This is a genomic window from Exiguobacterium sp. s28 (assembly GCF_018618135.1).
In the GTDB taxonomy this organism is placed as follows: domain Bacteria; phylum Bacillota; class Bacilli; order Exiguobacteriales; family Exiguobacteriaceae; genus Exiguobacterium; species Exiguobacterium mexicanum_A.
In genome coordinates this window covers 114,630-160,675 of record NZ_JACSLL010000007.1, presented here as the reverse complement: position 1 = coordinate 160,675, position 46,046 = coordinate 114,630, and the positions used below count along the sequence as shown (strand labels likewise).

At 52.7% G+C, this 46,046-nt stretch carries 47 protein-coding genes; 22 read left to right on the top strand and 25 right to left on the bottom strand.

What is annotated here, in order from left to right; translation table 11 throughout:
- Positions 1-161: 161 nt before the first annotated feature.
- Positions 162-650 (bottom strand): YceI family protein, encoded by a 489-nt coding sequence (locus KNP78_RS09615; RefSeq protein WP_214823858.1) that lies wholly within the window; start codon positions 648-650, stop codon positions 162-164.
- A gap of 221 nt (positions 651-871) precedes the next feature.
- On the opposite strand from KNP78_RS09615, the gene exaC reads away from it, so the two are divergent.
- The 3 genes from exaC to KNP78_RS09600 all read left to right on the top strand — a co-directional run bounded on the left by exaC (position 872) and on the right by KNP78_RS09600 (position 3,622).
- Positions 872-2,392: an acetaldehyde dehydrogenase ExaC gene (gene exaC / locus KNP78_RS09610; protein ID WP_214823857.1), complete on the top strand. Its 1,521-nt coding sequence runs from the start codon at positions 872-874 to the stop codon at positions 2,390-2,392.
- A gap of 1 nt (position 2,393) precedes the next feature.
- The gene (locus KNP78_RS09605; protein WP_214823856.1) at positions 2,394-2,753 is read left to right on the top strand and encodes a DUF779 domain-containing protein; all 360 of its coding nucleotides are present in this window, start codon (positions 2,394-2,396) and stop codon (positions 2,751-2,753) included.
- A 149-nt stretch (positions 2,754-2,902) separates the two neighbouring features.
- Positions 2,903-3,622, top strand: a complete 720-nt coding sequence (locus tag KNP78_RS09600) for a nuclease-related domain-containing protein (protein ID WP_214823855.1) — start codon at positions 2,903-2,905, stop codon at positions 3,620-3,622.
- Positions 3,623-3,671: 49 nt separating this feature from the next.
- Here the strand turns inward: KNP78_RS09600 and KNP78_RS09595 are convergent, their stop codons facing one another.
- The 12 genes from KNP78_RS09595 to recX all read right to left on the bottom strand — a co-directional run bounded on the left by KNP78_RS09595 (position 3,672) and on the right by recX (position 16,615).
- Complete coding sequence (locus tag KNP78_RS09595) at positions 3,672-4,742, bottom strand: ABC transporter substrate-binding protein (RefSeq protein WP_214823854.1); 1,071 nt, start codon at positions 4,740-4,742, stop codon at positions 3,672-3,674.
- Positions 4,739-5,539: an ABC transporter permease gene (locus tag KNP78_RS09590; protein WP_214823853.1), complete on the bottom strand. Its 801-nt coding sequence runs from the start codon at positions 5,537-5,539 to the stop codon at positions 4,739-4,741. Before KNP78_RS09590 ends, KNP78_RS09595 begins: the two co-directional genes overlap by 4 nt.
- Positions 5,536-6,357, bottom strand: a complete 822-nt coding sequence (locus tag KNP78_RS09585) for an ABC transporter permease (RefSeq protein WP_214823852.1) — start codon at positions 6,355-6,357, stop codon at positions 5,536-5,538. Before KNP78_RS09585 ends, KNP78_RS09590 begins: the two co-directional genes overlap by 4 nt.
- Positions 6,344-7,450: an ABC transporter ATP-binding protein gene (locus tag KNP78_RS09580; protein ID WP_034780995.1), complete on the bottom strand. Its 1,107-nt coding sequence runs from the start codon at positions 7,448-7,450 to the stop codon at positions 6,344-6,346. The genes KNP78_RS09585 and KNP78_RS09580 overlap by 14 nt, the downstream gene beginning before the upstream one ends.
- Before the next feature lie 13 nt (positions 7,451-7,463).
- The gene (locus tag KNP78_RS09575) at positions 7,464-8,003 is read right to left on the bottom strand and encodes a helix-turn-helix domain-containing protein (RefSeq protein WP_138859912.1); all 540 of its coding nucleotides are present in this window, start codon (positions 8,001-8,003) and stop codon (positions 7,464-7,466) included.
- 165 nt (positions 8,004-8,168) lie between these two features.
- Positions 8,169-8,438, bottom strand: a complete 270-nt coding sequence (locus tag KNP78_RS09570) for a YfhJ family protein (protein ID WP_214797572.1) — start codon at positions 8,436-8,438, stop codon at positions 8,169-8,171.
- Entirely contained in the window at positions 8,435-8,749 is a 315-nt protein-coding gene (locus tag KNP78_RS09565) for a YfhH family protein (RefSeq protein ID WP_214823851.1), read from the bottom strand. The genes KNP78_RS09570 and KNP78_RS09565 overlap by 4 nt, the downstream gene beginning before the upstream one ends.
- 70 nt (positions 8,750-8,819) lie before the next feature.
- Positions 8,820-9,998, bottom strand: a complete 1,179-nt coding sequence (locus tag KNP78_RS09560; protein ID WP_138859915.1) for an RtcB family protein — start codon at positions 9,996-9,998, stop codon at positions 8,820-8,822.
- Between the two features lie 9 nt (positions 9,999-10,007).
- Positions 10,008-12,053, bottom strand: coding sequence for an ABC transporter ATP-binding protein (locus tag KNP78_RS09555; protein WP_214754213.1), 2,046 nt, complete (start codon positions 12,051-12,053; stop codon positions 10,008-10,010).
- Positions 12,054-12,075: 22 nt separating this feature from the next.
- Positions 12,076-13,800 (bottom strand): ABC transporter ATP-binding protein, encoded by a 1,725-nt coding sequence (locus KNP78_RS09550; protein ID WP_034781002.1) that lies wholly within the window; start codon positions 13,798-13,800, stop codon positions 12,076-12,078.
- Positions 13,801-14,115: 315 nt separating this feature from the next.
- A complete protein-coding gene (locus KNP78_RS09545; RefSeq protein ID WP_214764197.1) occupies positions 14,116-15,753 on the bottom strand; it encodes an L-lactate permease in 1,638 nt (545 codons plus the stop codon).
- Between the two features lie 49 nt (positions 15,754-15,802).
- On the bottom strand, positions 15,803-16,615 hold the full coding sequence (gene recX, locus KNP78_RS09540; protein WP_214823850.1) for a recombination regulator RecX: 813 nt from the start codon (positions 16,613-16,615) through the stop codon (positions 15,803-15,805).
- A gap of 158 nt (positions 16,616-16,773) precedes the next feature.
- Here recX and KNP78_RS09535 point away from each other — a divergent pair, with 158 nt between their 5' ends.
- The 5 genes from KNP78_RS09535 (at position 16,774) to KNP78_RS09515 (ending at position 21,856) form a co-directional block, all read left to right on the top strand.
- A complete protein-coding gene (locus tag KNP78_RS09535; protein WP_138859919.1) occupies positions 16,774-17,682 on the top strand; it encodes a TIGR01777 family oxidoreductase in 909 nt (302 codons plus the stop codon).
- 13 nt (positions 17,683-17,695) lie between these two features.
- Positions 17,696-18,847, top strand: coding sequence for an amidohydrolase (locus KNP78_RS09530; protein WP_214712381.1), 1,152 nt, complete (start codon positions 17,696-17,698; stop codon positions 18,845-18,847).
- A gap of 201 nt (positions 18,848-19,048) precedes the next feature.
- Entirely contained in the window at positions 19,049-19,615 is a 567-nt protein-coding gene (locus tag KNP78_RS09525; RefSeq protein WP_214823848.1) for a GNAT family N-acetyltransferase, read from the top strand.
- Positions 19,616-19,784: 169 nt separating this feature from the next.
- Positions 19,785-20,474 carry a response regulator transcription factor gene (locus KNP78_RS09520; protein ID WP_021067764.1) on the top strand — a complete coding sequence of 230 codons (690 nt, stop codon included), beginning with the start codon at positions 19,785-19,787 and terminating at the stop codon, positions 20,472-20,474.
- Positions 20,471-21,856 carry a sensor histidine kinase gene (locus KNP78_RS09515; protein WP_034781011.1) on the top strand — a complete coding sequence of 462 codons (1,386 nt, stop codon included), beginning with the start codon at positions 20,471-20,473 and terminating at the stop codon, positions 21,854-21,856. The genes KNP78_RS09520 and KNP78_RS09515 overlap by 4 nt, the downstream gene beginning before the upstream one ends.
- Positions 21,857-21,880: 24 nt before the next feature.
- Here the strand turns inward: KNP78_RS09515 and KNP78_RS09510 are convergent, their stop codons facing one another.
- Positions 21,881-22,168 (bottom strand): hypothetical protein, encoded by a 288-nt coding sequence (locus tag KNP78_RS09510; protein ID WP_034781013.1) that lies wholly within the window; start codon positions 22,166-22,168, stop codon positions 21,881-21,883.
- A gap of 127 nt (positions 22,169-22,295) precedes the next feature.
- Here KNP78_RS09510 and KNP78_RS09505 point away from each other — a divergent pair, with 127 nt between their 5' ends.
- Positions 22,296-22,505 (top strand): hypothetical protein, encoded by a 210-nt coding sequence (locus KNP78_RS09505; protein ID WP_034781015.1) that lies wholly within the window; start codon positions 22,296-22,298, stop codon positions 22,503-22,505.
- 27 nt (positions 22,506-22,532) lie between these two features.
- On the opposite strand, the gene KNP78_RS09500 is transcribed toward KNP78_RS09505, so the two are convergent.
- The 3 genes from KNP78_RS09500 to KNP78_RS09490 form a co-directional block, all read right to left on the bottom strand.
- Positions 22,533-22,940 (bottom strand): cytidine deaminase, encoded by a 408-nt coding sequence (locus KNP78_RS09500; RefSeq protein ID WP_214823846.1) that lies wholly within the window; start codon positions 22,938-22,940, stop codon positions 22,533-22,535.
- 95 nt (positions 22,941-23,035) lie between these two features.
- Positions 23,036-24,412 (bottom strand): 23S rRNA (uracil(1939)-C(5))-methyltransferase RlmD, encoded by a 1,377-nt coding sequence (gene rlmD, locus KNP78_RS09495; protein ID WP_214793258.1) that lies wholly within the window; start codon positions 24,410-24,412, stop codon positions 23,036-23,038.
- Positions 24,409-24,618 (bottom strand): hypothetical protein, encoded by a 210-nt coding sequence (locus KNP78_RS09490; RefSeq protein ID WP_016510454.1) that lies wholly within the window; start codon positions 24,616-24,618, stop codon positions 24,409-24,411. Before KNP78_RS09490 ends, rlmD begins: the two co-directional genes overlap by 4 nt.
- Before the next feature lie 85 nt (positions 24,619-24,703).
- Here KNP78_RS09490 and yfkAB point away from each other — a divergent pair, with 85 nt between their 5' ends.
- The 3 genes from yfkAB to KNP78_RS09475 are packed head-to-tail and all read left to right on the top strand — an operon-like array spanning position 24,704 to position 27,242.
- The gene (gene yfkAB / locus KNP78_RS09485) at positions 24,704-25,810 is read left to right on the top strand and encodes a radical SAM/CxCxxxxC motif protein YfkAB (RefSeq protein WP_214823844.1); all 1,107 of its coding nucleotides are present in this window, start codon (positions 24,704-24,706) and stop codon (positions 25,808-25,810) included.
- Between the two features lie 53 nt (positions 25,811-25,863).
- The gene (locus KNP78_RS09480; RefSeq protein WP_214823842.1) at positions 25,864-26,058 is read left to right on the top strand and encodes a hypothetical protein; all 195 of its coding nucleotides are present in this window, start codon (positions 25,864-25,866) and stop codon (positions 26,056-26,058) included.
- Positions 26,059-26,099: 41 nt separating this feature from the next.
- On the top strand, positions 26,100-27,242 hold the full coding sequence (locus KNP78_RS09475) for an MFS transporter (RefSeq protein WP_034781020.1): 1,143 nt from the start codon (positions 26,100-26,102) through the stop codon (positions 27,240-27,242).
- A 41-nt stretch (positions 27,243-27,283) separates the two neighbouring features.
- On the opposite strand, the gene KNP78_RS09470 is transcribed toward KNP78_RS09475, so the two are convergent.
- Together KNP78_RS09470 and KNP78_RS09465 are read right to left on the bottom strand one after the other, a co-directional pair.
- Positions 27,284-27,586, bottom strand: coding sequence for a hypothetical protein (locus KNP78_RS09470; RefSeq protein WP_128123764.1), 303 nt, complete (start codon positions 27,584-27,586; stop codon positions 27,284-27,286).
- A gap of 138 nt (positions 27,587-27,724) precedes the next feature.
- Positions 27,725-28,660, bottom strand: coding sequence for a DMT family transporter (locus KNP78_RS09465; RefSeq protein ID WP_034781029.1), 936 nt, complete (start codon positions 28,658-28,660; stop codon positions 27,725-27,727).
- 199 nt (positions 28,661-28,859) lie between these two features.
- Here KNP78_RS09465 and KNP78_RS09460 point away from each other — a divergent pair, with 199 nt between their 5' ends.
- The 4 genes from KNP78_RS09460 (at position 28,860) to KNP78_RS09445 (ending at position 33,333) form a co-directional block, all read left to right on the top strand.
- A complete protein-coding gene (locus tag KNP78_RS09460; RefSeq protein WP_214823841.1) occupies positions 28,860-30,767 on the top strand; it encodes a heavy metal translocating P-type ATPase in 1,908 nt (635 codons plus the stop codon).
- A 119-nt stretch (positions 30,768-30,886) separates the two neighbouring features.
- Positions 30,887-31,813 (top strand): carbohydrate kinase family protein, encoded by a 927-nt coding sequence (locus KNP78_RS09455; protein WP_034781033.1) that lies wholly within the window; start codon positions 30,887-30,889, stop codon positions 31,811-31,813.
- A gap of 66 nt (positions 31,814-31,879) precedes the next feature.
- Positions 31,880-32,317 (top strand): NUDIX domain-containing protein, encoded by a 438-nt coding sequence (locus tag KNP78_RS09450; RefSeq protein WP_034781346.1) that lies wholly within the window; start codon positions 31,880-31,882, stop codon positions 32,315-32,317.
- 68 nt (positions 32,318-32,385) lie between these two features.
- Positions 32,386-33,333 (top strand): YihY/virulence factor BrkB family protein, encoded by a 948-nt coding sequence (locus KNP78_RS09445; protein WP_138859927.1) that lies wholly within the window; start codon positions 32,386-32,388, stop codon positions 33,331-33,333.
- 41 nt (positions 33,334-33,374) lie between these two features.
- On the opposite strand, the gene KNP78_RS09440 is transcribed toward KNP78_RS09445, so the two are convergent.
- Positions 33,375-33,926 carry a beta-class carbonic anhydrase gene (locus KNP78_RS09440; RefSeq protein ID WP_034781037.1) on the bottom strand — a complete coding sequence of 184 codons (552 nt, stop codon included), beginning with the start codon at positions 33,924-33,926 and terminating at the stop codon, positions 33,375-33,377.
- Between the two features lie 19 nt (positions 33,927-33,945).
- The gene (locus tag KNP78_RS09435) at positions 33,946-34,845 is read right to left on the bottom strand and encodes a 1,4-dihydroxy-2-naphthoate polyprenyltransferase (protein WP_214823840.1); all 900 of its coding nucleotides are present in this window, start codon (positions 34,843-34,845) and stop codon (positions 33,946-33,948) included.
- A gap of 166 nt (positions 34,846-35,011) precedes the next feature.
- Here KNP78_RS09435 and KNP78_RS09430 point away from each other — a divergent pair, with 166 nt between their 5' ends.
- Genes KNP78_RS09430 through menC form a run of 6 tightly spaced genes read left to right on the top strand, consistent with a single transcriptional unit; the run spans position 35,012 to position 42,115 of the window.
- Positions 35,012-36,397 (top strand): isochorismate synthase, encoded by a 1,386-nt coding sequence (locus KNP78_RS09430; RefSeq protein ID WP_034781040.1) that lies wholly within the window; start codon positions 35,012-35,014, stop codon positions 36,395-36,397.
- A complete protein-coding gene (gene menD, locus KNP78_RS09425) occupies positions 36,394-38,043 on the top strand; it encodes a 2-succinyl-5-enolpyruvyl-6-hydroxy-3-cyclohexene-1-carboxylic-acid synthase (protein ID WP_214823839.1) in 1,650 nt (549 codons plus the stop codon). Before KNP78_RS09430 ends, menD begins: the two co-directional genes overlap by 4 nt.
- Positions 38,043-38,819, top strand: a complete 777-nt coding sequence (locus KNP78_RS09420; protein ID WP_214764274.1) for an alpha/beta fold hydrolase — start codon at positions 38,043-38,045, stop codon at positions 38,817-38,819. Before menD ends, KNP78_RS09420 begins: the two co-directional genes overlap by 1 nt.
- Positions 38,820-39,644 carry a 1,4-dihydroxy-2-naphthoyl-CoA synthase gene (menB, locus tag KNP78_RS09415; protein ID WP_021067784.1) on the top strand — a complete coding sequence of 275 codons (825 nt, stop codon included), beginning with the start codon at positions 38,820-38,822 and terminating at the stop codon, positions 39,642-39,644.
- A gap of 49 nt (positions 39,645-39,693) precedes the next feature.
- The gene (menE, locus tag KNP78_RS09410) at positions 39,694-41,064 is read left to right on the top strand and encodes an o-succinylbenzoate--CoA ligase (RefSeq protein ID WP_214823838.1); all 1,371 of its coding nucleotides are present in this window, start codon (positions 39,694-39,696) and stop codon (positions 41,062-41,064) included.
- The gene (gene menC, locus KNP78_RS09405) at positions 41,048-42,115 is read left to right on the top strand and encodes an o-succinylbenzoate synthase (protein WP_214797582.1); all 1,068 of its coding nucleotides are present in this window, start codon (positions 41,048-41,050) and stop codon (positions 42,113-42,115) included. Before menE ends, menC begins: the two co-directional genes overlap by 17 nt.
- Before the next feature lie 49 nt (positions 42,116-42,164).
- Here menC and map read toward each other — a convergent pair whose 3' ends face one another.
- The 4 genes from map to cshA form a co-directional block, all read right to left on the bottom strand.
- Positions 42,165-42,914 carry a type I methionyl aminopeptidase gene (gene map / locus KNP78_RS09400; protein ID WP_138859932.1) on the bottom strand — a complete coding sequence of 250 codons (750 nt, stop codon included), beginning with the start codon at positions 42,912-42,914 and terminating at the stop codon, positions 42,165-42,167.
- 11 nt (positions 42,915-42,925) lie between these two features.
- Complete coding sequence (locus tag KNP78_RS09395; RefSeq protein WP_371743433.1) at positions 42,926-44,101, bottom strand: EAL-associated domain-containing protein; 1,176 nt, start codon at positions 44,099-44,101, stop codon at positions 42,926-42,928.
- 53 nt (positions 44,102-44,154) lie between these two features.
- Positions 44,155-44,406 (bottom strand): hypothetical protein, encoded by a 252-nt coding sequence (locus tag KNP78_RS09390; RefSeq protein WP_034781064.1) that lies wholly within the window; start codon positions 44,404-44,406, stop codon positions 44,155-44,157.
- Positions 44,407-44,506: 100 nt separating this feature from the next.
- Positions 44,507-46,015, bottom strand: coding sequence for a degradosome RNA helicase CshA (cshA, locus tag KNP78_RS09385; protein WP_214754233.1), 1,509 nt, complete (start codon positions 46,013-46,015; stop codon positions 44,507-44,509).
- Positions 46,016-46,046: the final 31 nt, after the last annotated feature.

Here is a 46,046-nt window from a genome sequence, read left to right as displayed (position 1 = left end):
ATGCGGCTCCCTGCTTGCCCCCAGAAAAGCGAGCTGTGCCCGGTCGGGCAAATAAAAAAGACTGCAGACAATGTTTTGTCTACAGTCTGAAAAGTCGCTCGCGAGAGCGACTTTTTTTATGCCTCCGACTCCGTGAACTGGAGCTCAAAGTCAAACTTCACTTATTTATCGACGAGGACGCCGCCCGCTTCAAGCGCCTGGTTCCACGTCAATCCGTAATCTTCCCGGTTGATCGACCCGTCCCCGGTGAAGGCGTGCTTCATGTTGCCCCATGGATCTTTCGCGCTTCCCTCATATTCGACTTCGAACGTCTCTTCCCGGGTCGTCCCGCGAATTGTCAAATTCCCGGTCAGTTCGAATTCACCGCCGCCTTTTGAGCGGAACGATGTCGACTCGAACACGATGTCCTCGTGTTGCTCCACATCGAAGAAGTCTCCGGACCGTAAATGGTTGTCGCGATCGCTGTTATTCGTATCGATCGATGCCGCCTTGATCGTCACGTTCACGCGGGCGTTCGCGAGATCGTCCGGTTGTCCGTTCGCTTCGACGTGAAAATCTTTGAACTCCCCTTTTACTTTCGAGATCATCATATGCTTGACCGTAAATGTAATCGAACTGTGTGCCGGGTCGACTTGATATGTTTTTGCCATTATTACGTCCACTCCTTCGATTTAAAATTGATGCTAATATGATGTTTACCACAAATCTTGACTTCAAAACATTTTCGTTTAAATTTGACAAATTATTGTCGAAAAATTTTGACTTTTATCACACCGACCCGTTACGATGAAAAAAGGGAGCTGTTGACTTACAGTAAAATGTAAGCGCATACATAGAATCCCTATACTTTACGGAAAAGGGAGGAACGACCATGATTTATGAAGTCCCAAACTCGACAGGCACGAAAGTTCACTTTAAAGACCGCTATGAGAACTACATCAATGGAAAGTGGACCGCGCCTGCAGGGGGAGAATATTTTGAGAACACCTCTCCGGTAAATGGTAAAGTTTTATGCGAAGTCGCCCGCTCGACGAAAGAAGATGTTGAACTCGCCTTGGATTCGGCCCATGCCGCCAAAGACGCCTGGGGCAAAACGTCGGTCACCGAACGTTCTGTCATTTTAAATAAGATCGCCGATCGTATGGAAGCGAACCTTGAGATGCTCGCCTACGCTGAGACGTGGGAGAACGGGAAAGCCGTCCGCGAGACGCTCAACGCCGACCTCCCGCTCGCCATCGATCACTTCCGCTATTTTGCGGGCGTCATCCGGTCACAGGAAGGCGGTATCAGTGAACTCGACAACGACACGGTCGCTTATCATTTCAATGAACCGCTCGGTGTCGTCGCCCAAATTATCCCATGGAACTTCCCGATTTTGATGGCGGTTTGGAAAGTCGCGCCGGCCCTTGCTGCTGGAAACTGTATCGTGTTGAAACCAGCTGAACAGACGCCTGCTTCCATCATGGTGCTCATGGAATTGATTGAAGACTTGCTCCCGCCAGGCGTGTTGAATATCGTCAACGGGTTCGGACTCGAGGCCGGCAAACCGCTCGCGTCGAGCGACCGCGTCGATAAGGTCGCGTTCACGGGTGAGACGACGACAGGTCGACTCATCATGCAGTATGCCTCACAAAACATCATCCCGGTCACGCTCGAACTCGGCGGCAAATCGCCGAACATCTTCTTTGCGGACATCATGGATGCCGATGATGACTTCTTTGACAAGTCGATCGAAGGACTCGTCATGTTCGCTTTGAACCAAGGTGAGGTATGCACGTGCCCATCACGCGCGCTCATCCACGAGTCGATTTATGAGCCATTCATGGAACGCGTCCTCGAACGGGTCAAAGCCATCAAGCTCGGCAACCCGCTCGACCCTGACGTCATGATGGGTGCCCAAGCCTCAAATGAGCAGATGGAAAAAATCTTGTCGTATTTGGAGATCGGAAAGTCGGAGGGCGCGGAATGCCTCATCGGCGGCGAGCGCAACATGATGGACGGCGAACTCGCTGACGGTTATTACGTGCAACCGACCATCTTCAAAGGGCATAACAAGATGCGTATCTTCCAAGAAGAGATTTTCGGACCGGTCTTGTCGGTGACGACGTTCAAGGACGATGCCGAGGCGCTCGCCATCGCGAATGACACGTTATATGGACTCGGTGCCGGCGTTTGGACGCGTGACATGAATCGGGCTTACCGGTTCGGTCGCGAGATTCAAGCCGGTCGCGTCTGGATCAACTGCTATCACCAATATCCGGCCCATGCCGCGTTCGGTGGGTACAAGATGTCTGGGATTGGCCGTGAGAACCATAAGATGATGCTCAACCATTATCAACGGACGAAAAACATGCTCGTCAGCTATAGCGAACAAAAACTCGGGTTCTTCTGAGATGGTGAATCGCGTCGAGGCCACCCCCGCCACGCTCGCGCTCCTCGAACAGCTGAAACGAAAACATGGACCGCTCTTGTTTCACCAGTCGGGCGGTTGTTGTGACGGGAGCTCCCCGATGTGTTTCCCGCAAGGCGAGTTCATGATTGGCGATCATGACGTCCTGCTCGGTGAGATTGGTGGGTGTCCGTTCTATATTCACGAGAAGCAATACGATTATTGGAAACACACCCAGCTCATCATCGACGTCGTCGAGGGCCGGGGCGGCATGTTCTCGGTCGAGGGCGTGGAAGGAAAACGATTTTTAAGTCGTTCCCGCGTGTTCACGGACGAAGAACGGGCCGAGTTGCATCAAAGCTGAATGTAGAAGACCAGTCATCTCGATGGCTGGTCTTTTTTCAATCAATAGACATCTTTTTCTTAAAATCACATTTCCAATTATCCCCAAAAATTAACCTAAAAATCGGCTCGATTCGATATAGTAAAGAGAGACACGAAAGGAGGCAGCCTATGTCCGAGCTTCTAACGAGCACGTTCAACGGAATGTTGATTTCATTGGTCAGTCTATTCGGTCCTCTGTTTCTGGTGCTTGGCGGTATGTTGTATACGAAGGTCAAGCGCTATAAACGGAGCCGCTATTACGCCCAGACCGGACACAGCTATTTCAAAGTCGTTCAAGACACCGGCTTATACGGCGAGTATTTATGTGTCGCCGCCATCGAGGAGCGCGTGCCGAATCCCTTCATCTTGACGAATCTATATTTGCCCCATCCAAAGAATCGAGAGCGTACGACTGAAATCGATGTGGTGTTCATCAACCAGAGTGGTGTCCACGTGATTGAGTCAAAAAATTATAGCGGCTGGATTTTTGGACATGAACAAGAACGGCACTGGACGCAGTCGATGCCGAATCGAAAGAAGTTCCGCTTTTTCAATCCGATTAAACAAAACGAGTTGCATATGAAAGCGATGGAACAAACGCTTGCTGTGGAGCGGAGTCTGCTCCACTCTTGGATCGTCTTCAGCGACCGGTCGACCTTGAAACGTATCGACGTGGCGGACGTTCCCGTATTGAACCGGAAGACATGGAAACAGCAGATTGCCTTGCCAGGCGAGGCCCGGTTGACGTTGGCGGAACAGACGGCCATCTACGAGCACCTGCTCCAATTCGCATCTGCGGACGAAGCCGTCAGGGAGGCCCATATCGCTGCCAAGCAACGGGTTACGTGATTCCCCGCCCCATCCAAAAAAGTCCCGCTCACGGTGAGCGGGACTCCTTTTATTTACTTTGCATTTTAAAGCGCAAGTAGAGTTCGTTGTAGTACGCGTTCATGCGCTTGCCTAAGTTCTCATACACTTCGAGCTCATCTGTCACTTCTTTTGACGGATAAAAACGTTCGTCTGACGTCACTTCTTCATCTAAGAATTCAAGTGCCGCTTCGTTCGGCGTCGAATAGCCGACATAGTCGGTATTGCGGGCCGCGATTTCTGCGTCGAGCATGAAGTCGATGAACTGATGTGCGCCTTCGACGTTTTTTGAAGTGCTCGGGATGACGAGGTTATCGAACCAGAGATTCGTCCCTTCCTCTGGGATGACGTACGTCAACTCTTCGTTCTCGTACATGATCTCGGAAGCATCTCCAGACCAGACGACGGCTGCAGCCGCTTCGCGATTGGCCATGAGCATCTTGATTTCATCGCCGACGATCGCTTTGATGTTCGGCCAGAGCGTCTCGAGCTTTTTCTCCGCCTCGAGCAACTCGTCTTTGTCCGTCGTGTTGAGCGAGTAACCGAGCGAGTTTAGACCGAAGCCCATCACCTCACGAGTCCCGTCTGCGAGCAAGATGTCATTCTCGAGCGGCATGTCCCATAGGTCGTTCCACGACGTAATCTCACCGTCGACGAGCTCAGGGTTGTACACGATACCGACCGTCCCCCAGAAGTAAGGGACCGAGTACGTGTTACCCGGATCGAACGACTTGTCGAGGAAACGTGGGTCAATGTTATCGAAGTTCTCGAGCTTGTCATAATCGATTGGCAAGAGCAGGTCTTCTTCGATCATTTTACTGATGGCGTAATCCGACGGGACCGCAATGTCGAACGCCGTACCGCCTTGTTCGATTTTCGTGAGCATCGCCTCGTTCGAATCGAACGTCTGATAGATGACTTTCAAACCCGTCTCTTCCTCGAACTCGCCAATCAAGTCTTCATCGATGTAATCGCCCCAGTTGTAGACGACGAGCGTGTTATCGCCGCCAAACCCTTGCGCCATATTGATTTGATACACCCAGAGCAAAAGAGCGGCACTGACGAGGACCGGCACCGTCAACATGATGACCAATTTTTTCATCGTCTTACCTCCTTCGCTTTACCACCGCGTTGGGCAAGCACATAATACCCAAGGACGAGAATGAGTGTGAACAAGAACAAGATGGCTGACAAGGCGTTAATTTCGAGCGAGATACCTTGGCGAGCCCGTGAGTAGACTTCGACGGCAAGTGTCGTAAAGCCGTTGCCGGTCACGAAGAACGTGACGGCAAAGTCATCGAGCGAATACGTGAGCGCCGTGAAGAACCCGGCGAAGATGCCCGGTGTGATATACGGCAAGATGACTTTCGTTAACACGTCCCACGTGCTCGCGCCGAGGTCACGCGACGCATCGATGAGCGTCGGGCTCATCTCTTGCAGCTTCGGTAAGACCAAGATGACGACGATCGGCACCGAGAAGGCGATATGCGCCAATAGCACCGAGTAGAAACCGAGCTGAATCCCGAGCATCGTGAACAGGATGAGGAACGACGCCCCGATGATGACGTCCGGACTGACGATCAACACGTTGTTGAGCGACAAGAGCGACGTCTTCGTGAAGCGTTGCCGCGCCGTATAGATGGCGAGCGCGCCGATGACGCCGAGCACGGTCGAGATCGTCGCCGACAGCAGAGCGATGACGATCGTGTTCAAGACGATGACGAGCAGGCGCGTGTCGGTAAAGAGCGACTTGTACCAGTCGAGCGTGAAGCCTTCAAAGTTACTCATCGTCCCGCCACTGTTGAACGAGTAGACGACCAAGTAGATGATTGGTGCGTAGAGGATGAAGAACACGACCAGCAAATACAGGTTGGCTAATTTAAATTTTTTCGGTTTCATCGACGCACCGCTCCTTTCGCGCCCCAGTCACGCGTGATGACCATGACGAGGACCATCGCCAAAATCAAGAACACGGCAATCGTCGAGCCCATGCCCCAGTTCTGCGTGACGAGGAATTGTTGTTCAATCGCCGTCCCGAGCGTGATGACTCGGTTTCCGGCGATGAGTCGGGTGATCATGAACAGTGACAATGCAGGGATAAAGACGATTTGAATCCCTGACTTCACGCCGTCGAGCGTGAGCGGGAAGATGACCCGGCGGAATGTCGTCCAGTTCGAGGCCCCGAGGTCACGCGACGCATAGACGAGCGACGGCGGGAGCTTTTCAATGGCGTTATAAATCGGCAAGATCATGAATGGGATGAAGATGTACACCGACACGAACACGAAACTAAAATCCGTGAACAAAATCTGTTGTGTCCCGATGCCAATCGTCTCTAAAAATTGGTTCGTGATGCCGTACGTCCCGAAAATGCCGAGGAATGCATAGGCTTTAAGCAATAAGTTGATCCATGATGGCAAAATGATGAGCAAAAGCCAAAGTTGCTTATGCTTTGTCTTCGTCAATAAATAGGCGGTCGGATACCCGATCAAGAGCGAGAAGAACGTGATCAAGAACGCATACCAGAAGGAAGACAACGTCATCGTCAAATATGTCGACGTGAAGAACATCTGATAGTTCTCTAAACTCAAGTTCCCTTCGATATCAAAAAACGAGTAGTAGACGACGAGCAGGAGCGGCGCGATGACGAACAGCGCGATCCATAACCAATAGGTCGTCAAATAGACCGTCTTCGCGGTTTGACTAGTTTGATTCATGAGCGACCTCCTCATAGGACTCGAGACGACGGTCGAACTCTTCCTCCGTCTCCCCTAAGCGCATGACGTGAATCGCCTCGTCATCGAACGTGAGGCCGATTTTTGAGCCGACGACCGATTTTTTCGTTGAATGGACGAGCCATTCGTTCCCTTCTTGGTCATAGCAGCAAATCTCATAGTGGACGCCGCGGAACAGTTGCGAGTCAACATCGACGACGAGTTTCGCCGAGTCGACCGACGTCATCTCCAAATCTTCCGGACGGATGATGACTTCGACTTTTTCATTGCGATCAAACCCTTGGTCGACACAATCGAACGTCTTCCCGGCGAACGTGACAATGTTATCTTCTGGCATGACGCCCGGTACGATATTCGACTCTCCGATAAAATCAGCGACGAAACGGTTGATCGGCTCGTCGTAAATGTCGGTCGGTGTCCCGCTTTGGACGATCTTTCCGTTATTCATGACGAAAATCTCATCCGACATGGCGAGCGCTTCTTCTTGGTCGTGCGTGACAAAGATGAACGTGATGCCGAGACGCTGTTGCAATTCACGAAGCTCATATTGCATCTCCGTCCGGAGCTTCAAATCGAGCGCCGAGAGCGGCTCATCGAGCAAGATGACTTCCGGTTCGTTGACGATGGCACGGGCGATGGCGACACGCTGTCGTTGCCCGCCTGACATCTCATCGATTTCACGTGACTCGTACCCTTTCAAGTTGACGAATTTGAGCGCTTGTTCGACTTTCGTCTTCACGTCCGCTTCTTTCATCTTTTTGATGCGCAGACCGAATGCGACGTTCTCGAACACGTTCAAGTGCGGGAAGAGCGCATAGTCTTGAAACACAGTGTTCACTTGACGTTTGTTCGCTGGGACGTCGTTAATGCGCTTCCCGTTGAACTGGATGTCGCCTTCTGTCGCATCCGTGAAACCTGCGATCAGACGCAAAATCGTCGTCTTCCCACATCCAGACGGTCCGAGCAACGTATAGAACTTCCCTCGTTCAATCTCAAAGCTAATGTTTTCCAAGACGACGGTGTCATCGTAACGCTTCGACACGTTGTCAAAGCGGATAATCGTTTCTGGGTTCATTTCGGTTCCTCCCTTATAAATATGAATGGGTCGCGACGATCAAACATTCACTCTCGCCATCACAGTCATTGACGAGCTGATGTGAATCCGAAGCGACGTAATATAATGTTTCTCCCGCTTTGGCGAAATACGTGTGATGGCCGAGCTTCAGGGCGACCCGCCCTGACAGGACGTAGACGAACGTCTCGGAACGGGAAGGCTCATAGCGCTTGAATTCCCCATGTTTGGAGAAGGTCAGCAAAATCGGTTCCATCTCTTTTTCGTTCGATTCCGGGATGAGCCATTCGGTCCGGTATTTTCGTTCCTCATCCACATACACGGTCCGGTCGTCTTCGCTATAACTTACCTTTTGAAAGATCTCTTCATCGAAAAATTCTTTCGGTGAGCAACCTAGTACTTCTAACAAGTCGAATAATGTCTCAAGCGAAGGTGAACTCAAATCACGCTCGATTTGAGAGATATACCCTTTACTCAAATCCGTGCGTTCGGCCAGCTCTTCTTGCGTCAAGCCTTTCTTGACGCGGAGCCGTTTGATTTTTTGACCGACGTCCAAGTCACATTCCCTCCTTTCGGCCTCGTCTCAAGTTTAGTGACAGATGATTTCAACTAAAGAAAGTTTATAAATACTTAACTATGAAACGAACTAATAGCGACCTTTATTATAACGGATTGTGAGTTGTTTGCAAGCAAAAAATCACGCCAATTATGGCGTGATTTTTCAATGAAGGTCGCGCTTGGACATCAAGTGCTTGAACTTCTCATTTTTCGTTTGAAACAAGTGGAGTTGCGGTCCGTACGCATCAATCTGTTGCACGACATACTGGAACGATTTTGCTTCTCCCGGATATGGTTCTCCGGCCCGGGCGAGTGTCGTCTCAAAGTCCTCCCACAGCACTTCGACCCACGTCAACGCCTCCACGTCGCTTAAGACATCGTTCTTCTGTTTTAAGATGTGAGCCAAGCGCTCGTATTGTTCGGTCCGGTTCATGCGTTCACCTCCGACAGCTCCGAGAGCGGAATCGCATGCTCAGCCGTCTCGCCTTCGAATGTCCCCCAACCCATGACACCGTTCACAAACTTCAATCGGAATGGACGGTCATTATAGTTGACGATATACGTCGCCCCCGGCTTGAACAAGTTCGGGTCGATCAAGTAGCTCTCGGCAATCGCGATTCGTCGCAAGACGACCTCGATCTCACTGACCATGCCCATCTGCTCGGCTTTCCGCTTCCTTTCATGGAGCGCCCGAATCTCTTGTTCGAGTTCATATTTTGATAAATCACTCAATCGTTTTTCCATTTCGCTCACCTCTCTTGTAGCGTATCAGATTTTTCACGGAAAAGAAAAAGGCGAAACTGAATTCGCCCTTTCAGTTCGCCTTGAAGTTATACAGTGGTTTGATGACTTGATCAATCGTGACGGCCGGCTCGATATAACGGACGATTTCCTTCATCGACTTATAGACGAACGGTGACTCGTCAATCGTCGACGGTCGGACCGAACTCGACCAAACCCCTTCCATTGATCGTTTGAACTCTTTGAAGTCAACCCGTTTCCGCGCTGCCGAGCGTGACATGACCCGACCGGCGCCATGTGGACCCGAGTAGTTCCAATCCGGGTTGCCTTTCCCGGTACAGATGAGCGAGCCGTCGCGCATGTTCATCGGGATGATGACCCGCTCCCCGTTCCGCGCCGAGATGGCCCCTTTCCGAAGCATCATTGCGTCGTGATCGATATAATTGTGGACCGTATCGAATTGGTCGACGACGTTCCAGTTCATCGCCTCAACGATAACGTCGGTCATGGCGAGACGGTTGGCGGCCGCATATTGCTGTGCGATGCGCACGTCGTGCATGTAGTCTTCCATCGCTTCCCCTTCGACGTAGGCGAGGTCGCGGAAACGTTTCCGTGCCTCGCGCTCCGTCTCGAGATAGGCCGAGATGTCTTGCTGCCGCCCCGTTGCCTTCATCCGTTCAATCTCGTCTCGAATGTCGACCGTCTTCATCATGTGCTCGACCGCCAACTGTTGATAATGGTCAGCGATTTGGACACCGAGGTGGCGTGAGCCGGAGTGGATGACGAGAAACGTGCGTCCGGCTTCGTCCCGGTTCACTTCGATGAAATGATTGCCCGAACCGAGCGTGCCGACCGAGCGGAGGGCCCGGTCGAGCTTATACGGCGCCCGCACATCCTCGAGCGGGAGCTCAGACGCGTAAGAGTGTGCTGTATCCCGGATGTTCATCCCGCTCGGTACAAATTGGCGGATGACGTCGTCGAGCCGTTGAAAGTCGATGCGCTTTACCTTGATTTCCGTACAGAGCATGCCACACCCAAGGTCGACGCCGACGAGGTTCGGCACGACCTTGTCGTGAATCGTCATCGTCGTCCCGACGACCGATCCTTTGCCGGCATGCATGTCCGGCATGATTCGAATCGAGGCGCCTCGCGTGAACGGTTGATCGACGAGCGTTTGGATTTGGGCCCGCGTCGTATCGTCAATCCGTTCATTGAACACTTTGGCCCGGTTATGCTTTCCGATAATCTCCATAAGACCTCCTCAACTGATGGCTTGTTGTTTACTTTGCAACTCATGCATCCGGGCGTAGACCCCGCCATCAGCGATGAGTGATTGATGGTTGCCTCGCTCGATGATGTGACCGTGATCGAGGACGAGGATTTGGTCCGCTTCCCGTATCGTCGAGAGACGGTGCGCGATGACGAACGTCGTCCGCCCGTATGTGAGCGTCTTGAGCGCGTCTTGGATGAGCGCTTCTGTCTCCGAATCGACACTTGCCGTCGCCTCATCTAAGACAAGGATGGCTGGGTCGAAGACGAGGGCACGGGCGAAACTGATCAACTGGCGCTCTCCGCTCGAGAGCGAGGCGCCGCGTTCGATGACCGGCTCGTCTATTCCGTGTGGCAACTGTTTGACGAATCGATCGGCTCCGACCGCCGTCAACGCTTGCCAAATCCGCTCGTCCGAGATCGTCTCGTCACCGAGCGTCACGTTCGTTCGAATCGAGCCCGTGAACAAGAACGGGTCTTGGAGCACGATACCGAGATGGGCGCGGACGGCTTGCGTCGGCAGTTTCGTCACGTCCATGCCATCAATGTTGAGCGTTCCTTCTGACGGGTCATAAAAGCGCATGAGCAGGTTCATGATCGAACTCTTGCCGCTGCCCGTATGACCGACGAGCGCCACCGTCTCACCCGGTTCCGCATGGATATCGATGTGTTGAAGCACCGGTTTCCCGGCCTCATAGCTGAACGACACGTCCTCGAAGGCGACCTCGCCTTTAAAGCGTGCAATCCGTTCCGTGGACACGTCTTCCCCTTTCTCGTCGAGCAACTGGAACATCCGGTCTGCCGAGACGAGCGCTTGTTGGAGCGGGGACAGTTGGTTCATGATTTGTGTGACCGGCTCAAAGATCCGTGACACGTAATCGATATAGGCGTATAAAATCCCGAGCGTGAGCACGCTGCCCGTTCCAAGCGTCTGCGCACCGACGACCCAGATGAGTAAGGCGAGCGCCATGTTGCGGAAGAAGTTGACCAAGTTGTGCGACATGAGCGCATCCAGTTTGAGCAGTTTCCGTCTCGTTTGGAAGTTGTCGCTGTTTTTCTCGTTGAACTCGTCATAGACGAGATCTTCTTTGACGTACGACTGAATGATCGGCATCGTCTGGATGCTCTCATTCAATTGGGCGTTCATATCCGCGACGAGGGCACGGACACGGAAGTTGTTTCGGGTCGACAGGCGTTGGAACAGCTTAATCCAGACGATGACGACCGGGATGATGATGAGCGAGACGAGACCGAGGCGCACGTCCAAGAAGAACATGGCGATCAGGACACCAATCATCATGACGACGCTTTGGAAGACGCGTGCGAGCACTCCCAAATATAGGTCGCGAATCGTCTCAGTGTCATTCGTGACGCGGCTGACGATTTTCCCGATCGGTGTCTGGTCGAAGTAGCGGACCGGAATCGTCTGCAAATGTCGCATGACGTCGAGTCGCATCGTCTTGACAATCTTATGGGCCGATCGCTGGAGGAGCATCTGTTGCCCCCAGTTCAAACCGGCCGCGATAAGAAGCAAGACGACGTACAAGGCAGATAACATAAGCACGGCCTGAAGATCCGTCTCATAAAATTGAAACACATCGGTCGAGGAGAGCGGCACGATATTGTCGTACGTCGCTGATTCCTCGCTCCGTGTGATGGTGAGGACTCCGTCTTCGACTTCACGTACCCCACCACTCATGACAGCGTCTGGGACGAGATAGTATCCGTCCGTCGTCTGAACGATCGAGACAGGTCGGACGACGGTCTCTCCGTCGAGCCGTGTCTCTTTTTCATAGGAGTTGCCGTCAAAGTCGACACTCCCGCCTGACTCGACTTGAACCCAATCGCGCTCGATGGCGACGATATGGTCGTCGATGATAATTTTGGCGATATACGGTCCGGCTAGTTCGGCCCCGACCGCTAAAAATAGTAAGGTCAAACCGAGGAAAATCGAGCGTCTCACTTGTTTGGCATAGCCGACGAGTGAACGGATCGTTTTTTTCCTGCGGACTGGATCTAATTCGTATTGATCGATCATGAGAGATTCCCCCTTTCCCGGATTACTCCGACTCTCCTTGTCGAACGTATTGTTCATAATACCAACCGCGTCGTTCCATCAGTTGGTCATGTGTGCCCCGCTCTGTGACGCGACCGTCTTGCAGCACAAGAATCTGGTCGGCATGGGCGACAGCGGACAGGCGGTGCGCGACGATGAACGTCGTCTGTTCGGCCCGGCTCGTCCGGACCGAATCGATGATGCGTGCTTCCGTCTTGGCGTCGACCGCTGAAAGCGAATCGTCGAGCAAGAGGATCTCTGGGTCTTTCAAGAGAGCGCGGGCAATCGAGAGCCGTTGTTTCTGGCCACCCGAGAGCATGACCCCTTGTTCCCCGACGACCGTGTCGAGACCGTTCTCTAAATGCTCGATATCGGTATCGAACGCCGCAAGTCGAATCGCCGTTTCAAGGTCTTGTTCCGTCGCATCGTTTGAGCCGAACAAGATATTGTCACGGACCGTTTTCGAGAACAGCAAATGTTCTTGCGAGACGTAACCGCTCCAACCGCGCACGGTATCGAGTTTGATGTCGTGAATCGGGACCCCGTTGACGAGTAGCGAGTCATCGATCGGATACTCGCGGAGCATTTGACGCAATAGCGTCGTCTTCCCGGCCCCGGTCGGTCCGACGATGCCGATCGTCTCGCCACGCGACACGTGCAAGACGATGTCTTCAAGCGATGCTCGGGTCGATCCTGGATATTGGAACGATAGTGATTTGAACGTGATTTTCTCCGGGACGCCGACTTCGACCGTGCCGGTCGAGACGACGTCCGGTGTCTCGTTCATCGTCGCCTCGATTCGTTCAAGGCTGGCCGTCCCCCGTTGCACGACGTTGATCAGTTCCCCGAACGCGTACATCGGCCAAATGAGCATCCCGAGATAGATGTTGAACGAGACGAGCTGTCCGAGTGTGATGTCGTTCGTGAACACGAGATACGTTCCGAACGACAAACCGATCAAATAGCTCAAGCCGACGAGCAGTTTAATGACCGGTTCGAACAAGACGTCGATTTTCGCGACGTGCATGTTTTTCGCCATCACGTCGTCGGTGATCGTGTCGAATTTCTTCGTGTCCGCCTCTTCTTGGACGAACGAACGGACGACCCGAAGGCCTGAAATCGATTCGACGACTTGGTCGTTCATCACGCCGAACGCGTCCTGTGCCGCTGTGAAGCGAGCATGGATTTGGCGTCCGAGCTTATTCATCGACCAGGCGAGAAGCGGCATCGGCAAGAGTGCGGCGAGCGTCAACTTCCAATCGATGAACACGCCCATGATTGTGAGGGCGATGAGCGTCATATTGAACGAGTCGACGAGCGTCATGACGCCGAACCCGGCCGTCCGTTCCACCGCCTTCAAATCGTTCGTCGCGAGCGCCATCAAATCCCCGGTGCGGTGCTGTTGATAGAAGCGCGGTGTCTGCCGGAGCAAGTGGCCGAAGAAACGGGCCCGCAATTTTTTCTCGAGCAGGAACGCCGTCCCAAACAGACGGGCGATCCATACATACGAAAGGACGTATGATAAAACCATGATACTGAGCAATGATCCGACGATCATGACGAGACGTTCCGTCGTCAAGCTCCCTTCGCGGATGGCATCGATCGCCTGCCCGATAATCCATGGCGGCAGCATATCGACGACGCCGGTGATGATGAGCAGGATGATGGCGACGATATACGTCCGCTTCTGTCTTTTAATAAACCAATCTAGTTGTTTAATCAGTTTCATGACTGATTCCCCCTTCCGTCCTTTCCGCGCACGCAAAAAAGCGCACGTCACCTGATTGTGCAACCAATCGGATGAAGTACGCTTCTGAGTCTTCAGTCTTTTGCATGGTCAGGGAAAGGACACTACCCCTATCCAGCTGCCAAATTACGCAGTCAAATACGAGTAGCCATATGATGTTGTGTGTGTGCGTTGTAGTGTTGGAATGTACTTCATCATGCTGGCTCCTCTCTGTTCATAGTTTGAAAATCTACTAAAACCTTAGCAGACTGTTCAGAAAATTGTCAATATTATTGTCGTAAATAATTTGTAACTTTTTTACAAGAAGAAAGTGGCGAGCATCAAGCCAACAAGGCCAGTCGCCGTCACGTAGTAAATCATCGGCATGAGCGTATAGCGAATGATCGTTCCTTCTTTCCCAAGAAGACCTGCGACCGAGGCGACCGCGACGACGTTCAAGACACAAATCATGTTACCGGCGTTGGCCCCTGCCATCTGCATCGATAACGCGAGCGTCTCGTTCAAACCAACGGATTCGGCAACATTCGTCGTCAAACTTGAGAACATCATGTTCGAGAACGTGGCCGATCCGGAAACGAAGGCGCCGAGCGCCCCAATCCATGGTGCGACGAGCGGCCAGACACCGCCGAACGTATCGGCTGCAGCCGTGGCGAGTTCGACCGGCATCGAAGCCAGGCCAGCTCCACCATTTTCTGAGTGAATGAAGATTCGAACCATCGGCACTGACGCAGCGAGCGTGATGGCCGTCCCGACGACACCGAGTGTCGTCGCTTTAAAGACCGAAGTCACTTGTGACCAACTCATGTTGTGGAGGAAGAATGTCGCAATCATCGTCAAGATGAACATGAACCCTGGCGAATAGAACGGTTCCCACGACGTCGAGATTCCTTCGACCCCGATGATGTTTGGCAAGTCAATGCGGACGCTACGTGCCAATTCATTCAAGAATGGCACGGTCCGTGTCAACACGAGGAAAATCGTCAAAATCAAATATGGCGCCCACGCCTTCCACTGCGGAAGTTCACGTTTGCCTTTACCAACAGACGGCTTCTCAAGCGGCTGCTCGATCTCATCGGCATAACCGTCGAACGTCCACACCCGTTTTGGCATGAGGATCCCTTTGCGTGCCATTGTGACGAGGATGACGAGACCCGTCAACCCGCCGAGCATGCCCCCGAATTCAAATCCGAGGATGAGTGTCCAAATGTAGGCCGGGATACTGTAAACGAGTGCCGCGATAATGGCAATCGGGAACACTTCGAGCGCCGGCTTGATTGACTTCTCTTTACTGAAGAATCGGGTCAGCATCAAAATCAAGATAAACGGAATCAACAAACCGACGAACATGTCGATGAGTACCGTCTGTAAGACGACGCTTGTCAAAAACTCGATCGTTTCCGGTTGATTGACGTCAAGCGACAGCCCGTTCCCAATTCCGATTAAAGCTGGTGTGCCGACCGCACCGAACGTGACCGCCGAGACGTCGGCCGATAAAGCGATGACGACCGCTGCAATCGGCGGGAAGCCGAGGGCGATCAACAGGGGCGCCGCAACCGTAGCTGGTGTCCCGAAGCCCGAAGCACCTTCGATGAATGAGACGAACAACCAGCCGACGATGAGCACTTGAATCCGGGGATCCGGTGTGATGTTAACGAATCCAGAGCGAATCGCGTTCATACCGCCGCCCTCTTTCATCGTATTCATCATCCCAATCGCACCGTACACAATCCAGACCGTCGTGACGGCGATCACGAGTCCTTGTAACGTCGCCGCCATAATCCGTGTCGCATCGAGTTGCCAGACGAAGAACGCCAGTCCTGCCGTCAAAACGAGCGAGAGCGGCATCGCGACCGACGCCGGTAAACGCATAATGACCAATAATACGAGCACTGCCACAATCGGCATGAGTGCTGTAATCCATTCAAAAATCGTCAATGTAGACCCACCTTTTCAGATTTTTCCCCTACCGTAAATGAATCTCCCGTTATGACTCTTGTTCAGCGAGTCGATCTAAAGCCCGATCAATCACCTCATATGGAAAACCTTTGCGTCGAAGCTGCATCTTCATCCGCTGTTTCCGCTCATATGGGGCATATCCACTGAACTTCCGATTTAATTTTTCCGCCTGTATCAAACAAGCCGAAAGTTCAACGTCCTCATCCTCGTTCTCCCAAAACGTGAGAATCGCCTCTGAAATGATATCAAACGTAAATCCCCTTTGCATCAGGGTTTGTTGAATTCTTTGTTGCACTTCTGTGGCAGAACGGCGATTTGTTTCCATTTGTTTCCTATTTACGAACTTTCCGGCCTTTTCAAGCTGGTCTTCGTGCGAAATTGCGCCGATGACTTCTTCAATGATGTCAGCGTCGATTCGGAGCTGGGTGAGTTCTCGTTTAATTTTGACCGGTCCGCTCGGACTCGTATTGAACTTCGTCTGGGTGTAGGCTTTGGCAAATTCAGCATCGTTCAAGTAGCGCTGTTCGATCAATCGCTCGATGACGCGCTTGATGGCTGCCTCATCTATCTCTTTCTTCACGAGGTAGTCACGCACCTCTGAAACGGCACGCATTCGGTACGATAAATAATTGACGGCCGCTTTATATGCTTTTTGTTCTTCTTCGGCTTGAAGAACGTCACGGACGAAGTCGTCTTCGAGCTCCATCCCTTTCGTCAATTCATATTTGATGAAGACGTCGAGGTCGATGGCGAACGCAAACTCCTCACGCCCGTCCTTCTCGACGTACACGTTGAGCCGGTCTTTATTTTTCTTCTGGGTCGTAAACTTGGCAATTTTCACGAAATCCCTCCATTTCCTGCTTCTAACATATCACGTTCCCCTTTCGAGCAGGATTTTTGATAAGTTAGAAGAAAGGGTATTCACAATACGAACGGTCCGCTTTCTTTATGGAACCCATACCCGTTTTGAAATCGCTTCAATATACTGGAGGGAGACTTATGAAAATTGCAATCACCGGCGGAACCGGACTAATCGGTCGCCCGCTCGTCCGCGCGCTCGCCGAGGTCGGACATCAAGTCGTCGTATTGACGCGCCGCCCGCGCCCACGACAAGGAGGGATCTCGTTCGTTGAATGGTTGACGCCTGACAGCCATCCTGAGTCCGAGTTGCAAGACGTCGACGCCTTCATCCATTTGGCTGGCGCCTCCATCAACGATGGACGCTGGACACATAAACAGAAACAAGCCATTCTTCAAAGCCGAATCGACGGGACGAAAGAAGTCGTTCGGATCATTAAAAATATGAAACGCAAGCCGAGCGTCGTCATCAGCGGATCCGCCATCGGGATTTACGGGGAAGACCGTTCCATCACGTATTCCGAAGCGACCCCACTCCCGGACCGGACCAACTTCTTAGGAAACGTCTGTGTGTTGTGGGAGAAAGAGGCGGCCCCGATCAAAGACATGGGAATTCGCCTCGTCACGATGCGGACCGGTGTCGTCTTATCGAATGACGGCGGTGCCTTCCCGCTCATGAAACTGCCGTACACGCTCGGTGTCGGAGGACGGCTCGGCTCAGGACAGCAATGGGTACCGTGGATTCATTTGGACGACCTCGTTCGCCTGTTTGTCCATATCATCGAGACGACTTCCATCGAAGGCCCCGTCAACGGCACGGCACCGACGCCCGTCACGATGAATGAGTTTGGAAAAACGCTCGGACGCGTGATGCATCGCCCGCATTGGGCACCTGCCCCAGCACCGCTCCTCAAGCTCGCGCTCGGAGAGAAGAGTGTCATCGTCCTTGAAGGGGCGAAAGTCGTCCCGACGAAAGCACTCAATCACGGTTTCCGCTTCCGTTACGAAACGTTAGAACCCGCTTTGAAACAACTACTTCATTTGATTTGAAAGGAGCTAGCACGTGAGTAATTTGTTAATTCGTAACGCCCACATTTATCCAATCACTGCCCCACATTTTTACGGAGATTTGCGCGTCAAGGACGGCAAAATCATTGAAATGGCAGACTTGCTGGACCCGCTCGACGGAGAAACGGTCATCGAAGCCGAAGGCAACTTCTTGTTCCCAGGGTTTATCGATGCCCATACCCACCTCGGACTGTATGACGAAGGGACAGGTTCAGTCGGAAACGATGCAAACGAGACCGTCGAGGCGATGACGCCGCACGCTCGGGCCATCGACGGCGTCTATCCGCTCGATGAAGGGTTTCAAGAGGCGCTCATGGCCGGAGTCACTGCCGTTCAAGTCATGCCCGGCAGTATGAACGTCATCGGCGGGGTGACGAGTGTCATTAAAACGCACGGCCGCTTCATCGAGGACATGGTACTTCGGCGTTATGCCGGTCTCAAGCTCGCCCTCGGGGAGAACCCGAAGCGTGTCCACAGTATGGGGAGATCCGGTGAGTTGACCCGCATGGGGATCATGGGGTTGTTGCGTGAAGCGTTCCGGACCGTCGACTCGACGAAGACGATCGGCACGTTCGGCAGCCAGATGATTCAACTCGCCCTTGACCGCAAGATGCCAATCCGGGTCCACGCCCACCGCGCCGACGATATTTTATCGGTCGTCCGCTTCGCGCAAGAGTTCGACCTCGATTATCGGATCGAGCACTGTACGGAAGGACATCTCGTCGCTGAAAAGTTACGCGAACTCGGTGTCAAACATGTCACCGTCGGTCCGACGTTCACACGTAAATCGAAAATTGAGCTCCAGAACAAAACATGGGAGACGTACCGAATTTTACATGAACACGATATGATCGTCTCGATCACGACGGACCATCCTTATACGCCCGTTCAATATTTAAATCTTTGCGCCGGTCTTGCTGCCCGCGAAGGACTTCCGGTCGACGTCGCACTCCGCGCCATCACGATCCATCCGGCCGAATCGCTTGGAGTAGACGACCGCATCGGCTCGCTCGAAATCGGCAAAGATGCCGACCTTGTCCTTTGGAGTCACTTCCCGCTCGACTACATGTCAAAGCCGATTATGACCATCGTCGATGGCCACATCGTTTACTCGACGAACCGATCGAAAACACATCATGAGATGTGAGTGAGGCCAGTCGTGAAAGCGCTCTTATTATTTTTTTGTGAAGTTGCATTTTATTTACTTGCTTTTTCAAAAAAACTATATAAAATAATCTTGTAACTTCATAAAAGGGAGCAGCCAAGGCAAGTTCGAACAACGAAGCCAGAAGTATGCTTTCGTTACAACTATTCTTCAGCGGTCTGAAATAGGAGGAGGAATGTAAAGGTGCTCAAATTTCGTGAGCTTACCGACTGCGCGGAGTTGTTCGAACTGATGCAACACCCAGATGTCTTTCCGTATGTCCGTCAAAAGACGGTCCACTTTGACGAGTTTTTATTTAGCACGAAGCAAATCATCGAGCTAGAAGAGCAAGGAAACATCATCTCACGTACCATCACGAACGAGTTTGGTACCCCGATTGGGACAATCAGCTTGTTCGACGTGGAATCGGGCTATGGATTCCTCGGGACGTGGCTTGGCAAACCGTATCACGGCAAAGGTTACAATCAAGTCGCGAAAGAAGCGTTCTTCTCTGAACTTTTCTTCGAGCTTGACATAGAAAGTGTATTTTTAAAAATCCGTCAATCGAATGAGCGTTCGATCGCGGCGGCTGAGAAACTACCGTACGCTTTCTGCGCTAACGAGATCCGGTCTGAACTATTGACTGAAATCAACCAAGGGGACGTCAAATATGTCTTGTATGAAGTGTCGAAGTCGAGTTTCCAACTCTACTTGCACTCACTCCATGCGCCTGAATTCGACCATACCTATGAAGCACAGCTCGAAGCGTAAGCCAATTCTGACAAAGAATTGGCTTTTTTGTGGCGTTTTTGTGTGGATTTCATGAGGACAACTTTACGGCAATGAATATTTCTGTTCTAATTCGGAGAGATAGGTATGATAGAGGTATGAGGGAATTATCACACAGCCTCGTTAACCGTTTTGTAAAGGAGAATGCCCAATGTCAGAACCAACGTTTCGCATCTTAGTGACCGATGATGAAGAACAAATGCGGGATTTACTCGTTTCGAACTTAGAGAAGGAAGGATATGAGACCGTCACAGCCACGAACGGCCTCGAGGCAATCGACTTATTGAAAGAACAGTCGTTCCACCTCGTCCTGCTCGACGTGATGATGCCTGAACTCGACGGCCTCACGGCGTGCATGCGCATCCGCGAGTTCTCGAACGTCCCGATTATCATGCTCACGGCCCGGTCAGAAGAACTCGATCGCATCCATGGCTTGAAGATCGGCGCGGATGACTATATCACGAAGCCGTTCAGTCCGCGCGAGCTGCTTGCCCGCATCGAAGCAACGCTTCGTCGGACGCATAACTTCTCGAAAGAACAAGAAGCGACGTTCGATACCGGAGTCTTGTCCATCGATATCGATGGCCGTGCGGTCAGCGTGAAAGGCAAAACGGTCAACTTGACCCGCAAAGAGTTCGATTTGCTCTACTTGTTCATCACGAATGAAGAGAAAGTATTCTCACGTGAACAGTTGCTCGATCAAATTTGGGGCACCGAGTACCACGGTAACCTTCGGACGGTCGACACGCATATCAAGACGCTTCGCCTCAAGCTCGGTGAAGCAGGTGGCTACATTCAAACCGTCTGGGGGATCGGCTACAAGTTCGAGGCGACCGTATGAAGCAATACACGATCCGGAAGCGGATTTGGATCACCATCTGGACCGCTAGCCTCTTCTCCGCGTTCGTGTTCATCATCATGACGTTTTACTTGTACGACAAGTTCTATATTCAGACGCAGGAAGAACTGCTCATCAACCGCGGAGAGAAGCTCGTCACCATCTACAAGGCGGACGGCTTCTCTGACGCGTTTTCGGACAGTATGACGTACACGAACGAACTGACCGAAACGAAAGTGTTCCTCTCGTCGGTCAGGGAAGACAGTCTCGGCTCAGGCAAGACGTTTTTAAGGGAACAAGACCTCGCCAAACTTCAAGACGGCTACGCGATCTCCGTCACCCGTAAACACCCGACCGAGGATGTGGATATCCTGATGTCCGCCTTCCCGCTCATCCGGGACGGCGAGCTCGATAATGCGCTCATCCTATATATGGAGTTAAGTAAAATCAGTGAGCCGTTCCAACCGATTCGGCTTATGATCACGTTCTTGCTCATCTTGATGATCGTGAACTTGCTCATCTTCGGGACGCAAATTATCGATACGATCATTCAGCCACTCATACAAATGAAGCGAGCCTCGCAAGTATATGCCAAAGGCGACTTCTCGCACCGTATCCCGATTTATTACGATGACGAGATTGGCGAGCTCGCCGAGACGCTGAACCGGATGGCCGAGTCACTCGGTCTCGTCGAAGAGCAACGGAAAGAATTTTTGGCGAACGTCAGTCATGAATTGCGGACACCGTTGTCATATATTCGGGGCTATACGGAAATGCTCCAAGACCCGTCGCTCGACGAGAAAACGAAAAACCAATATTACGAAATCATCGAGAATGAGACGGAGCGCTTGCAACGGCTCGTCAACGACTTGCTCGACTTGGCCCAACTCGAACGCGACTCATATCCGATGACGAAAGAACCGGTCGTCTATTCGCAAGTGCTCGAAGATGTGCTATACCGTTTCGAGCCGATTGCCGGGGCGAAAGGCGTCACGATCGAGACGGACCTCGATTTCGACTTGATCATTCTTGGGGACCACGACCGGCTCGAGCAAGTCGTTGGAAACTTGCTCGATAACGCCCTTCGCTACACCGAAGCCGGGAAATCGATCCATGTGAAGACATATGCGACCGCCGACAATGCCGTCACCGAGATTCGGGACGAAGGTCGGGGTATCCCGAAAGAGGATCTCGATCAATTGACGAAGCGATTTTACCGTGTCAATAAGTCACGCACACGCGAAGATGGCGGGACCGGGCTCGGCCTCGCCATCGCCAAACACATCATGGAACGCCACGGCGGCTCGATGCACTTCACTTCAGAAGTTGGCAACGGAACGACCGTCACGCTCACATTGCCGCTCTTGCCGGACGAAGACATATAAAAAAGACAGCCGCGGCTGTCTTTTTTATATGTCTTTGCCTTTATAGGCGTCATCTGATTCATTCATGAGACGTTCCCGCTCGGCGTGCGTCTGTGGATAACCATTCGCTTGCCACTCGGCCCGATAGTTCGAATCGAGTTGAGTGAGGCCTTCCTCCGCCTCATCCTTATCCGAATCGACACTTTCCATCTTGTCCATCTTGCTCCATGTATCGTCATCACGGTCCTGAGTCAAGAGTGCCGCCACTTTTGGTGCGACGAGCGCGGCCCCAGCCACCCCGAGTACGATTCCCATCAATACTTTCTTATCCATCCAAATACCCCTCCTTAGTCACTATGTACGGATAATTCCACTGTTCTGCGAAATCGAAACCCATTTTCTAAAGCGTTTACACCCATTCAGGAAGTGGAATAACAGTCAAGACAAGGAGGCGATGAAGATGAAACAGTCAAAAGATACGTCCAAGCGACCGTTTGATAATCCGGATGCCGTCGATACGGACAAGGAGAGCATCTTCGACCAGGAAGGGATGGAAACGGTCGATCCGATCCCGGTAGAAGAGCTGAACCAGAAAGTGAAAGATGAGAAACAAAAGCGGCACTCGAAGGATGACTCGGTCAGCGAGAAAAAATATGAGGGCAATAAATAAAAATGCGGACGAAATTCGTCCGCATTTTTATGTTAAATCGCTTGGCGAGAAGCCGTAAGGCAACATCTCTTCTTTCGTCATCACTTTCGTCTCCCCGGCCATGTTCGCGAGAATCAATGTAAAATCGTCACTGGCAAACTCGGCGATAACTTGACGGCAAGCGCCGCATGGCGAGATTGGTCCGTCCGTGTCGCCGACGACGACGACGGTCTCGATTACCTTGCTGCCTTCCGATACCGCTTTGAAGATGGCAGTCCGTTCTGCACACATCGACAAGCCGTACGAAGCGTTCTCGACGTTGCATCCTGAGATCTCTTTGCCGGTCTCGTCGATGACGACAGCCCCGACATTAAACTTCGAATAAGGAGTATAGGCGCGCGACCGTGCATCAATCGCTTTATGGACAAGCTCGTTCATTTTTTTTTGTGGGATCATCTGATGTTCCTCCGCTTCTTAACGTTTATCAAAGAAGTCTGACATCTGAACTATAACGTGAAAACACCATTTTTGCAAGCGTTTTCACAACCCCGTCAATACTTTTTCTTTTTCTTCTTCTCGAAGACGACAATTGACTCAACATGCGCCGTCTGCGGGAACATATCATACGGCTGGATATAGTTGATCTTATAGTCGGCTTTCATGAGTTGATCCGCGTCACGCGCGAGCGTCTGCGGGTTACATGACACGTACACGATGCGTTTCGCTTTCGATGAAATCATCGCATTCAACAGTTGATGATCGACCCCTGTGCGCGGCGGGTCGACGACGATGACATCTGGAATCCATCCGTCTTTCACCCAGCGCGGAATCCAATGTTCGGCCCGGCCTTCGACATAAGTCGCATGGCTGAAGCCGTTCTCACGCATGTGCGCGTTCGCATCTTCCACCGCTTCCGGGACGACTTCCATCCCACGGATCTCTTTTGCGTGCGGCGCGAGCCATAGCCCGATCGAACCGACACCGGCGTACGCATCGATGACGCGCTCTTCGCCCGTGAGTTTAGCCGCCTCGACGACTTCACGATACATGATTTCTGTCTGAGCCGGGTTGAGCTGGAAGAACGCGCGCGGTGACAAGTGGTAATGCACGTCATCGAGTTGCTCGTCCATCTTGTCTTGACCGGCGATATGGACCGTACGGTAACCGAAGATGACACCCGAACGGTTCGAGTTGATATTGATGTGGAACGATACGACGTTCGGTAACGCCATGATGCGATCGCTCAATTCATCTAAACGCGGGACGTCCTCGTTCCCGACGACGAGCACGACTTGGACATCGTCTGTCTTGTAGCCTGAGCGGACGATGACGGTACGGGCGAAACCGACGTCACGGCGCGCATCGTATACCGGGATGTCGAGCTCGTTCAAAATACGGACGATGGCGTTGTTAATGTTCGTCGTGTCGCGCTGCTGTACCATGCAGTGTTCGATTGGCACGAGCTCATTCGTGTTCGGTTTGTAGAGACCCGACACGATCTCGCCGCGGCGCGTCGAGAGCGGGAATTGTGACTTGTTGCGGTAATACCAAGGGTTGTCCATCCCTTTCGTCGCACGGATATCCGATTTGTCGACGTTCAATTTCGTCTTTTGACGGAAGGCGTTGCGGACGATTTCTTCTTTATAGTCCATCTGCAGGCGCGGACTCATATGTTGAATCTGGCAACCGCCACACTCGTCATAAATCGGACACGGCGGTTTGACCCGGTCCGGTGAATCATTATCGCGCTTGATGACACGCGCCTCGGCGTAGTTCCGCTCGACGCGCGTAATTTCGACTTTCGCCTTCTCGCCCGGTAATAAGTTTGGGATGAAGATGACCATGCGATCAATCGTCGCGATGCCCTCTCCGTTAATGCCTAGCCGCTCGGCTTGGGCGCTAGTATATTCTCCTACGATCAGTTTCAATGTGTTTCATCCTTTCGAGATACTTGTTCTAAATCTTTGGCGTAACGTACGACTTTCGCACGTAAGGAATCAATATCAGCTAACAATCGATGCAAATCCTCTGGCGTCGTGAATTCGTCCAACGTATTGACTGATAAGCACAGTAATTCCGTTCTCGATTTTAACACGTTCATTTTTCCTGCCGTATCCGTTCGTGATTTACCCATCTCGTGATCGCTCCTTTGGTTCGTGACAAAGAGTTGTTATTATAGCATACTATTTCGTGTGACTTGATGAAAAGGTGGAATTGATATGCAAAACATCTCGACAACGTTTGATCCATGGGAAGCCTACCTCGATCAAACCGAGTTCGGTCGCCTCGTCCTTTCGAACATCGAAGTGACGACGACCAAGCTATGCAATATGCGCTGCGAACATTGCGCGGTCGGCAATATGCTCGATCAGACGGAAGAACCTGAAGTCCCGCTCGACCTATTGATTTCGCGCCTTGATGAGATCGAGCATTTGCGCGCGTTCTCCATCACGGGCGGCGAGCCGATGCTGTCGATGAAGTCGGTGCGGAACTATGTCGTCCCGCTCTTGCGTTATGCGAAAGAGCGTGGCGCCCGGACACAAATCAACTCGAACTTGACGCTCCCACTCTCTCGCTACCATCTTATTACCCCTTACCTCGACGTTTTGCACATTTCGCATAACTGGGGCACAGACGCCGATTTCTTAGAGGGCGGTTTCGCGATGATGGACCGGAAACCGAGCGTCGAGGCACGTTTGAAGATGCTTCAGACGATGAAAGACAATGCCCGGGCGCTCACCTCCGAAGGCATCATCGTATCCGCCGAGACGATGATCAACAAACGGACGATCCCGCACTTGAAAGAAATCCATGAAGAGATCGTCGCACTCGGCTGTCAGCGTCACGAAGTTCACCCGATGTACCCCGCAGACTTTGCTAGCGCGCTCGAGTCGGCATCGCTTGCCGACACCCGTCAGGCGATTCATGACCTGCTCGATGTCCGGGACGAGAACGTCTGGATGTTGTTCGGGACGTTGCCGTTTTATGCCTGCTCCGACGCACCAGAGGACCGCGCCTTGCTGAAACGACTCCACGAGGCGAAGAACGTCACCGTTCGGAACGACCCAGATGGCCGCTCACGCCTCAACACGAATATCTTCGATGGCCAGATTATCGTCACCGACTTCGGAGACGAGCTCGGCACGCTCGGCACACTGTATGATACCTCGTTCCAAGACGCGTATGAGGCGTGGACGAACAGCAGTCTGAACGCCACACTGTCATGCCACTGCCCCGCCGTCAAGTGTCTCGGACCGAACGCGCTCGTCAAGCAAGCGTATTACCCGGACGTGAACTTTCAAGAACGTGTCGCCGAGCCGTTTTAATTGTTTTGTTTCGGGAAATGTTCAGTATATAACCTGAATCGAGGTGTTTAAAGATGACAGCCATCTATGTATTCATGATCACCGTTATGGCCATCATCATTTTCGGTGGTGTGCTCAGCATCTTATTGACAGTCGCATTCGTTTCAGACAAAGTAGACCGTGATGAAGTATTCAGTCAAGGCAGTTGGGATGATGAACTCTTACACTTGAATCATGTACCTCAACCAATTGACGAACCAAAAAGCTGAGACCCTTCTCAGCTTTTTACTATTTGAGTATGAGGTGAATTATGCAACGATTTCGGTTTTCGATTTTATTACTCGTCGTCTTTATTTCTGGTTTGATTCAAGGCGCGCTCATCCCGCTCTTGTCGACGCTCATCGAACGGGACGGCAACCCGGCCTGGTTGAACGGGTTGAATGCGACGATGCTCTACTTGGGCGTCATCGTCTCTGCGCCGCTACTCGAACGGTTCGTCCGCAAGTACGGGTTTCGGCCGACCATCGTCCTCGGCATCGTCTTGACGGCGCTTGCCACGTTCTTCTTGCCGCTCTGGCCGTCACTGCTCATGTGGGCACTCATGCGTTTCGTCATCGGATTTGGGGATTCGGCGCTCCATTACGGATCCCAAGTGTGGGTCACGTCTGCGAGCGAGAAGCGAAGTCTTGGCCGGGCGATGGCGTATTACGGGATGGCGTTCAGCCTCGGATTCGCGGTCGGCCCGCTCATCGCCCCGCTCGTCGACCTCCACTTTTGGCTGCCGTTCCTCGTCTTGATCGTCTTCTGTCTCGCATCCTTGTTCTTGATCTTCAAGGTCGACAACGAGTACCCTGAGGCTGAGAAAGTGAAGACCGACTCGAAAGGACGCATCCGCCTCGTCCTCATCGGCGGCGGATATACGCTCTTACCTGCTTTTACATACGGGTTCCTTGAGGCGAGCTTGAATGCCAACTTACCGATTTTCACGGTCCGCAACGACATCGGGCTGACACAGACGAGTACGCTCATCACGACGTTCATCGTCGCCTCGATCATCGTCCAGTTACCGCTCGGTCGCCTCGCCGATCACTTCGGGAAGAAACGCATCCTGCAAATCGTGTTGACGCTCGGAACGCTCGTCTTCGCCGTCGCCAACCTCGCCGTCGAGCATTACGCCTGGCTGCTCGTCTTGTTCGCTCTTGCCGGGGCCGGTCTCGGCTCCACGTATTCTCTCGGTTTGGCTCATATGACAGAAGTGTTACCACGTTCGTTGTTACCGACCGGCAATATGCTCTATAGCATCTCGTTTAGCGTCGGTTCGATCAGCGGACCGATGATTGGCGCGTTTTGGATTGCGTTACCGAAAGAAGTGTATTTCTTGATGTACACACTTATTCTCGGCATCTTGGCTGTGAGTCTGTTCACAGCGAAAGCGAAGCCGATTGATGCATAAAAGGGTGAGTCTCAACGGAGACTCACCCTTTTTCGTATCACTCATTCCTTGATTGGACCGAGACGAACGTCGTTTCGTTCGAACGCGCGCATGAACACTTCATCGAGCGCGAACGGTTCTGTCTCTAGTGAGGCCAGCACGTCCGACTTGATTGTGACTTCAATGACGCGATCATTGATATGCCACTTCGTCTGGATGTCCTCCCCTTGCCTCGTTGCACGCGCGTCCACTTGGTCGTGATGCTCCTTCAATCCGCGACTTACGCACTTCATCACGTATTTGACGTACTCGTCCCGTGGTTGACGCGAGATGAGTATATTTCGGACAATCGGATTTCTTGCCATGGCACAATCCTCCCTTCTATCAGATTCGCACGCAAGTCTTTACAACGAAGACCGATTTTCAACTGAAAGAATTCAGAATTTTTAATATATTTTGCCATGGGAACAAGATTCCGTCAACCGTGCGTCAGCTTTGTTTGATCAACGGGCCGAACGGTTGACTCGCCCCTGGAAATAAGTCGAGAGATAGATGCCCGCGATGACGAACAATAATCCGACAAGCGCGTTCCACGGGATCGTTTCACCGAGTAAAACGCTCGATAAGACGACACCGAATAAGGGAACAAAAAACATATAAAGTGATACCCGGCTGACCGGATTATATTTCATGAGTGTGTTCCATAACGTGAACCCGATTGCAGACAAGAGCGCGAGATACAGCAAGAAGAAAAGCGTCGTGACCGTGTAAGGAAGGAACACATCCCCTGGCGCGAGCACATAGCCGACGACGAGAAGACCGAGCGAGCCGAATACCATCGCCCAAGCCGTCATCGGGGCGACATCATGTGCGCGTGAGTAGTCTTTCGCAATCAAGTTCCCGAACGCCCCTGAGATCATCGCCATAATGAGCAAGATCTCGCCAATCCCAAATCCTATCTCTGCGTGCGCTGTCGGCCAGTTGGCGATGACGATCCCAGAGAAACCGAGTGTGAGGGCAATCCCCTTCAACCGGTTGAGACGGTCATCCTCATAACGGAAATGGGCAAGCGCCATTTGGAAGAATGAGGTCGATCCCGCGATAATCGAACCTTGCACCCCGGTCGAGATGGAAAGCCCGATATAAAAGAACAAATATTGTAAGAATGTCAAAAATGCCCCTAAATGTGCATACGCCTTCAACTTTTCCGCGTTTAATCGAATCGGCCGTTTGAAGACGAGGCGGCTAATCACGAGCAAGAGCAGTCCGGACAATAAAAAGCGTTCGCCGGCAAAAAACAACTGCTGGCCGTACTCGTGCTCTTGAATATCAAGCGCCTCGTAGCTCAGTTTGATAAACGGGAACGCGCTTCCCCATAAAAACGTGTTGAATAGCGCGAGGAACGTGACCGTCCAAGGACGTTGAAATACATTTTGCATGACACAAAAACTCCTTAATCTTTTAGTTTGTGAGTTATTACGATTGGTGCTAAAATAGACTTACATAATAATCATTATAAATAAGATTATGAGCCGAAACTAGTATCGAATCCAATCATATCAACAATAGATAATGATAATCATCCTCAATCATTATCATTTAACTGATATATATTCTCATTTAGAAAGAGGTGCTCACATGAACACATCAACCGTCACACAGGAAAAAAGCCACGTCTTCAAACGGGCCAACTGGTTCGAACATATCGAGCTCATCATGGCGCTCATCAGTGGTGTATTGATTGTACTCGCATATATCGCGGAAAGACAAGACGGAGCTCCTGCGCTCTACGTCACCCTCTATTTGACCGCCTTTTTAATCGGCGGATATGCCAAAGCGAAAGAAGGTCTGACCGATACGTGGGAAACCCGTTCGTTGAACGTCGAACTGCTCATGATCATCGCGGCCATCGGCGCCGCGGCCATCGGCTATTGGATGGAAGGTGCCATCCTCATCTTCATTTTCGCTTTGTCCGGTGCACTCGAGACGTACACGATGAACAAAAACGAACGCGCCCTCGAGTCATTAATGGAACTGCAACCTGAACAAGCGACGCGATTGAACGCTTCGGGCGGCCTCGAGGTCGTCCATATCGACGACCTTCGCGTCGGAGACCACATCTACGTAAGACCCGGCGAACGCATCCCGGTCGACGGTCGGATTTTGAAAGGCAGTGCCTCGATCGAGGAAGCCGCCATCACCGGTGAATCGATTCCAGTCGACCGAAACGTCGGCGACGAGGTATACGGCTCAAGCGTTAACTTGAACGGTGTCTTGACGTTAGAAGTGACAAAGCTCGCCACGGAAACGTTGTTCCAAAAAATCATTCAAATGGTACAGCAAGCGCAAGAAGAAAAATCACCGTCCGCCCAGTTCATCGACCGGTACGAGGGACGCTACGTTCAAGTCGTGCTCGCCTCCGTCACCGCAATCATCTTGCTCGGACCTGTGTTGACGCCGTGGTCGCTTGAGACGAGTATTTACCGCGGTATGATTTTACTCGTCGTCGCTTCGCCGTGCGCCCTCGTCGCAGCCATCACTCCGGCCGCACTCGCCGCCATCGCTTCGTCCGCCAAACATGGGATTTTGTTCAAAGGCGGCGTTCACATCGAGAACATGGGCCGTTTGAAAGCGATCGCCTTCGATAAGACCGGCACGCTTACAATCGGTAAACCAGAAGTCCAATCGGCATTGATCCATCCAACCGTTGAGAAAGAGCACGTCTATCGCATCGTCAGCTTGATTGAAGAACATTCGATGCACCCGCTCGCCGAAGCGCTCGTCCAATTCACAGGAAATTACACAGGAACGATGGAACACTTCAAAGACGTGACCGGGTCCGGGATTGAAGCGACGATCGATGGTGTCGCCTATCGGGTCGGCAAACAAAAATTCGCCGATCCGAGCGGAGATTTCTTCCGCGACGATGTCGAACGTTTAAAAGCTGCCGGCCATACGCTCGTGTTCGTCAGCGATGAAGAGAAGACGATTGGAGCGTTCGCGCTCCGGGACACACTGCGCCCTGAAGCCAAACAAGCGATCGAACGACTCAACCATCTCGGTATCGCGACGATCATGATCACGGGCGATAACGAGGCGACAGCCCGCGCCATCGCCACTGAGGCCGGGTTGACCCGTTACATCGCCGAATGTCTCCCAGAAGAGAAGGTCGAGCAGATTAAACAATTAAAACAAGAATACGGTAGCATCGGCATGATTGGCGACGGCATCAACGACGCCCCTGCCCTCGCGACAGCCGATGTCGGGATCGCCATGGGTGAAGGGACAGACGCCGCCCTCGAGACGGCCGACGTCGTCTTAATGAAAAACGACCTCCGTCGGTTGAGCTCGGCCATCAAACAGTCCCGTAAATTGAATCGCGTCGTCCTCCAAAACGTCGTGTTTGCCCTAGGTGTCATCCTCGTGTTGATCGCGACGAACATCTTCGAACTGCTCGTCATGCCGTTCGCGGTCGTCGGCCATGAAGGATCGACCATCCTCGTCATCTTGAACGGGCTTCGTTTGCTCAGCACCTCGTGGGAATGACAAAATTCGACACTCATTCAAACCGTCGTTGAAAGCCGTTAGTAATTTCGCTATAATTGAAACAATGTGTCTAATGAGACCGGAACTGATAGGAAGATTGGCTAAAGGTGGTACAGTATATGAATACGATTGCAGTAATCGGCAAGGTGTTTGTCGATATTAAAGGAACCTCGTTCGCCCCGCTTCATAAAGATGCCAAGAACGTCGGTGACATCGCGTTCTCGAACGGTGGGACCGGCCGAAACGTCGCCCAAAACTTAGGTGTTCTCGGGAATGACGTCCGTTTCGTGTCGACCGTGACGAACGATCAAATCGGGATGGGTGTTCTCGAAGAACTCCGCGGTTTGAACGTCAACGTCGATCACGTCGATTTGCTCGATGACAATGGGATGGGCATGTGGCTTGCCGTCATGGATAACAACGGTGACCTGCAAACGTCAATCTCGAAGCAACCGGACGAAGCGATGATGGAAGAATGTATCCTCCGTCGCATCGATACGGTGTTCGCTGAAAGTGAGGCGGTCGCGATTGACCTCGACTTGTCGGTCAATGTATTGAACGAGACCATTGAACTGTGCCGCGAAATGAAGCTTCCGCTGTATGGCGTGTGCGGTCATCTGTCGGTGATTGAACGGAACCGTCATTTACTCCAAGGTTTCACCGGCTTCATCTGTAGCCGCGAAGAAGCGGAGATTTTGTCTGATATGTCCATCGTCACAGTGGACGATGCGTTACGCGTCGCCGAAGTGCTCGCGATGAAAGGAGCTCCGCTCACAATCGTCACGATGAGTGAGCTCGGCGCCGTCTATGTCGACTTACGCACGAATGAACAAGGTCACGTCCCGACGACGAAAGTGAAAGTTGCCGACTCGACCGGTGCGGGTGACTCATTCTTCTCCGCTGTCATCTCTGAGTTGATGAAACGTCACCCGATTGAAGATGCGCTCCGACTCGGGATGCGCGTCGCTGGGAAAGTCATCGCCTCGCACGATAACGGCCTGACACCTGACATGTACGCCTCACTTGAACAACCAGCAACAGATTAACCAAAACGCATCGGCCGCGAGTCGATGCGTTTTGTTCACGATACGAAATCGAAAGGAACGATTCCATTGGTCAGAACGAAATTACGCAGTGCCATCATCCTCGTGAATGAACATGACGAAGTCGCGCTCATTCGCCGAGAGAAAGAAAACCTTTTGTATTATGTATTTCCGGGCGGTGGTGTCGAATTCGGTCATACGGCTGAAGAGACGGCCGTCCGTGAAGCGTTCGAAGAGCTCGGCGTCCACGTCGAACTTGAAGGCGTAGCCGCACATGTCGCCTTCAATGGAGAGTTGAACCCATACTACTGGGCCCGGATGACCGGTGGTGAGTTCGGGACCGGGACAGGTGAAGAATTTCAAGCAGAGCAAACGAACGGATCGTATACGCCGATGTGGGTGAAGCGAAGCGCGCTCAGCCATTTACCGGTACGACCACCGTCACTCGCCGACTTGCTGTCGAACGAAGCCGAGCGATTTTTCAATAAAACGCTGGCCGAAGACTGATTTCATGTGTAGCCTCCTGACATTTCGGGAAAGAACGTTTCTAACGATAACGTTCAGGAGGCACATATATGGATACTACAGAAGTAAAAGAAAAAAAGAATTGGTTCGCCTTCGGGAAAGAGTTGCTTCGTCGCTTCAAAGAACATGATGTTCAAGATTACGGCGCGACACTCGCTTTTTTTTGGTTCTTATCGATTTTCCCGGGTATCATCTTCATTCTCGCATTGCTGTCGTTCTTTGACATTTCTCAGGCGTCGTTCCAAGAGCAGTTGAACAACTTGGCGCCCGGGGCGGCCGCGACTGAATTTTTGACCGGTATCTTCGACGCCATCGGCGAACCGCGCGGCGGACTCCTCTCAATCGGTGCGATTTTAGCCATTTGGTCGGCGGCTAAAGGGGTTGAACGCTTGATCAATATGGCGATTCACGCGTACGGGGAAGATAACGAACGTAATTTCTTCGTCAGCAAAGGCATCGCCCTCGGGTTGACGTTATTACTCGGCGTTGGCATGTTACTGCTCATCGTCTCGAACGTATTCGGTTCGCAAATCATCGATTTCGTGGCCCGTTTCATCCCGATTTCGGGGGCCGACGTCATCTTGATCAACGTGTTCCGCTACGTGTTGACGACCGTCATCTTGATTTTCACGCTGTCAATTTTCTATAAAATCGCCCCGCAGCAACACGTGTTCTGGAAAAGCACGATTCCAGGTGCGATCTTTGGCGTCATCGCCTGGCAGCTCGTCTCCCTCGGCTTCAGCCTGTACGTTTCGAACTTCGGCAATTACGATTCGACGTACGGCTCACTCGGAGGAATCATCGTCACGTTGCTTTGGCTCCAGCTGACCGGCATGATCATTTTGATCGGCTCAGAAATCAACGCTACTTGGCAACGTTTCTTCAAAACGCCGAGCGAACGTGAGTACGAGAAAAACTATAAGAAAAATAAAAAGTCCAAATCAAAAGATTCGGACGAAGACGACTATAAAGATATCCCCGTCAACACATACGGGTAACGAAAGAAAGGCGGTCTCTCCAGAAGAGACCGCCTTTTGCATTATGCTTCGACGACGTCAAGACGACCGGTCGCAGGGTCGATGACGAACCCATGGACGTTCGTGCCCGGCGGCAAGAGCGGGTGGTTTTTGACGAGGTTGACCGAGTTGACGACGTTCGCTTCGACCGAGTCGAACCCGTGCAACCACTTCTCCAAATCCATCCCTGACGACTTGAGTGTTTGAAGTGTCTGCGGTTCAATGCCGCGACGTTCCATTTCTGCGATGACCGCATTCGGATCGATCGCCGCCATGCCGCAATCATAATGACCGATGACGATGACCTCTTCGGCCCCGAGCGCATACAACGCGACGAGGATCGAACGCATAACCGATCCGAACGGATGTGACAATACGGCTCCCGCATTTTTTATGATTTTGGCATCCCCGTTTTTTAGTCCGAGGGCTTGAGGCAACAACGCCGTCAGACGCGTATCCATACACGTTAAAATGACGATTTTTTTATCGGGAAACTTATCCGAGACAAATTGCTCATATTGTTTCTCTGTTACGAATTTTTCATTGAACGCTAGCATTTCTTGAACGACTGACATGTGGTTCCCTCCTCTTAATTCACGCGATTAGCCGCGCGACCATTAACCCGATGACCATCCAAGCGCCAAACAACGTGTTCACTTTTGCGGTCATCGCCATCGCCGGCATGAGTTCAGCCGGTTCACGCTTGACCCAAAAACGCTTCACTGCCCGTACCATGATTGGAATTGTCAGCAATGACAACAGCACCCACGGCGTCACGCCAAACCCGAATACGGCGACGAGGATGCCGACCAATGCCGCGATAAAGAATCCGGCCAAGACGAGAACGGCACGACGATGTCCGACGAGACAGGCGATTGTTTTGCGCCCATTCACTTTATCATTATCCAAATCACGAATGTTGTTCGCGAGCAAGATCGCCCCGATCAAAAGCGCCATCGGAAACGATACGAGCAACAGTTCTGTCGTCACCGTCCCGATTTGGATATATCCCGAGATGCCGATGATGACATAACCCATGAATAGGCCAGCGACGATTTCCCCGAACGGCGTGTAGGCGATCGGGAGCGGACCTCCCGTGTACAGGAATCCGACGACCATCGACAGCACACCGATCCAAATTAAATGCCAACTCGTTGAAGCCGCAATATAGAGCCCGAGCACAGCCGCCATCCCATACATACCGAGCGCGATCCCGAGCACTTGTCCGGGTGTGAACCCATCACGTACGATCGAGCCACCGATTCCAATGGAACCTTCGTGGTCGAGTCCACGCTTGTAATCATAATATTCATTAAATAAATTCGTCGCGATTTGAATCAAGACCGAGGCGATGAGCATCGCTAAGAACAATCCCCACTTCAACTCGACTTGCCCGAGGACGATGAACGTCCCTAACAGCACCGGTATGAAGCTCGCTGTCAACGTATGCGGGCGAATCATGCGCCAATACGCACCTTTCTCTCTCTTCTTCATGCACTTCCCTCCCTTCGTTAGTTTACGTCTCTTTGAAAAAACCTGTCAATGCCCGCCGCTCGGACGGCTCCCTTCACTTTCTCGAGCATTTGACGGCCAGTTCTGTTGTGAAGTCATGATACACTAAAGAATGAGAATTCCATTGGATTGAGGAGGCTTTTCTTTCATGCCAGATACTCAAACACACATTAAACAACGAATCGAACAAGCCCATAAACGGGCACGTGCTTGGCAACGACCGGTACTTGCCTCGTACACGTGGGAAATCCCTTCGTTCGACGCGTTCCATATTATTCAAAACACTGAAACGTCCCACTACTATTTTTCGACGCCAGACCGCTCCCTCGAGATGCTCGGATGTGCCGATGCGCTCGTGTTGACGGCTTCTGGTCCCGAACGTTTCCAACGTCTACAGTACGATTGGAGCCTGCACCGCCGGGACGTCGACGCGGTCATTTATGCGTTCTCAGGCTTTTCGTTCGACACGTTCGTGCGGCCCCAAAAAAATATGTGGGAAGCGTTCGGTGAAGCATCGTTGGTCGTGCCGAAATTTTTATATCGCCGCTCGGGCGACAAGCACACGTTGACCGTTTCGACGCTCGTCTCGGCCAAACGTTCGGTCGAACAATATTTGATTCAATTGGCCGATCAACTCGCCCAGTTCAACGCGCTACATGCGCCCGACGAACAAACACCGACTTACTCGCAAGTCAAAGACGGCGTCGACCATTTCAAGTCGAGTTTCCAACAAGCTAAACTGAACATCACTGAAGAACGAGTCGAAAAGATCGTCATCGCCCGGGAAGAAATCTACCAGACCTCGGAAGAGGCGTTCCCGTTCGCGACGACACTGCGCCACTTGTCAGAACATCAGACGGGCAGTTACGTGTTCTTGTATCAGCCGAAGCGGGAAATCGGATTTTTCGGAGCGACGCCGGAACGGCTCGTCAAGAAACAAGGACCGTACATTGAAACGGCCGCCATCGCCGGCACCATCAAGCGACCAGACACCGAGATCGAATCGGATGTAGCCAAACAGACGTTACTCCACGACGCCAAAAACCTCGAGGAACACCAAATCGTCGTGAAGGACATCAAGAACGCCCTCACACCATACGCGGCTACCATCAAAGCACCGGAGTCGCCGCGCATCTTGGAGAACCGGTCGGTGTTCCATCTGCACACACCGATTCAAGCGACGCTCGATACGAACGCATCCTTGCTGTCGATCATCGAGTCGCTCCACCCGACCCCGGCGCTCGGTGGATCTCCGAAACGGACATCTGTCCGCTTGTTGCGCGAGATTGAACGGTTCGACCGCGGCTGGTACGGGTCACCGTTCGGTTGGCTGAACACGGACGGTGAAGGAGAGTTCGTCGTCTCGATCCGGTCGGCTCTTGTCCACCATCAATTCGTGGCGCTATACGCAGGCTGTGGAATCGTCCAAGAGTCTGAACTCGAAGCGGAGCTCGCCGAGACAGAAATCAAGCTCAGTCCAATCAAGCAAGCTCTCGGATTGGACAAAGTACGCGCAGGAGGCAATGAAGCATGAATGAACCGTTAACGGAGTGGGTCGCCGGTATGATGAACCGGCTCGTCGAACAAGGAGTCGAGGACGTCGTCATCAGTCCCGGCTCTCGCTCGACACCGCTCGCCATGGCCGCCTATCTTCATCCGAGCGTCCGACATCATATCATCGTCGACGAACGGTCGGCCGCCTTTTTCGCACTCGGGTTGACTCGTTCGCAATCATCGTTGCGCCCGGTCGCGCTCATCTGCACGAGCGGCACTGCCGCCACCAACTACTTTTCGGCGGTGGCCGAGGCAAATATCTCACAACTGCCGCTCGTTGTGTTGACGACCGATCGGCCGCACGAACTTCGGAACGTCGGGGCGCCTCAAGCGATCGACCAAGTCCGACTGTACGGCGAACACGTGAAAGCGAGCGTCGACCTCCCCGTTCCTGAAGCAGTGAGCCAGCGCTACATGGAACAGACAGTCGCCCGGCTCGTCCGGACGAGTATGCATGCGCCGTTCGGTCCGGTCCATGTGAACATCCCGTTCCGTGAACCGTTGTTGCCGGATATCGAGCGCTTGACGTCACTCCTGGGCGGTGAAGCCGAATCCTCTGAGCCGACCTATCTTAAACCGACAAGTCTCGACTTGAAACGGTTCAAACAAGAGATTGACGTCAATCGTCTCGCCTTCATCGTCGGACCAGGTACTCCGACATCATGGCTTGAGCCTCTCTACACGTCGGCGCTGGCCCATCGCATTCCGGTCTTCGCCGACCCATTGAGCGGGATGCGCCGGTTTGACCATGTCTTGACGAACTATGACGCGTGGCTCGCGAGCGAGCATCGCACGGAATGGACACCTGACGCGGTCGTCCGGTTCGGGGCTGCCCCCGTCTCGAAACGGCTGAATCAGTGGCTTCACGACGTGCCATACGTCTTGATCGAGCAACCGGGATCGTTCCGCGACCCGTCGAACAGCGCCACGGTCGTGTACGGCGATGCGATTGATTATGTCGCCAACATCAACAAAGACTATGACGCCGACTTATTCGATCGTTTCGCATTGTTCGAACGCGTCGCCGAATCCGCAAAACCTGCTTTGAGCGGAGAAAGCGCATTGACGCGTCATTTGCTAGCGTCTCGTCTTGATCGCATCTTCGTCAGCAATAGCATGCCGATCCGTGATATCGATACAACACTTTCAGCCGGTCAGTCAATCGACGTCCTCGCCAATCGCGGGGCGAACGGGATTGACGGCATCATCTCGAGCGCGCTCGGTGCCTGTCACGATACGGACAAGGCCGCCCTGTTAATTGGCGACTTGGCGTTTTATCATGACAGCAACGCCCTGCAACTCGTCAAATCGCACCCAGGTACGTTCTCCATCGTCGTCGTCAACAATGATGGCGGCGGCATCTTCTCCTTCTTGCCACAAGCTTCGATCGCACCGCAAATGTTCGAGGACTTGTTCGGGACGCCGCTCCACTTGAACTTGCGCGGATTTGCCGAGACATACGGACTCAGCTATCGCTTGCTCGAGCAGCCTGAAGATGTCATGACGGCGATTGAAGCAGGCGTTCAGCTGATTGAATTTCCGTCTGATCGCGCTAGAAACGTGGCCGAGCATCGTCGTTGGACCGCTTCGCTCACGGACCGTTTGACGACGGAGAACGAGTCGTGATGCGTTCCGTGCGTGGCGTCTCCTATGAGGTGCTTGAACGTGGAAGCGGCCGTCCCGTTTTGCTTCTTCATGGGTTCACCGGGAGTGCGGCTTGGATCTCCCAGTTCCCTGAGCTTCCCGTCCGGCTCGTCGCCCCGTCGCTATTGCAACACGGCGGCACCGGACAGCAAGCGGTCGGGCGTGCCAAGATGAGTCAACAGATTAAAGACTTGTCGGCGCTACTCGATACGGACGAAGGTCCGTGGACGGTCGTCGGTTACTCGCTCGGCGGACGTATCGGGATGACACTCGCCGCCTATGATGATCGGGTCAACCACTTCATCGGCATTAGCACGACGCCCGGGCTCAACATAGCGGCTGAACGTCGACAACGCCGGCTTCAAGACGAAAAGCTCGCCGAATTCATCGAGCGAGCAGGACTTGAGGCGTTCGTTGACCGTTGGGAACGTCTTCCGCTCTGGCACCAAACCGATGAGATGCGCGCCGCCCTCCGTCCCGAGCGGTTGGCCCAACGTCCAGCCGCACTCGCGGACAGCCTCCGCGCCATCGGGACGGGTAGCATGCCGTCGCTCTGGCCGCTACTCGACCGTTTACCTCGCACCGATTTGATCGTCGGGGAACACGATGTGAAGTTTCAACAGATTGCTCGGAATATGCAGTTGATTCGTCCCGATATTGAAATTCATGAAATTTCGGACGCATCTCATGCTCCACATGTCGAGAATGCCCAACAATTTGGTACAATGATAGAGAAATTGATTTTAGGGGGAATTTAAATGGAATCAGTAGCAAACTGGACATCGGTCCGCACGTACGAAGATATCAAGTACGAGAAGTGGAACGGCATCGCCAAAATTACCATCAACCGCCCGGAAGTACGGAACGCGTTCCGTCCACTCACGGTCAACGAGCTCATCGACGCGTTCGCACGCGCCCGTGACGATAAAGAAGTCGGTGCCATCATCTTGACTGGTGAAGGCGATCAAGCCTTCTGCTCAGGCGGCGACCAAAAAGTCCGCGGCCACGGCGGCTACGTCGGTGACGACGAGATTCCACGCTTGAACGTCCTCGACCTTCAACGTTTGATTCGCGTCATCCCGAAACCAGTCATCGCCATGGTAGCCGGTTATGCGATCGGTGGCGGACACGTCTTGCACGTCGTCTGTGACTTGACGATTGCAGCCGACAACGCCCGTTTCGGTCAAACTGGACCAAAAGTGGGCTCGTTCGATGCCGGTTACGGTTCAGGTTACTTGGCCCGCATCATCGGCCACAAGAAAGCACGCGAAATCTGGTACCTCTGCCGTCAATACGACGCACAGCAAGCGCTTGACATGGGACTCGTCAATACGGTCGTTCCACTCGAGCAACTTGAAGCCGAGACGATTCAATGGTGCCAAGAGATCTTGCAACACTCTCCGACGGCACTTCGCTTCTTGAAGGCAGCGATGAACGCCGACACGGACGGACTTGCAGGACTTCAACAGCTTGCCGGCGACGCGACGCTTCTCTACTACACGACAGACGAAGCAAAAGAAGGACGCGACGCTTTCAAAGAAAAACGCGACCCAGACTTCGGTCAGTTCCCGCGTTTCCCGTAAATCGACAAAGAGTAGCGACTTCGCTACTCTTTTTTTGGAGGTCCTGATGATGAATCGTTATGTGACACAACATCGACGTGACGCCATGGCACTCGTCACCGCGTCCGTCAGTTTGACCTGGGCCGAGTTAAGCGCGGAGAGTGCCCGTTTAGCCCACTTCTTGGAACGGGTCGCACCCAAAGCCCGCCATATCGGATTACGCGCTGCGAACAGCGCTGATTATGTCATCGCTGTCCATGCCATCCAGTTACTCGGAAAAGTGCTCGTTCCGCTCAACACGCGGTTGACGATGAGCGAACTGGCAGGACAAATCGAGACGGCCGATATCGATGTATTGCTCGTCGATGAACCGATTGACCTGTCAATCACCCAATTCGCGTTGACGTCACGAGATGAGGCGTCACTCGCTACACCGCACGAGTGGGCAGACGATGAAGTCATGTCGCTCATGTTCACCTCAGGCACGACTGGACGGGCCAAGGCCGTAAAGCAGACGTTCGGCAATCACGTCGCGAGCGCCGAGGCGGCCAAGACGCGCCTCGGTTACGGGACAAGTGACCGGATGCTCGTCGTGACGCCGCTCTTCCATATGAGCGGACTCGCGCAAGTGTATCGGAGCGCCCGTTTCGGTTCGCTACTATACGTCGAACCGAAGTTCGATGTCGCTCGTACACTCGAGTTGATTGCGACGGCAAGAATCACCCACATCTCGCTCGTTGCGGTCATGCTTAAGCGGCTCCTCGACGCAGGTCTCTCCCGCCATCAGTTGCAACTTCTGCTCGTCGGCGGCGGTCCCGTACCGCGTCCGTTGCTCGAAGAAGCCGAGCGGCGGCAGTTACCGGTCGCCCAGACGTACGGGATGACGGAGACGTGTTCGCAAGTCGCGACGCTGTTGCCAGCCGAGGCACTCGCCCACATCGGTTCGAGCGGTCAAGCAATCGCGCCGACCCAACTCCGTATCAATGCGGATGGGGAGATTGAAGTGAACGGACCGACGGTGACCCCTGGTTACTATAAACAGCCAGAGGCCGATGCTTGGACGCCCGACGGCTATTGGCAAACGGGCGACCTCGGCACGATGAAAGACGGTTACTTGTACGTCCATGACCGCCGCAGTGATTTGATCATCTCCGGCGGTGAGAACATTTATCCGGCCGAAATCGAGAGCGTGTTATTGCGTTGCCCGGGCATTCAAGACGTCGGGGTCGTCGGTCGTCCCGACCCGACTTGGGGAGCGGTACCCGTCGCCTTCACGGTCGGTACGTTCGATTTCGATGAGGCGATTCAGCTGCTGCACGACCATCTGGCATCTTATAAACATCCGAAAGCATGGATTGCCGTCGACGAGCTGCCTCGTAACGCCAACGGTAAATTGATGCGTCATCGCTTAAAGGAGGCTGACCATGATTCGTCGCGCTGAACTGTATATCGTCCCCCTCACGTTCAAACATCCGATTGTCACCGCCCACGCCGTGTTGACGACGAGACGGACGGTCATTCTCCGGCTGGAGACGGTCGACGGTGTTGTCGGCTACGGGGAAGGTGTCGCGTTCGAGACGCCATGGTATACGGCTGAGACCGTCCGCTCCGTCATCGATACGTCCGCTTTGATTGTCCAACTCCTGAAAGGGATGACGTTGTCTGCCACCTCGTTCGGTCCCCATGTCAGCTCGATCATCGGCCAACCGATGGCGAAAGCGATGTGGGAGAGCGCTCTATGGGAAGTGGAAGCGGCCCGCGCGAATCAGACATTAAAACAATACGTCCAAGCCGGCGATGCCGTGGCATGCGGCCGGACGATTGGCATCGGTCTGCTCAGTCAGACGTTGAACGCCATCGAGGCTGCGCTCGCGTCCGGATTCGACCGGATCAAGTTAAAAGCGTCCCCGCATGAACTGCTTCCTGCGCTCGGCGAGATTCGCAGCGTTTTTCCGGACGCCCCGCTCATGATTGATTTGAACGGAAGTGGCTCCGAGCAATCGCTTGACTGGTTCGAGGCATTGGACACCTACCGTCTCTTGATGATCGAACAGCCTTATCCGAGCACATATTGGGTCGAGACAGCGGACTTGCAGGCACGGCTCACCACAGCGATTTGTCTCGATGAATCGATCAGTGCCGCTCAAGACGTGGCGACGATGCATCGACTTCGAGCCGGTCGCATCGTCAATATCAAACCGGCCCGCGTCGGCGGCTGGAGCGAGGCGCTCGCGATTCGTGATAGCGGCACCCCCTACTGGGTCGGTGGGATGTATGAGTCCTCCATCGGCCGTTATCACACGCTCTTATTCGCCTCATTGAACGGAGCCGCCTACCCGGCCGATATGGCCGGGACGAGCGCTTACTTCGAGACCGATTTGCTCGATACCCCGCTCGAAGTCGAGAACGGACAATTGATGCTTCCCGACCAGGTCGCACCGGATTGGACGAAAATCGAGCAACTGAGCGAACAGACGATTCGACTCCTGTAAAAACTCCGTAAAAAAGGCGGCAGACCTCGCGTCTGCCGCCTTTTCATCGTTAACGGAATGTGCCCGTCAACACTTCATAGCCGTCTTTCGTGACGACGACCGTGTGCTCGAATTGCGAGACGAGGCTGTTGTTCGGGGTGAACAACGACCAACCGTCCTCTTCTGATTGATAGACGATTTCATCTTTCGTCGAGATGAACGTCTCGACGGCAATGACTTGTCCTTCTTTCAAGATGTCGTTCTCTTCACGGCTATAGTAGTTCGAAATCGTCTCCGGCTCACCGTGGAGCGTGCGACCGAGGCCATGGCCCGCCAAGTTACGGATGACCGTGAAGCCGTTCTTACGGGCATCGGCATAAATCGCTTTCCCGATTTGGTTGACCTTGACGCCGGCCTTCACTTTGCTGAGACCCGCTTCGAGCGATGTCAATGACACTTCGACCAACCGCTCGTGTTTAGCCGATTTCGGTGTGCCCGCGATGACCGTACGTCCTGTGTCGGCATAGTAGCCGTCCTTCACGGCCGATACGTCGACGTTGACCACGTCACCGTCTTGGATGACGAGGTCACCTGGAATCCCATGGGCTGCGACTTCATTGATGGAGATACACGTATAACCCGGGAACTCATACATCGTGATCGGGGCCGAGGCGGCCCCTTCCGCTTCTAAAACACGCTGCCCGATTTCATCCAACTGTTTCGTCGTCATGCCTGGTTTGACTGCTTTCGCCATCTCATCGCGAGCCAAGGCGACAATCCGCCCAATCTCGCGCAATGCATCGTAATCATAATCTAACATCATTTTCCCTCTCAATCTAATAGTCGATTTTGATATAAGAACTCTTCAGATAAATCGGCAAACAAGAACATGCCGTCCGGTAACGGATAACTGAACGTCCGCGTCACTTCGTTCGAACTGAAGTCGCGATAATCCTCGGACAAGTAGCCCCGTCCGCGCACGTCCATCGCCGCCATCGTCCGAATAAAGTACGGACGGAAACTCCAGTTATAGCCGCGATACGTGTTATCGACCGTCCAAGCGGACTGTGCCTGATAGACGTTCGCGCTCGTCTGGAACCCGGTTTGGTCCGTCAAATAGTAACGGACGAACGTCCCTTCGAGTTTCGGGGCAATATGGAGCAACCATTCATCTTTCTTATCGCGCGACCACTTCCCGCTTTGGACGAGATCGTGGATTTGTTTATGGAGTTCGAACTCCAATTCATATAATCGCTTTAATCGCTCTTGATCGTGTAAGAAGAACGACGGTACTTCTTGCGTCAATACGCTCATACCTTTCGCTTCGCGCGGCGGCATCGCATCGCTTTGCCCGAGGAGACTGCCCATATAATAACGTCCGCCATGACGCCACGCATAACGCAACTGTCCGAGATGGTCGATTGATTTATAGAGGAGCGGAGCCCCGAGACGGGAAGCGATGTATTCCATCGTCTGAAGCATTTGCGGATACGTGACCGATAACGTCTTCTTCTCGACCATCGTCGCCAAATCGACGAGCAACATCTCAGGCGCCACCGTCATGATGTCTTCGATGCTCGTTGATTCTGCGAAGTCGAGCGCGACTTTAACACCAGATGAACGATAATATTGGACGACTCGTGACAAGCGTGACACGTCAACGAGATCCGTCCCTTGAAGCGTCACATAAATGCGATGGAGCGGGAAGTTCAATTCTCGAAGCGGGGCCAAAAACGCCTCGCCTCCTTGTTCGAGAATCCACTCTGAACGACATCGGAACGTGACGAATTGCGTCGCATCCCTTAACTGTTCGGCCGCTAAACGCTCCATCCGTTTGGCGATATCGAGCTGATACTCGAGCGGAACGTCATCGTCGTAAAAGAATGGGGTGAGCGACTCGCCCCTGAACTGTCCATGGACCATATAACCTTCTACTTGGAAGGTGGCGGCTCCCAGGATTGGTTCAAATGTCACTTCGACTTCTTCTGGATTCATCATCACATCCACTGCGTCCAACTTGATCACCTCGTCTTTTTTCTAAACACGAAAGCGAGCTGGGTTCAGCTCGCTCGTGTATGCACATACATATAGGCACCGAAACAAGCAATGAAATATACGATACTCATCACACCGTAGCCGATTCCCATCTTCCCGCCCACGCCGATGGCCATCACAAGCCAAATCATCGCGCCGAACAGGAGCGTGGCGACCGGGATATATCGAAAATTCGGACGCTCGGTCCGCGTAATAATCGGTTTCAAAGCCAGGACGCACGCCACTAGTATGACGAGACCAAAACCTAGTTCAATCATCCGTTGACACCTCATTTTTCTGTCTCTACTCATTTAGTGTAGCATGACACCATAAAAAAAACCGCAAATCCACTTAAGGAGATGCGGTTTTAGTTATTGATTAGTCACGCGGACGGCGTGGGCCACGGTCGTCTGAACGACGACGGTCGTCTCCACCGCTACGTTTGCCACGGTATCCACCGCCGCCACCGCTGCGTCCACCACGGTCACCGCCACCACGACGTTCTCCGCCGCCGCTGCGATTTCCACGGTATCCACCACGGTCGTTACGTCCACCTTGACGTTTGACGCGTACTGGTTCTGCATACGAGATTTCAACCGGAGTTGAATCTGGCTCTTTCGTCAATCCACGAAGTGCCGCTGCAAGAAGCTCGACTGCTTCGTATTCTTCAAGAAGCTCAGTCGCAAGTTGCGTGTAAGCTTTGAAGTCGCCCGCTTGAACACGTTCGATCAATTCTTCAGCCGATTGCTTTTGGTTGCCCTCGAGCACTTCTGAGATTGTCGGTACGTGACGACGGTTCATTTTCTTGTTCGTTACGCGTTCGATTGCTTTGACTTGACCGAATTCACGTGGCGTGATGAACGTAAGGGCTGTACCTGTTTTACCAGCGCGGCCTGTACGTCCGATACGGTGCACGTAGCTTTCCGGGTCTTGTGGGACGTCAAAGTTGTAAACGTGTGTGACACCTGTGATATCAAGACCACGGGCTGCAACGTCTGTCGCGACCAAGATGTCAATTGTGCCGTTTTTGAAACGACGGATGACTTGGTCACGTTTTGATTGCGTTAAGTCACCGTGAAGACCATCAGCCGTGTAACCACGTTTGATGAGTGCTTCTGTCACTTCGTCAACACGTTTCTTCGTACGAGCGAAGATGATGCTGAGTTCTGGCGAGTCGATGTCGATCAAGCGGCAAAGCGTATCGAATTTTTGACCTTCGCGCAATTCGAGGAATTGTTGGTTGATGTTCTCAACTGTCATTTCCTTCGCTTTTACTTTGATGATCGTCGGCGACTTCATGAAGCGCTCAGCAATCTTCTTGATTTGTGGTGGCATTGTTGCAGAGAAGAGAAGCGTTTGACGTTCAGCCGGAAGGCCTTTCAAAATCATCTCGATGTCTTCAACGAAGCCCATGTTGAGCATTTCATCTGCCTCGTCCAAGATCACAGTTTGGATCTCGTCGAGTTTGATCGTCTTGCGCTTCATGTGGTCCATGAGGCGGCCCGGTGTGGCAACGACGATTTGTGGGTTCTTTTTCAAACCACGGATTTGGCGGTCGATTTGTTGGCCACCGTATACTGGAAGTGCGTAAACGCGCTTCGCTTCACCGATTTTGTTCAATTCTTCTGCAACTTGAATCGCAAGTTCACGTGTCGGTGCAAGAACAAGTGCTTGGACTTGACGTGCCTTTGTGTCGATTCGCTCAATTGTCGGAATACCGAAAGCTGCTGTTTTCCCTGTACCTGTTTGCGCTTGACCTAATACGTCCACTCCTGTGAGTGCGACAGGAATTGTCTCAGCTTGGATCGGTGTAGCTTCTTCGAAGCCCATTTTGAGTACACCTTTTACTAATGCTTCACTTAACTGTAAATCTTGGAATTTTGTCAAATTATATTCTCCTTTTTTCATACAAAAAACG

Bases quoted from the DNA above. Each gene is read 5' to 3' on its own strand.
- KNP78_RS09580 (WP_034780995.1), bottom strand. From the start codon at position 7,450: ATGAACCCAGAAACGATTATCCGCTTTGACAACGTGTCGAAGCGTTAC.
- KNP78_RS09555 (WP_214754213.1), bottom strand. From the start codon at position 12,053: ATGATCGATCAATACGAATTAGATCCAGTCCGCAGGAAAAAAACGATC.
- KNP78_RS09505 (WP_034781015.1), top strand. From the start codon at position 22,296: ATGAAACAGTCAAAAGATACGTCCAAGCGACCGTTTGATAATCCGGAT.
- KNP78_RS09460 (WP_214823841.1), top strand. From the start codon at position 28,860: ATGAACACATCAACCGTCACACAGGAAAAAAGCCACGTCTTCAAACGG.
- KNP78_RS09480 (WP_214823842.1), top strand. From the start codon at position 25,864: ATGACAGCCATCTATGTATTCATGATCACCGTTATGGCCATCATCATT.
- KNP78_RS09435 (WP_214823840.1), bottom strand. From the start codon at position 34,845: ATGAAGAAGAGAGAGAAAGGTGCGTATTGGCGCATGATTCGCCCGCAT.
- KNP78_RS09585 (WP_214823852.1), bottom strand. From the start codon at position 6,357: ATGAATCAAACTAGTCAAACCGCGAAGACGGTCTATTTGACGACCTAT.
- KNP78_RS09515 (WP_034781011.1), top strand. From the start codon at position 20,471: ATGAAGCAATACACGATCCGGAAGCGGATTTGGATCACCATCTGGACC.
- KNP78_RS09605 (WP_214823856.1), top strand. From the start codon at position 2,394: ATGGTGAATCGCGTCGAGGCCACCCCCGCCACGCTCGCGCTCCTCGAA.
- KNP78_RS09570 (WP_214797572.1), bottom strand. From the start codon at position 8,438: ATGAACCGGACCGAACAATACGAGCGCTTGGCTCACATCTTAAAACAG.
- KNP78_RS09440 (WP_034781037.1), bottom strand. From the start codon at position 33,926: ATGTCAGTCGTTCAAGAAATGCTAGCGTTCAATGAAAAATTCGTAACA.
- KNP78_RS09445 (WP_138859927.1), top strand. From the start codon at position 32,386: ATGGATACTACAGAAGTAAAAGAAAAAAAGAATTGGTTCGCCTTCGGG.
- KNP78_RS09455 (WP_034781033.1), top strand. From the start codon at position 30,887: ATGAATACGATTGCAGTAATCGGCAAGGTGTTTGTCGATATTAAAGGA.
- KNP78_RS09500 (WP_214823846.1), bottom strand. From the start codon at position 22,940: ATGATCCCACAAAAAAAAATGAACGAGCTTGTCCATAAAGCGATTGAT.
- KNP78_RS09510 (WP_034781013.1), bottom strand. From the start codon at position 22,168: ATGGATAAGAAAGTATTGATGGGAATCGTACTCGGGGTGGCTGGGGCC.
- KNP78_RS09520 (WP_021067764.1), top strand. From the start codon at position 19,785: ATGTCAGAACCAACGTTTCGCATCTTAGTGACCGATGATGAAGAACAA.
- KNP78_RS09565 (WP_214823851.1), bottom strand. From the start codon at position 8,749: ATGGAAAAACGATTGAGTGATTTATCAAAATATGAACTCGAACAAGAG.
- KNP78_RS09615 (WP_214823858.1), bottom strand. From the start codon at position 650: ATGGCAAAAACATATCAAGTCGACCCGGCACACAGTTCGATTACATTT.
- exaC (WP_214823857.1), top strand. From the start codon at position 872: ATGATTTATGAAGTCCCAAACTCGACAGGCACGAAAGTTCACTTTAAA.
- KNP78_RS09430 (WP_034781040.1), top strand. From the start codon at position 35,012: ATGCCAGATACTCAAACACACATTAAACAACGAATCGAACAAGCCCAT.
- KNP78_RS09390 (WP_034781064.1), bottom strand. From the start codon at position 44,406: ATGATTGAACTAGGTTTTGGTCTCGTCATACTAGTGGCGTGCGTCCTG.
- menB (WP_021067784.1), top strand. From the start codon at position 38,820: ATGGAATCAGTAGCAAACTGGACATCGGTCCGCACGTACGAAGATATC.
- menC (WP_214797582.1), top strand. From the start codon at position 41,048: ATGATTCGTCGCGCTGAACTGTATATCGTCCCCCTCACGTTCAAACAT.
- KNP78_RS09465 (WP_034781029.1), bottom strand. From the start codon at position 28,660: ATGCAAAATGTATTTCAACGTCCTTGGACGGTCACGTTCCTCGCGCTA.
- KNP78_RS09535 (WP_138859919.1), top strand. From the start codon at position 16,774: ATGAAAATTGCAATCACCGGCGGAACCGGACTAATCGGTCGCCCGCTC.
- KNP78_RS09470 (WP_128123764.1), bottom strand. From the start codon at position 27,586: ATGGCAAGAAATCCGATTGTCCGAAATATACTCATCTCGCGTCAACCA.
- menE (WP_214823838.1), top strand. From the start codon at position 39,694: ATGAATCGTTATGTGACACAACATCGACGTGACGCCATGGCACTCGTC.
- menD (WP_214823839.1), top strand. From the start codon at position 36,394: ATGAATGAACCGTTAACGGAGTGGGTCGCCGGTATGATGAACCGGCTC.
- KNP78_RS09475 (WP_034781020.1), top strand. From the start codon at position 26,100: ATGCAACGATTTCGGTTTTCGATTTTATTACTCGTCGTCTTTATTTCT.
- KNP78_RS09420 (WP_214764274.1), top strand. From the start codon at position 38,043: ATGCGTTCCGTGCGTGGCGTCTCCTATGAGGTGCTTGAACGTGGAAGC.
- KNP78_RS09590 (WP_214823853.1), bottom strand. From the start codon at position 5,539: ATGAAACCGAAAAAATTTAAATTAGCCAACCTGTATTTGCTGGTCGTG.
- KNP78_RS09600 (WP_214823855.1), top strand. From the start codon at position 2,903: ATGTCCGAGCTTCTAACGAGCACGTTCAACGGAATGTTGATTTCATTG.
- yfkAB (WP_214823844.1), top strand. From the start codon at position 24,704: ATGCAAAACATCTCGACAACGTTTGATCCATGGGAAGCCTACCTCGAT.
- KNP78_RS09550 (WP_034781002.1), bottom strand. From the start codon at position 13,800: ATGAAACTGATTAAACAACTAGATTGGTTTATTAAAAGACAGAAGCGG.
- KNP78_RS09595 (WP_214823854.1), bottom strand. From the start codon at position 4,742: ATGAAAAAATTGGTCATCATGTTGACGGTGCCGGTCCTCGTCAGTGCC.
- KNP78_RS09560 (WP_138859915.1), bottom strand. From the start codon at position 9,998: ATGGAGATTATCGGAAAGCATAACCGGGCCAAAGTGTTCAATGAACGG.
- map (WP_138859932.1), bottom strand. From the start codon at position 42,914: ATGTTAGATTATGATTACGATGCATTGCGCGAGATTGGGCGGATTGTC.
- KNP78_RS09490 (WP_016510454.1), bottom strand. From the start codon at position 24,618: ATGGGTAAATCACGAACGGATACGGCAGGAAAAATGAACGTGTTAAAA.